Here is a 57,671-nt window from a genome sequence, read left to right as displayed (position 1 = left end):
CAGGCGGCGGCCACCGGTGGCGATGCGCGTCAGTTGGTGGGCTACGTGGTGTCCTCTTCCGGTTTGCCGCTGGATAGCGCTGCGCTGCTGGCACAGCTGCGCGATCGTTTGCCGCCGCATATGGTGCCGGTGGTGCTATTACAGCTCAGCGCGCTGCCGCTGAGCGCCAACGGTAAGCTCGACCGTAAGGCGCTGCCGCTGCCGTCGCTGACGCAGAAAACCGCCGGACGCGCGCCGAAGTCGCCAACTGAGATGCAGGTCGCTGAGGCCTTCAGTCAGCTGCTGGGCTGCGAAATTCGGGATATTGATGCCGACTTCTTCGCCCTCGGGGGACACTCGCTGCTGGCGATGCGCCTGGCGGCGATGCTTAGCCAGCGTATCGGGCGACAGGTGACGCCGGGTCAGGTCATGGTCTCTTCGACGGTGGGCAAGCTGAGCGCGCTGCTCGATAACGGTGATGAGGAACAGGCGCAGCGTCTGGGCTATGAGCCGCTGCTGCCGCTGCGAACCGGCGACGGCCCGACGCTGTATTGTTTCCATCCCGCGTCGGGCTTTGCCTGGCAGTTCAGCGTACTGTCGCGCTACCTGTCGCCGCGCTGGTCGATTACCGGCATTCAGTCGCCGCGCCCGCAGGGGCCGATGCAAACGGCGCAGACGCTGGACGAGGTGTGCGAGCACCATCTGGCAACGCTGCTCGCTCAGCAGCCGCATGGGCCGTATTATCTGCTCGGTTATTCGCTTGGCGGCACGCTGGCGCAGGGCATTGCCGCCCGTTTACGTCAGCGCGGCGAAAGGGTGGCGTTCCTGGGGCTGCTCGATACCTGGCCGCCGGAAACGCAAAACTGGGCAGAAAAAGAGGCTAACGGTCTTGATCCTGCGGTATTGGCGGAGATTGAGCGCGAACGTGAAGCGTTTCTCGCCGCCCAGCAGGGGCAAGGCTCCAGCGAATTGTTCAGCGCAATTGAATGCAACTACACCGACGCCGTGCGCCTGCTGAGCACCGCGCACAGCGCGACGTTTGACGGTAAAGCGACGCTGTTTGTCGCCGAGAAAACCCGTCAGGCGGATCCGCAGAAGGCCTGGGGGCCGTGGGTGGGCGAGCTGGAGGTTTATAGTCAGGATTGTGCGCATGTCGACATCATTACGCCAGCGGCGTTTGAGGCGATTGGGCCGGTGATTCGGGAGATATTGGGGTAGGAGAACAGCGGTTGATTATCCTGTAGGCCGGATAAGCAAAGCGCCATCCGGCAGACCGGCTCACGGTGCCGGATGGCGGCTACGCCTTATCCGGCCTACACGGTGGTCGCCTGGGGGAGATTCACCGCCGTCCGAGCGGCACCACCAGCGGCGTATTCGCCACCGGGTCGTCAATAATCACGCAGCGCAGGCCGTAAATCGCCTCAATCAGCGCCGGAGTGACAATCTCTTTCGGCGCGCCTTCCGCCACAATCTTCCCATCACGGAGTGCAATCAGGTGCGTCGCGTAGCGACACGCCTGGTTTAAATCGTGCAGCACGGCGGCCAGCGTATAGCCGCGCTCGCGGTTCAGCTCGCTTAATAATTCCAGCAGATCGATCTGGTGGCTGATATCCAGCCAGGTTGTTGGCTCGTCGAGCAGCATGATGGCCGTATCCTGCGCTAATACCATTGCAATCCATGCGCGCTGGCGCTGTCCACCGGAGAGCGTATCGACGCTTTGGTTGGCGAGATTGACGATACCGGTCGCCTGCATGGCGCGCTGCACCGCATCTTCATCTTCCTGTCGCCAGCGGGTAAACAGCGGCTGGTGCGGGTAACGCCCGCGCGCGACCAGCTCCTGCACCGAAATATCGCCCGGCGTGGTGGCGTTTTGCGCCAGCAGGCCGATGCGTCGAGCCACCTCTTTACTGGCGTAGCGCTGGATCTCTTCACCGTCGAGATAGACATGACCGCGCGTCGGCGCCATCAGGCGACTGAGCGTGCGCAGCAGCGTCGATTTGCCGCAGCCGTTAGGGCCGATAATCGCGGTGAAATGGCCGTCCGGGATGGTCACGTTCAGCGACTCGGCGATGGTCTTTTTCCCGTAGGCGAGGGTTAACGCCTCGCCGCGCAGGCGGGCGGCGGTGTCGGTCATTTTTTGCGAGACTCCTGAATAAGCAACACGATGAGGTAGATACCGCCAAGGCTGACGGTGACGACGCCCACCTGGAGCTGGTAAGGCAAGAACAATTGCTGTGCACAAAAATCGGCGGCGGTCAGCAGCAGGGCGCCGCACAGCGCCGCCTGGGTTAGGCCCCAGCGCGCGGTGCCGCTCAGGCGACGGGCAATGTGCGGTGCGACCAGCGCGATAAAGGAAATCGGCCCTGCCAGCGCCGTGGCGGCAGCGGTGAGCACCACCGCGACCAGCATCAGCAGCAGACGCGATAATTCGACGCGAACGCCCAACGCGCAGGCGCTATCGTCGCCCATCTCCAGCAAACGCAGGCGGCGTACCAGCAGTGCCGAACAAACCAGCGCGGCGATCATCAGCGGGGCGGCGGGCCAGATTTTGCCCCACGTGATGCCGTTGAGCGAACCGGCAAACCACAGCCCGGCGGAAACGGCGGTTTCCAGCGATGCGCGCAGCAGCAGCCAGGTGTTGAAGGCCATCAGCATGGCACGAATGCCGATGCCGATAATGATCAGCCGGAAGGTTTCGATACCCTCACGCCATGCTAACGCCCACACCAGCAGCGAGGTGGCGATCCCGCCCGCCATGGCGGCGAGGGTAATAGTGGTCAGATTCTGGCCGAAAAATACCAGCGCCACCAGCACGCCGCTCCACGCCCCGGTGTTAAAGCCCATGACGTCGGGGCTGCCCAGCGGGTTACGCATCAGCGATTGAAAAATCGCGCCGGAGACGCCAAGCGCGGCGCCAATTAACAGCGCCATCAGCACGCGCGGCAGGCGCCACTCGGTCACCACCATGGTAATGGCGCGCGGCGCGTCGCCGAATAGCGCCGCGAAAACCTGGGAAAATGTCAGCGTAACCGCACCGTTGCGCAGGCTGAAGAGGGTTAACAGCAGACAGACCGCGATCAACAACAGGCTACTGAACAGCAGACGACGGGATGGGGCGTTCATCGACCACCTCCCGTCGATTTACGGCGAACGAGGAAAATCAGCACCGGTGCGCCGATAAATGCGCTGACCACCGATACGCGCAGTTCGCCCGGTACCAGCAGGCGGCCAATAATATCGGCAAACAGCAGCAACGACGGGGTGGCAAGCAGGGTGACCGGCAGCGACCAGCGGTGATCTGAACCCACCAGCCAGCGGGCAATATGCGGCATCATCAGGCCGATAAACGCGATGGGCCCCACCACAGAGGTGGCGCTGGCGCACAAAATGGTGATGACCAACAGCCCGAGAATTTGCGTGCGCGCGACTTTGCTACCAAGCGCGGTGGCGGTATCGGTACCCAGGCTCAGGCTGTTCAGCGAGCGGCTCATCATTAGTGCGATGGCGCCCGCGATAAGTACCGGAATCAGGACCGTTTTCAGCGTTTGCAGGGTGCGAATATCCAGCGACCCGGCCTGCCAGAAGCGCAGCTGGTCGTAGACATCCTGGTTGAGCAGGGCGATACCGCTGGAGAAGCCTTCCAGCACGGCGGCGAGCGCGACGCCCGCCAGCGTTAAGCGTACCGGGCTCAGCTGGCCGCCGCCCTGACTGCCGGTAAAGGCCACGATCAGCGAGGCGATCAGCGCGCCGCAGAAGGCCATCATCAGTTGATCCTGCGGCGAGGTCATGCCGAACAGCGCGGCGCCCAGCACGATAGCAAAGCTGGCGCCGGCGTTGACGCCGAGAATGCCGGGGTCGGCCAGCGGGTTGCGGGTCAGCGTTTGCATCAACGCGCCGGCGACACCCAGCGCGCCGCCAGCCAGCAGGCCGGCGAGGGTTCGCGGCAGGCGGGCATCCAGCACGATAGTGCAGTCGGCGCTCTGGCAGGTACCGCTGAGGGCATCGATGACGACGGTCATCGGCAGCGGCGTCGCGCCGATTAATAAACTCAGCGTGGCGGCGACAAGCAGCAGCAATAACAGTCCGGGCAGCGCAACGGCGCGCAGCGCGGCGGTGGAAAACGACATAGCAACATCCCTGATTTGATAATGATAGTGATTATCGTTATCTATCTTATTCGTTTATGTTAGCATGAGCGCCCTCGGAAAGGGTATGAAAAAAGTCACAAGGTCTTGTAATGAACCGACAATCCTGGCTGCTGAATCTGAGCCTGCTAAAAACGCACCCGGCCTTCCGCGCCGTGTTTATCGCCCGCTTTATCTCCATTCTGTCGCTTGGCCTGCTGGGGGTTGCTGTCCCCGTTCAAATCCAGATGATGACCCACTCCACCTGGCAGGTGGGGCTGTCGGTGACGCTAACCGGCGGGGCGATGTTCGTCGGGCTGATGGTGGGCGGCGTGCTGGCCGATCGCTATGAGCGCCGCAGGCTGATTCTGCTGGCTCGCGGTACCTGTGGGGTGGGGTTTATCGGCCTGTGGCTGAATGCGCTGCTGCCGGAACCGTCGCTGCTGGCCATTTATCTGCTGGGCCTGTGGGACGGTTTCTTTGCCTCGCTCGGCGTCACGGCGCTGCTGGCGGCGACGCCTGCGCTCGTGGGGCGGGAAAACCTGATGCAGGCCGGGGCCATCACCATGCTGACGGTCCGTCTGGGATCGGTGATTTCGCCGATGGTCGGCGGCCTGCTGCTGGCTTCCGGCGGCGTGTCCTGGAACTACCTGCTGGCGGCGTTGGGCACTTTTATTACCACGTTAACGCTACTGCGTTTACCGCAACTGCCACCGCCGCCGCAGCCGCGCGAACATCCGTTCACTTCATTGGTGGCCGGGTTCCGCTTTCTGCTCGGTAGCCCGCTGATTGGCGGCATTGCGCTGCTGGGCGGGCTGGTCACCATGGCCAGCGCGGTGCGCGTGCTTTATCCGGCGTTGGCGCAGGGCTGGCAGATGTCGGCGGCGTCGATTGGCCTGCTGTATGCGGCGATTCCATTGGGGGCTGCTTTCGGTGCGCTCACCAGTGGACGACTGGCGCATAACGAGCGTCCGGGCTGGGTCATGCTGCTGGCGACCGTTGGCGCGTTTGTGGCGATTGGGCTGTTTGCGCTGATGCCGCACTGGGCGCTGGGAATGGTCTGTCTGGCGCTGTTCGGCTGGCTGAGCGCGATAAGCTCGCTGTTGCAATACACCTTGATTCAGACCCAAACGCCTGAGGCGATGCTGGGGCGGATTAACGGGCTGTGGACGGCGCAGAACGTGACCGGCGACGCCATCGGCGCGGCGCTGCTCGGCGGGCTGGGGGCGATATTAACGCCGGTCGCGTCGGCAAGCGCCAGCGGCTGGGGGCTGGCGATTGTTGGCGGGATTTTGCTGCTGGCGCTGGGCGAGCTGCGGCGGTTTCGGCGCGAGGCGCCGGAGTCGGCGTAACGGTGCGTTCGGGTGCCGGATGGCGGCTTCGCCTTATCCGGCCTACGAAACTACGCGGTAGGCCGGATAAGCGTTAGCGCCATCCGGCATCTGGCGCTAGCCAAACAATGCCGACAGCCTCGCCAGCACCTGCGTTGCGCTGTAGTAGTCGAGACGGAACGTCTCGGTGCCCAGCGCGTAAACGTGCTTGTTTTTCACCGCTGGAAGATGCGCCAGCAGCGGGTTGGCGTAAATCGCGTCAGCGTCTTTCTGGTCACCGGCGAACAGGAACAGGCTGTTGCCGTTCAGACCGGTTGCCAGACTTTCACCGCCAAGCTGGATGATGTCATGACGTTTGCCCTGGCTTTGGCTAGCGTGAAGGCCTTCCGGCAGCGTGGCGAGCGTAAAGCCGAGCTGGGAGAGGAACTGCCCCTGTGCGGACTCGCTGGTCCACAGGTTGGCGCTATGCGCGGCGGCGGTATAGACCAGCGCGCTCACCGGTTGCGGTGGCAGCTTCATCTGCTGTTTTACCGTTGCCAGCTGCTTATCAAACTCGGCAATACGTGCGGTAGCCTGTTTTTCCTGTCCGGTAATGCCGCCGAGCTGCGTCAGCAGCGCCTGCCAGCTTTTATCGTCGTAGTTGATGATAAGCGTGGGGGCGATGGCGGAGAGCTGGTCATACAGTGCCAGCGCCGAATCACCGCCGGTGGCGCTAATCAGGATCAGATCCGGCATTTGTGCAGCGACCGCTTCCGCGCTGGGTTCGCCGATATAAAGGCGAGTGACGTTGCGCGCTTTCGCCACATCTCCCCACTGGCGCAGGAACCCCTGGGCGTCGGCCACGCGGTTGTTCGGCGTGGTGGCGCCGCTGGCGATCACCGGCGCGTCAATGGCCAGCAGCGAACCGGTGAGGGTTACGCTGGTCGAGACAATGCGCGTCGGTTTGTGTTCCAGCGTGTGTACGCCGCGGCTGTCGGTAATCTGGCGCGGCCAGTCGGCGGCCTGGGCTGAGGATAATCCTAAAACGCTGAGGCCAGCGATCAGCGCAGCGGCACGCCACAAAGCGGAAAAATTCACAGATAAGCATCCTGATGTTAGTTAGTTAATGCTTCTCATTTTCAACTATTGTCCGGTGAAGATGCAAGCGCGACCTCTGCAAGCGCAGGTGACCGTGGCCAGGAGGGGCGATATCTATTCAGCACAAGTTGCTGGTTTGCCCTGTTGACATAAGAAGTGTTTACTCTTAGGTTACCGAACCGAAATATAAATGATAATTATTCGTAATGTCTTTATCGTTTTTGGAGAATGATATGGAAACGTCACTGGCTGTGGATGAACAGGAACAGCAGCATCAGGCTACGATCGCGGCCGAGAGCTTTTTCTTTATGTCGCCGTTTCGCAGTTTTACAACCTCGGGCTGTTTTCAGCGTTTCACCTGCCCGGCAGAAGGGGGCGACGCGCCTGATAGCGCTTTCCAGCAAGAGCTCGCTGCGGCATTTGCTGCGGCAAAAGCTGCGGGTATTGCCAACCCGGTGATGGTGGGGGCGATCCCGTTTGATACCCGCCAGCCTTCTGCGCTGTTTATCCCTGAACGCAGTGAGACGTTCTCACGTACGGCAAAGCAGCGTACCTCGCGGTATCACGTTTCCCGCGAACCGACGGGCGTCGCTTCACGTCAGGCGATACCGGAACATCCTGTTTTTCTCGATATGGTCGCCCGTGCCGCGGCGCTGACGGCGACGCCGCAGGTTGATAAAGTGGTGCTCTCCCGCCTGATTGATATTGAAGCCGAACAGCCGCTGGACAGCGGCGTGCTGCTGGAGCGTCTGGTGGCGCAGAATCCGGCGAGCTTCAACTTCCACGTGCCGCTGCCGGACGGCGGCGTGCTGCTGGGCGCAAGCCCGGAACTGTTGCTGCGTAAAGACGGCGACCTGTTTAGCTCGCTGCCGCTGGCGGGCTCGGCGCGTCGTCAGCCGGACGACCTGCTGGATCGCGAGGCGGGTAACCGGCTGCTGGCTTCAGAAAAAGATCGCCACGAGCATGAGCTGGTCACCCAGTCGATGCAAAAAACGCTGGCACCGCGCAGCCTCCAACTGACCTTGCCGCAGACGCCGCAGCTGATTACCACGCCAACGCTATGGCATCTGGCCACGCCGATTGAAGGGCAGGCAAAAGCGGCGGAAAACGCGCTGACGCTGGCCTGTCTGCTGCACCCAACGCCGGCGCTGAGCGGCTTCCCGCACGAGGCGGCCAAACAGGTGATCGCCGAGCTGGAACCCTTCGACCGCGACCTCTTCGGCGGCATCGTCGGCTGGTGCGATGCCGAAGGCAACGGCGAGTGGGTGGTCACCATCCGCTGCGCACGAGTGAAGGCTAACCGCGTGCGTCTGTTTGCCGGGGCGGGCATTGTGCCCGCGTCGTCGCCGGAATCCGAATGGCGTGAAACCGGCGTCAAACTTTCCACCATGCTGAATGTTTTCGGCCTGCATTAAGGAACCAGAATGACCGTAGAATTTACCCGCTGGCCGGACGCGCTTGCGGCGCGTTATCGCGAAAAGGGCTACTGGCAGGATCTGCTGTTAACCGAGATGGTGACGCGCCATGCGCAGAGCGACGCCATTGCGGTGATCGACGGCGAACGCCAGATTAGCTACCGCGAGCTGAACCAGTCTATTGATAATCTGGCCGCCATGCTGCAAAGCAAAGGGCTTAAGCGCGGTGAGACGGCGCTGGTGCAGTTGGGGAATATCACCGAATTCTATATCACGCTGTTTGCGCTGCTGAAGATTGGTGTGGCGCCGGTGAATGCGCTATTCAGCCATCAGCGTAGCGAGCTGAACGCCTATGCCGAGCAGATTGCGCCCGCCGTGCTGATTGCCGATCGGGGCCACGCGCTGTTCGGCGACGATACCTTCCTGAATACCTTTTGCGAACAGCACCGTTCGCTGCGCGTGGTGCTGCTGCGCGGCGGCGAAGGCGAACATGCGCTGGAGGCGGCGCTGTCCCGTCCGGCGGTCGATTTTACGCCGACGCCGACGGCTGCCGACGAAGTGGCCTTCTTCCAGCTTTCGGGCGGCAGTACCGGCACGCCGAAGCTGATCCCGCGTACCCACAACGATTATTACTACAGCATTCGCCGCAGTAATGAAATTTGCCATTTTAATCCGCAGACGCGCTACCTCTGCGCCATTCCGTCGGCGCACAACTACGCAATGAGCTCGCCGGGCGCGCTGGGCGTGTTTCTTGCGCAGGGCACCGTGGTGCTGGCAGCAGATCCGAGCGCCACGCAGTGCTTCCCGCTGATTGAGCAACATCAGGTCAACGTCGCCGCGCTGGTGCCGCCGGCGGTAAGCCTGTGGCTGCAGGCGATTGCCGAAGGGAGCGGCAACGCTCAGTTGCGATCGCTGACGCTACTGCAGGTGGGCGGTGCGCGTCTCTCTGCGACGTTGGCGGCGCGGATTCCGGCGGAGATAGGCTGCCAGCTTCAGCAGGTGTTTGGCATGGCGGAAGGGCTGGTGAACTACACCCGTCTGGACGATACGCCGGAAAAAATTCTCAATACTCAGGGCTACCCGATGTGCCCGGACGATGAGGTGTGGGTGGCCGATGAAGAGGGCAACCCGCTGCCGCGCGGTGAAGTCGGGCGGTTGATGACCCGCGGGCCGTATACCTTCCGTGGCTACTACAAAAGCCCGCAGCATAACGCCAGCGCCTTTGACGCCGAGGGTTTTTACTGTTCCGGCGATCTGATTTCTATCGACGAAGACGGCTACATCACCGTGCAGGGTCGCGAGAAAGATCAGATCAACCGCGGCGGCGAGAAGATTGCTGCCGAAGAGATTGAAAACCTGCTGTTGCGTCACGAGGCCGTGGTGCACGCGGCGCTGGTGAGCATGGAAGATAGCCTGCTCGGCGAGAAAAGCTGCGCCTACCTGGTGGTCAATGCGCCGCTACGCGCGGTGCAGGTGCGTCGCTTCCTGAGGGAACAGGGCGTTGCCGAATTCAAACTGCCGGACCGCGTGGAGTGTGTTGAGCAACTGCCGCTGACCCACGTCGGCAAAGTCGATAAAAAACAATTACGTCAGTGGCTGGCTAGCCGCTCGCTGGCCTGAAGGAGAGAACATCATGGCAATTCCAAAACTGCAGGGCTACGCGCTGCCGACCGCAATGGACATTCCGGAAAACAAGGTGAACTGGGCGTTTGAACCGGCGCGCGCGGCACTGCTGATTCATGATATGCAGGAATATTTCCTCAACTTTTGGGGCGAAGACAGTGAGATGATGGACACGGTAGTGGCCAACATCGCCGCGCTGCGTGATTTCTGCAAGAAAAACGGGATTCCGGTTTACTACACCGCGCAGCCTAAAGCGCAGAGTGATGAAGACCGTGCTCTGCTGAATGACATGTGGGGGCCGGGCCTGACCCGTTCGCCGGAGCAGCAGCGGGTGATTGCCGCACTGGCACCGGACGATGAGGATACCGTGCTGGTGAAATGGCGCTACAGCGCTTTCCACCGCTCGCCGCTGGAGCAGATGCTCAAAGAGACCGGTCGTAACCAGCTGATTATCACCGGCGTATACGCGCATATCGGCTGCATGACCACCGCCACGGATGCTTTTATGCGCGACATTAAGCCGTTCTTCGTTGCCGACGCGCTGGCGGATTTCAGCCGTGATGAGCATTTAATGTCGCTGAAATACGTTGCCGGCCGCAGCGGTCGCGTGGTGATGACTGACGAACTGCTGCCGTCTGTTCCTGCCAGCAAAGAAGCGCTGCGCGCGTTGGTGCTGCCGCTGCTGGATGAATCTGACGAACCGTTCGATGATGACAACCTGATTGATTATGGCCTGGATTCCGTGCGCATGATGGCGCTGGCGGCACGCTGGCGTAAAGTGCACGGTGATATTGATTTCGTCATGCTGGCGAAAAATCCGAGCATTGATGCCTGGTGGGCTTTGTTGTCCCGTGAGGTGAGATCATGAGTGATTTCGATTTTCGCGGACAAACCGTGTGGGTGACCGGCGCAGGGAAAGGGATCGGCTATGCGACGGCGCTGGCGTTTGCTGAGGCGGGGGCGCAGGTGACGGGCTTTGATTTAGCCTTTGACGGCGGCGACTACCCGTTTTCGACAGAAATTCTTGACGTTGCCGATGCGCAGCAGGTTGCGCAGGTGTGTGAACGACTGCTGGCGACAACCGAGCGCCTGGACGTGCTGGTGAACGCGGCGGGCATTTTACGCATGGGCACGACCGATGCGCTGAGCCTGGCCGACTGGCAGCAAACCTTTGCCGTTAACGTCGGCGGCGCGTTTAACCTGTTTCAGCAGACGATGGCGCAGTTCCGTCGCCAGCAGGGCGGAGCGATTGTGACCGTGGCGTCGGACGCCGCCCACACGCCGCGTATCGGCATGAGCGCCTATGGGGCATCTAAGGCGGCGTTGAAAAGCCTGGCGCTGAGCGTCGGGCTGGAGCTGGCCAGCGCTGGAGTCCGTTGCAATCTTGTCTCGCCGGGGTCGACCGACACCGATATGCAGCGCGCAATGTGGGTCAGCGACGATGCCGAGCAGCAGCGTATTCGCGGTTTTGCCGAGCAGTTCAAGTTGGGGATCCCGCTGGGCAAAATTGCTCGGCCGCAGGAGATTGCCGCGACGATTCTGTTCCTGGCTTCCCGCAGCGCTAGCCATATCACGCTGCAGGACATTGTGGTCGACGGCGGCTCAACGCTGGGGGCGTAACATGATCTGGAAACGGCATTTAACGCTCGATGAACTGAATGCGACCAGTGAGAATACCATGGTGGCGCATTTAGGCATTGTCTATACCCATATTGGCGACGATAGCCTGGAAGCGGTGATGCCGGTAGACGGCCGCACGCATCAGCCGTTCGGGCTGCTTCACGGCGGCGCCTCTGCCGCGCTGGCGGAGACGCTGGGCTCAATGGCCGGATATCTGATGACCCGCGAGGGACAGTGTGTGGTGGGAACCGAGCTGAATGCGTCGCACCACCGACCGGTGTCGCAAGGGCAGGTGCGGGCGGTCTGTCAGCCGCTGCATCTGGGGCGTCAGAGCCAGAGCTGGGAAATTGTCGTTTTTGACGAGCAGGGGCGGCGCTGCTGTACCTGCCGGTTAGGGACGGCGGTGCTCGGTTAGGTTTCGGTAGCCGAATAAGGCGTAGGCCGGATAAGCGCAGCGCCCTCCGGCATGGTGCGGTACATTGCCGGAGGGCGCTGCGCTTATCCGGCCTGTATACCTGCGTTCATCTCACTTTCACTCCCCGTTTCTCATCCGTTTTTCTGACTTAAGTGATCCCGTTAACAATGTGATGTAAATGTCAGGTTCCCTTTCTGGTCATATCAGTTTCAAGGATGTTAAATCAAAGGTGTTGCTATGGACACAAAATGTAACATCCTCTGCTACTGATACGGAAAATAACGATGAACAATTCAGGGAAATACCTTATATGGGCATTGCTCTCCATTGTTGGAGCCTTTGCTCTGGGCTATATCGCCCTCAACCGTGGTGAACAGATAAACGCGCTGTGGATAGTGGTTGCCGCAGTCTGTGTTTACCTGATTGCCTACCGCTTTTATGGCCTGTATATCGCGAAAAACGTCCTGCAGGTTGACCCAACCCGCATGACGCCTGCCGTGCGTCACAACGACGGCCTTGACTATGTGCCGACCGATAAGAAAGTCCTGTTCGGTCACCACTTTGCGGCGATTGCCGGTGCGGGCCCGCTGGTTGGGCCGGTGCTGGCAGCGCAGATGGGCTATCTGCCGGGGATGATCTGGCTGTTGGCTGGGGTCGTGCTGGCCGGGGCGGTACAGGACTTTATGGTACTGTTCGTCTCGACGCGCCGTGACGGCCGTTCGCTGGGCGAACTGGTGAAAGAGGAAATGGGGCCGACTGCGGGCGTGATTGCGCTGATTGCCACGTTTATGATCATGGTGATCATTCTGGCGGTACTGGCGATGATCGTGGTGAAAGCATTGACCCACAGCCCATGGGGTACTTACACCGTGGCGTTTACCATTCCGCTGGCCCTGTTTATGGGGATTTATATTCGCTATCTGCGTCCAGGGCGTATTGGCGAGGTGTCGGTTATTGGTCTGGTGCTGCTGGTGTTTGCGATTGTCTCCGGCGGCTGGGTTGCCGCCAGCGAAACGTGGGCGCCGTGGTTTGACTATACCGGCGTGCAGTTGACCTGGATGCTGGTGGGCTATGGCTTTGTGGCCTCGGTGCTGCCGGTATGGCTGCTGCTGGCGCCGCGTGACTACCTTTCTACCTTCTTAAAAATTGGTACCATCGTCGGGCTGGCGATCGGCATCCTCATTATGCGTCCAACGCTGACCATGCCAGCGCTGACCAAATTTATCGACGGCACCGGCCCGGTGTGGACCGGCGACCTGTTCCCGTTCCTGTTTATCACCATTGCCTGTGGCGCGGTGTCGGGTTTCCACGCGCTGATTGCTTCCGGCACAACGCCGAAAATGCTGGCGAACGAAGGCCAGGCCTGCTTTATCGGCTATGGCGGCATGTTGATGGAATCTTTTGTCGCCATTATGGCGCTGGTGGCCGCCTGTATTATTGACCCGGGCGTATACTTTGCAATGAACAGCCCAATGGCCATGCTGGCGCCCGCCGGAACCGCCGACGTGGTGGCTTCGGCCGCGCAGGTTGTCAGTTCGTGGGGCTTCTCGGTGACGCCGGATCTGCTGCACCAGATTGCCAACGAAGTGGGCGAGCAGTCGATTATCTCCCGTGCGGGCGGCGCGCCGACTCTGGCGGTGGGGATGGCCTACATCCTCCATGGCGCGCTGGGCGGGCTGATGGATGTGGCGTTCTGGTATCACTTCGCGATTCTGTTCGAAGCGCTGTTTATCCTGACGGCGGTCGACGCCGGGACCCGTGCGGCACGCTTTATGCTGCAGGATCTGCTGGGGGTCATTAACCCGGGGCTCAAACGCACCGATTCGCTGCCGGCGAACCTGCTGGCAACGGCGCTGTGCGTGCTGGCCTGGGGCTACTTCCTCCACCAGGGCGTGGTCGATCCGCTGGGTGGTATTAACACTCTGTGGCCGCTGTTTGGTATTGCCAACCAGATGCTGGCAGGGATGGCGCTGATGCTCTGTGCGGTGGTACTGTTCAAGATGAAACGTCAGCGCTATGCGTGGGTTGCCCTGGTGCCGACGTCCTGGCTGCTGGTGTGTACGCTGGTGGCCGGCTGGCAGAAATCGTTCAGCGACGATAACCGCGTGGGCTTCCTGGCGATTGCCAATAAGTTCCAGGCGATGATCGACAGCGGTAACATCCCGCCGCAGTACACCGAGTCGCAGCTGGCGCAGCTGGTGTTTAACAACCGTCTGGATGCTGGCCTGACCATGTTCTTTATGGTGGTGGTGGTCGTGCTGGCGCTGTTCTCTATCAAAACCGCGCTGGCGGCGTTGAAAGAGGATAAACCGACGGCAAAAGAGACGCCGTATGAGCCGATGCCGGCGGATGCGGAGAACCTGATCGCGCAGGCGAAACGCGCGCATTAATCTGAAATCTTGCCCGGCCGAGCGCAGCGACGCCGGGCAAACGCAACAGGAGCACAGCGATGTTTGATACGCTCTCAAAAGCCGGAAAATACCTTGGCCAGGCCGCAAAAATGATGATTGGCGTGCCGGACTATGACAACTATGTTGAGCATATGCGCATTAACCACCCGGACCAGACGCCGATGACCTATGAAGCGTTTTTCCGCGACCGTCAGGATGCCCGCTATGGCGGCAAGGGCGGGGCCAAGTGCTGTTGATTGTTTTAGACATCTAAACGTCTTGATTGCTAAGTCTGCTCGCCATGTTATAGTGATTTAACATTGGCGCTACGCGTGGCAGATAACAAATGAAGACAACGCAACTCATCCCCCAAAGTAAGCTTCCCAATCTCGGCACCACCATTTTCACTCAGATGAGCGCTCTGGCGCAGCAGCATCAGGCGATTAATCTATCCCAGGGATTTCCCGATTTTGACGGCCCATCCTATCTTCAGCAGCGGCTGGCGCACCATGTTGCGAGCGGCGCGAATCAGTATGCGCCGATGACCGGTGCGCAGGTCCTGCGCGAGGCGATTGCCGAGAAAACGGCGGCGCTGTATGGGTATTTACCGGACGTTAACGGCGAGATTACGGTGACCGCCGGCGCCACCGAAGCGCTGTACGCCGCCATTACCGCGCTGGTGCGCGAGGGGGATGAGGTTATCTGCTTTGACCCCAGCTACGACAGCTATGCCCCTGCGGTGGCGCTGTCCGGTGGCGTGGTGAAGCGCATTGCCCTGCAGCCGCCGCACTTTCGCGTTGACTGGCAGGCGTTCACCGCATTGCTCAGCGATAAAACGCGGCTGGTTATCCTCAATACGCCGCATAATCCTTCTGCTACCGTCTGGCAGAGCGCTGATTTTATCGCGTTGTGGCAGGCGATTGCCGAACGGGAAATTTACGTACTGAGCGACGAAGTGTATGAACATATCTGCTTTGCTGAGGCGGGGCACGCCAGCGTATTGGCGCATCCACAGCTTCGCGAGCGGGCGGTGGCCGTGTCGTCGTTTGGTAAAACCTATCACATGACCGGCTGGAAGGTCGGTTACTGCATCGCGCCTGCGGCCATCAGCGCCGAGCTGCGCAAGGTGCACCAGTATCTGACGTTTGCGGTGAATACCCCGGCACAGCTCGCGCTGGCGGATATGCTGCGCGCGGAGCCGGAGCACTATCGTGAACTGCCGACGTTCTACCGGGCGCGGCGTGACCGATTTGTTGAGGCGCTTGGGCAGAGCCGTTTGACGCTGCTGCCCTGTGAGGGGACCTATTTTCTGCTGGCGGACTACAGTGCGATTTCAGATATGGACGATGTGAGTTTCTGCCGCTGGCTGACGAGCGAAGTCGGCGTGGCGGCGATTCCGCTGTCGGTGTTCTGCGATGCGCCGTTTCCGCATAAGCTGATTCGTCTGTGCTTTGCTAAGCAGGAAGCGACTTTACTGGCCGCGGCTGAGCGCCTTTGCCGTCTGTAATTATTTCACCGTCCAGGCCTGTGAGAACTGGCGATTACCGAACATTTCACACAGGCCATTAATCTGCTTAAGGCGCAGAATTTCGTCGGCATCCATACCCAGCTCCTGGCCCATTTTTTCATCGCTCCAGCCAAGATGGCTCAGTTCGCGCACGATATCTGACATCGCGCTAATCTGGTGACGACCGCGTGCGCGGTTGTGGCGCACGGTAGCGGCCATGCGTGAAGGGAGCGAGTCGTCGCGTTTATCCAACTGGGTTATTGGCAGGTAGCCGTGGAAGCGTTTTTTCAGTGCCGCTCTGGACTGCGACAGCATATGGCGATGGAAGCCGTCGACGATTTCGTAACGGTGGGCCTGTTTCTCAATGACCACAATCGGCTGGGTAAAACCGTCTGCCTCCAGCGACTTGGTTAACAGACGTTTTTCCTGCGGCGCCATATTGTTTGGGTTGTAATCATTTGGCGTGACCTGCGCTTCCTTTACCCACAGTACGCAGTCAATCGGCTGATCTTTGAATGGGCTTTCATCGTGCAATGCCTGACGAAATTGGTTAATGGCCTCAATTTTTTCATCCGACGTAAGGTGCTGCAGATACTCATGCAGCTGGTCGATTAGTTTTTGTCGCATAAGATTCCCCATTGCTGACGCTTTTGTTCCATGCGCGCGCGATAGCGCTGATAGTGATTGGCTTTGGTGGGGCTGAATGACAGCATGCGGCACCAGTAATCATTGTTTAACAACACCTTACAAATCCGTCGCCACGACGGGATATCTTTTGAACCGAGATCTTTTTCCTGCTCGTCTGGAATGTCTTCCCAGCCCTGTTTTTGGTACCAGTGCAGGTAGACGGCGATTTTGTTGCGATAATGGTCGGCGGTGGATTCCGGCATGCTGCTCAGCAGGAAATGGGCGTAGCTGCGCCAGCTGTGGTTTCCCGGTTTTTCGAGCTTACGATGACCGTAAAACTGATTGTCCTGCCCGGCATACATGCCGCCGCTGTGTACACCGCTGACCCGCTGACACATATCCGCCCAGCGATCCGGTTCCAGTACGTGATACAGCCATAGCCCCTGACGCTGCTCCGGGCCAAACGGTTCGCAGATGCGCATATAGCGTAGCGGGACGCCCGCTTGATACATCAGGTCGTAGAGCGGGTTGTAGGGCTGTTGGGTGCGGGCGAACCATGTCCAGATATCGGCGGTTTTCCAGTCGTATATCGGGTAGACGTACCAGGCGTGGTTGCCGGGTGCGATGGTGGTCCAGGGTTTGTCATCGGCAAAACGGCGTTTGCGCTGCGAGGCAATAGTCAAAAAGCGGTTATAGGATTCGTCTGCGCGGATCCCGACCAGCACCGCCGCCGGGCGCTGTCGGGAAAACCACTCGGCAAATTTCTGGACGAACCGTTCAAAGGTCATGCCCGTCTCGTAAAAAGAAAAGAAGGCGGGGTCGGTAATGGCATCCTGCGGCGGCTGCCTGACCCATTTGATGCCTGGCTCCCAGCATTGCCATTCAGGGGTAAATTGGGTGAGTGAATTTTGCGTGGTGAGCGGTAAGGCAACCCAGTAAAAACAATCGATAACATCCTGGTATTGTTCGCGTAATTTTTCGCAGTGGCTGATGGTATAGGAAAATTGTGCTTCCCAGTCTATAAACAGAATACTGATTTTCTTCCCTATTGCTCGCGCAGCCTGCGCGGTTAAATGCAGCATCACCGTTGAATCTTTACCGCCAGAAAATGAGACGCAAACGCGGGAAAAATTAGTTAATGTCCAGACGATGCGTTCCTGAGCCGCATCCAGTACCGATTGCGTTAACGGGAGTTTGACCATGGGCATACTCTGGCCATCCTTGATCGAGAGTTCAACTAAACATGGATGATATAATACAATAGAGTTAAGTCAGCTTGTTAAATAAAATGCTACCAACTTCTGTTTTGTCAGTATTAATTTTACTTTGTGCTTATTTATATTTTTATTATGCCTAATTTAAATCGCATTTATTATTTTGGTGAATAATTCACTGTGCAATACCGCGCGGTTGTAAACTTTATAAATCGTGATTTTAGGCAGTTCGACCGGAAGCGTAATGCGCTTAAGCGCTAAGGTATCTTTAAAGACATTAAACATAGTCAGAGGCAACAGGCCGATCAGATCCGTGTGATGAATGGTGCTGATAATGGCCGTGAGCGATGACGAGCGAAAAGCGCACCGACGTTCCATGAGAAAGTTTTCGCTAGCATACTGGTACTGTTTAATTCCGCTATCCTGAGTGTCATAAAAGGTGAAACTTTCATTGAGCACTTCGTCAATCGAAGCAAAATCGCCAAGTCGGGGGTGATCGTTACGGCTGACCAGTACCGTCGGAATCTCGATAAAGGGCTCGCATACCAACGCCCGGTTGCTGAGCGGGGAGGTGGTAAACACGATATCGGCTTTGCGATAGGTTAATAAATTTTCGACATTGTCATTAGCTCCCGAAAAATCATGGTATTCGACGTTCAGATTGGGTTCACGTAATAACTGACCGATCATCACGGTAAATTTTTCGGAGAAATAGACCTGCGGGCCATAAATAATAAATCGCTTATCCAGCGTGGAATTTTCCATCATGTTAATCGTTTGCTCTATCTGATTCAGGTTCTCAGACAGATGATGATGCAGATTCACCGCGACGGTTGTGGGGGTGATCCCTTTGCCGGCACGGACAAAGAGCGGATCGTTTAGCTGCGTTCGCAGGCGTTGCAGAGACTGACTGACGGCGGAGGGCGTAATAAAGAGCGTTTCGGCGGCTTTACTGATGCTGAGGTGCTGGTATATACACTCAAAAATAACCAGTAAATTGAGGTCAAATCGTTTTAAATCATAAAGATTAGCCATAGTTTATCCTTTTATATTGGGAGGTATATTCATTTACCTCTGAAACCACAATCCATGTGTTCGTAAAACTTAAAAATGCCTAAATCCATGCTTAATATATATCAGACTCTCTATATTATCTACTGCAAAACAAGAAAGGTAAAAAATGAATGGACGTTATGGGTAAATGATTATTCATAAAACGAATATTAAATTAATATAGAAGAGTGAATATGAATAATTTGTCGGTCCTTTCATCTCGTGATGGGGGCCAGGGACGCTCCTTGAGATACGGTGCCGGTAAAGTTCGGTTTAGCATGTAAAACCTCTGTAAAATCAGTGTGTCGTTGAGTTGCAACGAGATAACCTATCACAACCATAGATAAGACCGACGTTGCGCTGATTGCCCCGAATGAAAGGGGATGATGTAATCAGGAGGCTGTTACAGCCTTTGTTAAGGTTATGTAGAGCGCAACACGCAAGCCAGCATCGCTGGCGCTGAGCTCACCCGCGGGTGACTCAGGTAATCGGGCCGCCTCTGTTGCGGCCTTTTTACGTCTGGGGATGGGCGATTTGTGCGTATCCTCGATACTGGTTCACAAAGCTGTCTTGTTCCGGTTGTTAGATAACGCTTATTGATTTGATAATGTAAACGCATTGGTCGAATCAGGAAAAGTTCGTTAACTTAGACCTCAACGAAAACACGGAGGAAGTACTCGATGTCATTAATTAATACTAAAATCAAACCTTTCAAAAACCAGGCGTTCAAAAACGGTGAATTCGTAGAAGTGACCGAGAAAGATACCGAAGGCCGCTGGAGCGTGTTCTTCTTCTATCCGGCTGACTTCACTTTCGTTTGCCCGACCGAACTGGGCGACGTTGCTGACCATTACGAAGAACTGCAGAAGCTGGGCGTAGACGTGTACTCCGTTTCTACCGATACCCACTTCACCCATAAAGCATGGCACAGCAGCTCTGAGACTATCGCCAAAATCAAATATGCGATGATCGGCGACCCGACTGGCGCCCTGACCCGTAACTTCGACAACATGCGTGAAGATGAAGGCCTGGCCGACCGTGCGACCTTCGTTGTTGACCCACAGGGTATCATTCAGGCTATCGAAGTTACCGCTGAAGGTATCGGCCGTGACGCATCTGACCTGCTGCGTAAAATCAAAGCCGCTCAGTATGTTGCTTCCCACCCAGGTGAAGTGTGCCCGGCTAAATGGAAAGAAGGTGAAGCCACTCTGGCGCCATCTTTAGACCTGGTAGGCAAAATCTAAGTCGTCTGCCCGGCGGCACGGCAGCGGCCTACAGCCTGTAGGCCGGATAAACGCAGCACCGTCCGGCATCCCACAGGCGCACCTCTGCGCCTGTTTTATTCCAGCATCATGATGCAAGTTGCTTACAGGGGCAGCTCGTATGTGGCCGCTTGCATGATGATGTTTTAAGCCCAGGAGATAAAAATGCTCGACACCAACATGAAAACCCAGCTCAAGGCTTACCTTGAGAAGCTGACCAAACCTGTTGAGCTGATTGCCACGCTGGACGACAGCGCTAAATCGGCAGAGATCAAGGAACTGTTGGCTGAAATCGCTGAACTGTCAGATAAGGTCACCTTCAAACAAGATAACGACCTGGCGGTGCGTAAGCCGTCGTTCCTGATTACAAATCCCGGCTCTCACCAGGGCCCGCGTTTTGCCGGCTCTCCGCTGGGTCACGAGTTCACTTCTCTGGTTCTGGCGCTGCTGTGGACCGGCGGTCATCCCTCGAAAGAGGCGCAGTCTCTGCTGGAGCAGATTCGCGACATCGACGGTGATTTTGAATTTGAAACCTACTATTCACTGTCGTGCCATAACTGTCCGGACGTTGTGCAGGCGCTGAACCTGATGTCGGTACTGAACCCGCGCATCAAGCATACGGCAATCGACGGCGGTACTTTCCAGAATGAAATCACCGAACGTAATGTGATGGGCGTTCCGGCGGTCTACGTGAATGGCCAGGAATTTGGTCAGGGCCGTATGACGCTGGCGGAAATCGTCGCGAAAGTTGACACCGGCGCGGAAAAACGCGCGGCGGAAGAGCTGAATAAGCGCGATGCGTATGATGTGCTGATTGTTGGCTCCGGCCCGTCTGGCGCGGCGGCGGCGGTTTACTCTGCGCGTAAAGGGATTCGTACCGGCCTGATGGGCGAGCGTTTTGGCGGCCAGGTGCTGGATACCGTCGATATCGAAAACTACATTTCCGTGCCGAAAACCGAAGGTCAGAAGCTGGCAGGCGCGCTGAAGGCGCACGTTAGTGAATACAACGTCGATGTGATTGATTCCCAGAGCGCGTCTAAGCTGGTGCCTGCTGCGGTTGAAGGTGGCCTGCATCAGATTGAAACGGCCTCCGGCGCGGTGCTGAAAGCACGCAGCATCATTATTGCTACCGGTGCAAAATGGCGCAACATGAACGTACCGGGCGAAGATCAGTACCGTACCAAAGGCGTAACCTATTGCCCGCACTGCGACGGCCCGCTGTTTAAAGGCAAGCGCGTGGCGGTCATTGGCGGCGGCAACTCGGGCGTGGAAGCGGCCATCGACCTGGCGGGCGTGGTTGAACACGTTACGCTGCTGGAATTTGCGCCGGAAATGAAGGCCGATCAGGTCCTGCAAGATAAAGTGCGTAGCCTGAAAAACGTCGACATTATTCTCAATGCCCAGACCACCGAAGTGAAAGGTGACGGCACCAAAGTGACCGGTCTGCAGTATCGCGACCGCGTAAGCGGCGACGAACATCACGTCGCGCTGGCGGGGATCTTTGTCCAGATTGGTCTGTTGCCGAACACAACCTGGCTGGAAGGGGCGGTTGAGCGTAACCGTATGGGTGAGATTATCATCGATGCGAAATGCGAAACGAACGTTAAGGGCGTATTTGCCGCTGGCGACTGTACTACCGTGCCGTACAAACAAATTATTATCGCCGCCGGCGAAGGTGCAAAAGCGTCACTGAGCGCGTTCGATTATCTGATTCGCACCAAAACAGCATAAAAAAGAAGACAATACCTGCAATGTCAAAGGCCACCGAAAGGTGGCCTTTTTTTATACCGCGCAGTTAACGTTAGCGCACAACCAGCACGGGAATGTTAGCGTGGCGAATCACGCTGGAGGCGTTAGATCCCAGCAGGTGGGTACTGATAGACGGATTACGAGAACCAATTACCACCATATCGGCGTTGAGCTCTTCCGCCAGTTCGTTCACCGCATCGCGCACGTTGCCCACCCGGACATGCAGCTTAATGCGGGAAGGGTCGATCGTGAAATGACTCACCATGGTGGTCAGCCGGGTTTCCGCCTCCTGCTGTAAATGCTCTTCAAAGCGGCGCAGATCGGCGGCAAAGCGGCTCATGGTGTAGCTTGCCGAACCGGGCAGAACGTGTAGTAGGTGGATAATGCCATCCTGCTGGGCTAAAAACTCCGCGTGACGAATCGCTTTGTCGCTTAACTCCATCTCAAAAACATCAACGGGCATAATGATTGTTTTGTACATAGGCTCCTCCTTGTCTTTATAGAACTATCAAAACACATAATGCATTTTGAATATGTCATTTAGTTCGCAAAATAGTTTATCTCGCGGAGGGGCGTTGTAAAGTTTGGTCAGGCGGGGACAGAAAGAGGATGCATGGCATCCCCTTTAATCATTTCGGCACAGAATTAGCGGTGAAATTCGCCGGCGGCTTCCGGCTGATAAAGCAGTTCAAGCACTTCCAGATGTGTTGATGCACCGCCCGGTAACTCCCAGTGAATGGTGCTACCTGCACGCAGGCCGAGCAGGGCTGCGCCAACCGGAGCCATCACCGAAAGCTGGCTGCTGCTGTCGGTCATCTGCGCCGGGAAGACCAGCGTGCGTACGCGCTCTTCGCCGGTGGTGAGATCGCGGAATCTGACCTGGCTATTCATACTCACTACGTCGTGCGGCATGTCCTCTGGGGCACACATCTGGGCACGATCCAGCTCGTCGTTTAGCGCGCTCGCCACCGGGGAATTTGCGTAAGCAGATTGCTCAAGCAGGCGGTCGATACGCTCGGCATCGAACTCATTAATAATGATGGCAGGTCGGGTCATTATTTACTCCATGTCTATCGATTATCCAAAAGAAAACCCTCACCGCCAGCGGCAAGGGTTCATCTGCTCCCATCATACTGATCCTGGCGTCAGGTTTGAAGTGATGCAGCGCACATTCGCAGATGGCAATAATTTTCGTTGTGTGAAATTTATGCGAAATACATCGCAACCTATAAATCTGGATTATTCTTTTTAGGCTGCGCCTGGCAGCGTCCTCAAAGTACAGGAGATCGTATGAGCGGTTTCGATAAACTGACCCTGAAAGATGGTAGTTATCTCTGGTTTAAAGATTGGGGGAGCGGACAGCCAATCGTATTTAGCCACGGCTGGCCGTTGACGTCTGATGCGTTTGAGGATCAGATGCTGTACCTGGGGTCAAAAGGGTATCGTGTGATTGCCCACGATAGACGAGGCCACGGACGTTCTGCGCAGCCATGGGACGGGCATAATATGGATCAGTATGCCGATGATTTGGCCGAGTTAACGGCGCACCTTAACCTGAAAGATGCGGTGCATGTCGGGCACTCTACCGGCGGCGGCGAAGTCGCACGCTACATCGGTCGCCATGGAACCAGCCGGGTAGCGAAAGCGGTGCTGATTGGTGCCGTTACGCCGATTATGGTGAAAACCGATTTTAACCCGAACGGCGTGCCAGCGGAGGTCTTTGACGGCATTCGTAACGGGGTGGTGGAAGATCGCGGTGGGTTCTTTTATGAGCTGACGGCGGCATTTTATGGCTATAACCGCCCAGGAGCCAAAGAGTCGAAAGCGGTGCGTGAAGGGTTTGTTGAGCAGGGCCTTCAGGGCTCGATTAAAGCGCTCTACGATTGTATTAAAGCTTTTTCAGAAACCGATCTGCGTGAGGACCTGCGTAAGATGACTATCCCGACGCTGGTGATTCACGGTGATGACGATCAGATTGTGCCGTTTGAAACCTGCGGGAAGGTGGCAGCGCAGCTGCTGCCGGACGCTGAACTGAAGGTATATAAAGGCGGTTCGCACGGGATCTGCACCACCCATAAGCACCAGATCAATGACGATCTGCTGGCCTTTATTCAGAAGTAGGGGCGTTTAACCCCCGCAGGCGCGGGGGCGGAAATTAATAACCGTTTTTATCCACCACGAACTGTTTGCCGCAGTTGCCGGGATGCGGCTGTGGCAGCAGCGAGGCCGAGGTCAGCGGCTCGTTGATGCTGGCTGATTTGATAGCAATCTGCATTTCCGTCAAATAGGCCGGGTTGCCGTTACAGGTTAGCTTAACGGCTTTGACGTTCTCTTGACCGAAAGCGGTGGCCACCGCGGCATCGAAGCTGGCGCGGGTTACGGTTTTACCGTAGTTGGCGGCCAGGAACTGGCCGAGCGCGCTCTGCTTCACTTCGCCGTTCAGCCGAACCATAGTGCTGAAGTAGGCGTCCGGATCGAAGCCAAAACAAACGCCGTGCTTAGCAAATTCATAACGCTCGAGGCAGCTTTTTCCACCGCTGCCGGGCATCACCTGGTTAAGTTTATTGGCCACTTCCAGCGACAGGCCGGTTTCTTCAGCGGCGCATTTACGGCTGGCTTTCGCTTCCGGCATATTTGGAATGGGACGGGTGGCGCAGCCGAAGCGCATCCAGCGGTTGTTATCGACCCCGCGTGAGGCTATTGAGGCAGGCAGGCCCGGCCATAAACCGTGGACCGTTAAATAGTCAGCCTTATTATTGAGTTCTTTAGGCTGTTGGCATTCCAGTGGTTCTTTACGGTTGCGGTCATACTGACTCTGACAAAAGCCCGTTTGCCAGGAGAGCGCCAGTACGTAACGATCGAAGTCACCATATTGCGTCGGGACGAGCGGCTCGGCGTGAAGGCTTCCGGCGCAGAGTAACAGCGCACATCCTGACACAATATTCTTCCTTAGCATTTTCCTGGCTCCACGTTTTTAATCATTTAGTGACGTTATTACATAATAAAATAAGGCGCCTTCAGGCGCCTTATTTATTTGAGCTATCAATGATTATGCGGACGCGCCGGGAACCAGAATTTCGGTAGCGATAATCACCACAATCAAACCCACAATGACCGGTACTGAAGTCCGCTTCACCACTTCGAACGGTGAAATTTTTGCCATCCCGGCAACCGCGACAACGACGCCGGAAACCGGGGAGATGGTACGGCCCAGGTTGGAGGCCTGGAGCATCGGGATGGACAGGTAGGCCGGGTTAATACCGGAGGAGTGCGCCAGCTTTGGAATCATCTCCACGAAAGCATAGAACGGGGCGTTACCGGAACCGGTCGTCATTGCTGCCAGCATGGTCAGCACGACCAGCACCAGCATCAGGATGATGCTGGCGGAGCCGAACGAGGTGGCGATAGAGATCAGGCTATTAATAAAGCCGATGGTGCTCAGACCCTGGGCGAAGACGCCGGCTGCAACCAGCAGCATAACCACGCCGGCGAAGGCGTCCGCCATGCCGCGATAGGCCACTTCCAGACCCGCAAACACGTTCTGGGTGTTAAAGCCGCGGAAGAACTCCAGCACCGCGGCCAGCAGCATACAAATAACCAGAATCGCGATGATATGCAGCTCCGGGCCCCATTTACCGTCAAAAATCAATACGCCGATAATGGGCGTGAACGGTAAAATGGCATAGAAGGACGGCGCGGTAGTGGTAATTTCGCTGACATCCAGCATCTCGTGAGAGATATTTTCTTTTTTGTCCAGGTAGCGCTGCCAGAAGAAATGGGCAATAGCCATCGCGATAATCGCGGCGATAGAGATTGGCAGTGTGGTTTTAAAGGCAAAATCAATTAACGGCATTTCGGCGGCCTTGGCAGCCAGCACGACGTCACCGGACGTCGGAGAGAGAATAATGGCTGCCGGGGAGGCACAAATAGCCGCTGCGGCGCCGCGGCTAATGCCGACGTTAACCATGACCGGGAAGAGAGTCGCCATCAGCAGCACGCCCAGACCGGTAGCGGAGGAGACAGCCAGCGACATCAGGCACGCCACAAAATAGGCCGCAATCATCAGTAAATACGGTGAGTTAATATATTGCAGCGGTTTGGAAGCCAGCTTAACAACCATATCGTTAGCGCCAATGTGGGTCATATAAGCGGCAAAACCACAGAGCATCATAATCATCATGCCGAGATCGCCGCCGCGGCTCATCAGCAGAATTTTAATATATTCAATGATGTCAGTAGCAGAGTAACCCGTGCTGGTTTCACTACTCGGTAAAATCTTATGCCCCATCAATGCACTGGCAATCAGTAGCAGCAGACCGCCGACAAAGAGGACCCCTGTCGCGGAATATCCTTTGATGATGTAGCGGGCTACGCCCACGATAACCACAACACCAATCAGGAGTTCAAAGAACGTTAACATTATTAACACCTATCGCCCAGTTGTAAAATTGATGCAGTGCAGCATCAAAAAGTAAGGATGAAATGTGCCGAAAAAACCGGCGAACTTAGCTGATGAAAATCAAAAAAGAGACTAATTAAAGATGATGACTTTGCAAATTACACGATGTACTCACAAAGCGGAACATTGCCCTCACACTAAGTATAGTGGGCTGCGTGAATAATAAACAGAAAGGTGAATGAAATGTATTATTTCAGTTAGATAACATCGTGAATGGCCGGCGCTGCGGCGGTGTGGTATCGCTTATGCTGTGGGGGGAGTGTTTGCTTTATTTTATTGCGTCATATTTATTGATTAATATTATAAATGAAGTGGCTTAGAAATAAATAAGGTTAAACTTTGGTTTTAATATAATTTCAGGCGGTGGATGGTTATTTATTTTTATAATGAAATGATGTGAGTAAATAATGAAAATTTTGACTGCATATAATTGACGCTTTGAGTTGATATTTATGCACTTGAGCTGAGGGTCGGGTTGAACAATCATCTAAGAATATTCTAATTTGTAACCAGGCGGTATGAAAAAAACTATGGATTGATGTCGTTGAGACTCAATTGAGTTTAGTCTTGTTAGACTATTCTTAATGGATACTTTACTGGCAAGTCTATCGTGTTAAATCTCAATAAAAATTTTGCACTGTCGCTCGTGTTCGCGGGGCTGTCGGCTACAGCACTTCCTGCGGCGGCGTCGTTTAGCGAAACCATAAAAGAGGGTTACAACACCCTTAGCAGCAACATTGCTCAGACGTGGAATGAGCCGCAGCATTACGATCTGTATGTGCCAGCAATTACCTGGCACGCGCGTTTTGCCTACGATAAAGAAAAAACCGACGCGTACAATGAACGTCCCTGGGGAGCGGGGTTTGGCGTGTCCCGCTGGGATGAAAAAGGCAACTGGAACGGCATTTATCTTATGGCTTTTAAGGACTCCTTTAATAAATGGGAGCCTATCGGAGGCTACGGCTGGGAAAAAACCTGGCGACCGCTGGCTGATGATAACTTCCATGTTGGCCTCGGATACACCATCGGGGTGACCGCACGCGATAACTGGAAATACATCCCGATTCCGGTGGCGCTCCCTCTGGCCTCCATCGGCTACGGCCCCGCAACATTCCAGATGACCTACATCCCGGGTACCTATAACAACGGTAATGTGTACTTTGCCTGGATGCGTTTCCAGTTCTGAAAACCGCTTCTGGAACCAATGCTGAGATAAAGTCAACCTGCAAATAAAAGTTAGCGACATTTATCACTTTTTAACGAAGTTGGGCTGGACAAAACCGACGACAATTGTTGTACTGTTAACTGACACAGATTAGTGTCGTTTTTTCATATAAAGGTAATTTTGATGTCTAAGATTAAAGGTAACGTTAAGTGGTTTAATGAGTCCAAAGGATTCGGTTTCATTACTCCGGAAGATGGCAGCAAAGACGTATTCGTACACTTCTCTGCAATCCAGACCAACGGTTTCAAAACTCTGGCTGAAGGTCAGCGCGTAGAGTTCGAAATCACTAACGGTGCCAAAGGCCCTTCTGCTGCTAACGTCATCGCTCTGTAAGCGACAAATAGCAGTCAGAATTCAAAACCCGCTTAACTGCGGGTTTTTTTTATTCTTTTTATCCCTGACTGGTGGCGCTGAACAGCCAGAACGCCAGCGCCGTCATGGCAAATGAGCCGAAAAGGTTAACCGCCACGTTTAACAGCGCCCAGCTGAATTTCCCCGCCTGCAACAGAAAGACCACTTCTGCCGAAAACGTCGAGAAGGTCGTCAGGCCGCCGCAAAAACCGGTGGTGAGCAGCACTTTCCACACCGGATCAATGTGCGGGAGCCGATTAAACCAGGCAAGACCGGCGCCGATAATGAACGCCCCCAGCAGGTTGGCCGTAAGCGTACCCAGCGGAAGCGCATGGTGCATAGGGTTAAAGCGAAAGCTAAGCAGCCAGCGGGCTACGCTGCCGGTACCGCCGCCGATAAAAACGGCTAACAAAAGTTGCATCATGCGAATTTCCTGCCATCTTCGAGTGTGGCCAGAGTTTACCCTTGAAGGGACGATCTGGCTATATACTGATCGATATTCATCATCTTGATATATTAGCAAAACTTAAGGAGTTACGATGCGAGTAGCGGCGGGACAGTTTGTCGTGACACCGGAGTGGCAGGTTAACGCGCAAACCTGCGTGACGCTGATGCAGTCGGCGGCAGCGCTGGGCGCTGAGCTGCTGGTGTTGCCAGAAGCGCTGCTGGCGCGTAGCGATAGCGATCCGGATATGTCGGTGAAATCGGCGCAGCCGCTGAACGGTGGCTTTATGCAGCTCCTCAAGGCGCAGAGCCGTCTTGACGATTTGACGACGATACTCACCATTCACACTCCCTCTTCGGCGGAACGGGCCAGAAATACGCTGGTCGCGCTACGCGGTGGGGAGGTGATTGCTCACTACCATAAGCTGCATCTCTATGACGCTTTTGCTATCCAGGAGTCGAAGCGGGTCGATGCCGGGGGAGCGCTGCCGCCGTTAATTGAGGTGTCGGGGTTTAAGGTCGGCCTGATGACCTGCTATGACCTGCGCTTTCCGGACATGGCGCTAGCGCTGGCGTTACAGGGGGCTGAGATTCTGGCGCTGCCTGCCGCCTGGGTACGCGGGCCGCTGAAGGAACATCATTGGTCGACGCTGCTGGCTGCGCGAGCGCTGGACACGACCTGTTACCTCGTCGCCAGCGGCGAGTGCGGCACGAGAAACATTGGTCAGAGCCGAATCGTGGATCCGCTTGGCGTGACCCTGGCAGGAGCTTCAACGGCACCGCAGCTGATTGTGTCTGAGGTGAGTCGCGACGATCTTTCACGCATTCGTCAGCAGCTTCCGGTGCTGAAAAACAGGCGTTTTGCGCTACCGCAATTAACATGACGTTTTTTTAAACAATGCTTGATTCACCTTGTTACAGATTGCTATTGTGTGCACGCGCTAAATGACCGTTAATAAACTATGGTGATGTGGCGCATTTTGCAGCCTGTTTTTGAGAAGAAGGTATCTATGGGTGAGATTAGTATTACCAAACTGCTGGTAGTGGCAGCACTGATTATTCTGGTGTTTGGTACCAAGAAATTACGGACTCTGGGTGGAGATCTGGGTTCAGCGATCAAAGGCTTTAAAAAAGCCATGAATGACGATGAAACCGCCGCGCAGAAGAGCGCAGACGAGACTCCGGCAGAAAAGCTCTCTCATAAAGAGTAAGCAGGGCAGCGTTTCAGATGATATGCGGGTGAATGCGTGTCATCCGTGGGTGTAACAACCCGCAGAAAAGGCTTCAGCATGACGATGCTGAAGCCTTTTTTGATACTATTTGATTTCCAAATGCATTTCATTGAAACAATTTATTTCTTCAATGAGCAATAAAAAAGCCGCTGTCGACAGAGAGCGGCTTTTTCGTATTGGCAACTATCCCTACTTCACTTCAATGCCTTTGGCCTGAAGATCGGCATGGTAAGACGAACGGACAAACGGGCCGCAGGCGGCGTGGGTGAAGCCCATCGCCAGCGCTTCGGCTTTCATCTCTTCAAACTCATCCGGGCTAACGTAGCGCTGTACCGGCAGGTGATGACGGCTCGGCTGCAGGTACTGGCCCAGCGTCAGCATGGTCACTCCGTGGCGGCGCAGATCGCGCATAACGTCGATAATTTCGGCGTTGGTTTCACCCAGGCCAACCATAAGGCCGGATTTCGTTGGGATTTCCGGGTGCGCTTCTTTGAAGCGCTCAAGCAGCTTCAGCGACCAGTTATAGTCGGCGCCCGGGCGAACCTGGCGATACAGACGCGGCACGTTTTCCAGGTTGTGGTTAAACACGTCCGGCGGGGTTTCCGTCAGAATCGCTAAGGCGCGATCCATACGGCCGCGGAAGTCCGGTACCAGCGTTTCAATGCGGATGCTCGGGCTTTTCTCGCGAATTGCAGCAATACAGTCGGCGAAGTGCTGGGCGCCGCCGTCGCGCAGATCGTCACGATCGACGGAGGTGATAACTACATAGCGCAGCGCCATGTCAGCGATAGTTTGCGCCAGCTTTTGCGGTTCGTTGGCATCCGGGGTCACCGGGCGACCGTGGGCCACGTCGCAGAACGGGCAGCGACGGGTGCAGATTGCGCCAAGGATCATAAAGGTCGCGGTGCCGTGGTTGAAGCATTCTGCCAGGTTCGGGCAGGAGGCTTCTTCACACACGGAGTGCAGACCATTTTTACGCATGGCCGCTTTGATGCCCTGGATACGGGAAGAGTCCGCCGGAAGTTTAATTTTCATCCACTCCGGTTTTCGCAGCAGCGCTTCGCGCTCTGTTGCCACGTTTTTTACCGGGATAAGGGCCATCTTATCGGCATCGCGGTACTTTACACCGCGTTCCATCACAATGGGTTTACTCATAGCGTACGTGTTCCAGTTCCGAGTATCGAGGGAAAGCGTTTCAATTCAAGGGAATGTTGTATTTATCAACTATTTTTGAATTAATGGCAGGCAGTATACCATTGAAACGGGGTATAAAGCAGCCTGCCAGGCCGGCAAATTGTAAAATAGTTGTTGAATAATGCTTTTTTGCCGGCAGAGGATAGCGGGTGGCGGGTGAACTAGAATGCCTGATGGATGACGTTGATAATGTTTTGCATTACCGGGTCCCGCAGGCTGAGTTTATTGTAATGCAATGAAAAATCGACCCGTTCCTGCTGTAATGGCGCGAAATCCAGCGTGCACAGCGGCCAACACTGCTTAAAGATATGGTAGAAGCGCAGCGGCATGATGCCTATCAGGTTGCTCGAGGCGATCAGTGACGCAATGGTAAACAGGTTGTAACTGCTCACGCTGACCTGACGGTCGGGGAGCATGTCGCGAATGCGTTTGTAGAGGTCGTTCTGCCCGGCGCCGTCCATTGTCAGCAGCGTATGCTCGTATTGCATCAACGTTTCGGCCGACGGCTCTTCGTTAAGCGCAGGATGGTCGTTACGACAAACGAGCACCAGATTATCGCTGAAGAGGGCATGGCGGCCCAGCGTTCGCGGATTGTTATGCTCATGGTTGTCGATCACTAAATCGGTCTGGAACTGGCTAAGCTGGGCGTTGGCGTCGGTTACCGCCACGTTGCGTAGCAGCACCTGTGGGTAGGTCTGCTTCACCGCCTGATAGATAACCGGCATGACAATGGCCCCCACAGACGCCGCCGTCCCGATGGTGATCACCCGCTGTTTGTCATAGCTGCCGTCCAGGTCCAGTGCGCCGAGAATCGATTCCAGCCCCTGGCTAATGTACTCGTGCAGATGCGAGGCATAGGCAGTTGGCGTGACGCCCTGTCCTTTACGAATGAACAGCGGGTCAGGGAACAGCAGGCGGAGTTTCTGGATGGATTGGCTAATGGCGGACGGCGTAAGGTTCAGGACTTTTGCCGCATTGACGATGCCTTTATGAACATAAACCGCTTCAAATATCGTCAACAGGTTCAGGTCTATATTGCGCAGGGTGCGAAAGATTTGTGGTGTGTCATTATCGACATTAAGGTTTATTTTATTTTCTGGCTTATTGTTATAATCCACACTGCTTACTCCATATTCATTCACACCATGAATGATAGTTGATAGTTACATTATTATTATTATTCCTGAGTCCATGTTACTGCAAGGTAAAAAATAGCAATTTTTCGTTATCCCTCAATGCATTAATGAATCTAATGCATTCATTAAATGTATATCAACACTCTCAGTTTTGCACAGAAATGAGATCTGCTTTGCACTTTTTTGCTAAATGTGCAGCAGGAAGATACGAAAAACGAGATATTGTTCAGCGGGCGAGTGACGAAGCGTTAATGGCCCAAAAAATATTGGGCCGAAATATATAATATATTAAGCAGAGATATATTCATGCGGCGGATTGTTTAGCCGCGCTAAAAATTTGTCCACAAGAATTGGGGATATATTTTCCGGTTTGGCTTCGCTCACCCACTGTGAGACCTGCGCCATCTCCATGCCCGCATAGCCGCAGGGGTTAATGCGCAGGAAAGGGGAAAGGTCCATCGCCACATTCAGCGCCAGCCCGTGGAAAGAGCAGCCCTTACGGATACGCAGCCCCAGCGAGCAAATCTTTTTCTCGCCAACGTAAACGCCCGGCGCGTCGGCGCGCGGATGGGCTTCAATCCCGAGTTCTGCCAGCGTATCGACCACGGCTTGCTCCAGCAGGGTCACCAGTTCACGTACGCCGAGCTTGCGGCGCTTCAGGTTTAACAGCACGTACATAACCTGCTGACCCGGGCCATGATAGGTTACCTGGCCGCCGCGATCGCTCTGAATGACCGGAATATCGCCCGGTACCAGCACATGTTCTGCTTTCCCCGCCTGACCCTGCGTAAAAACCGGCTGATGCTCAACCAGCCAGATCTCATCAAGCGTGGATTCATCACGGTTATCGGTAAAGTCGTGCATCGCCTGGGAAATAGGTTCGTAAGGCTGTAGGCCCAGTTGACGGATGAGGAGGGTATTGAAGTCCAAAACAGCGTCTCCGCAGAGGGGAAATAATGGACGCAGAGTATATCACAGGCAGGTGGAGAGAAGCGTTACCCGGGCGTGCCGGGTAACGGTGATGCGATTACAGCACCATACGGACAATTTCAATATTGCCCAACTCTTCGTACAGCGTCTCGACCTGCTCAATGTGGGTTGCATTGATGGTAATGGACACCGAGTGGTAGTTGCCTTTGCTGCTCGGTTTTATCTGCGGAGAGTAATCACCTGGCGCATGGCGCTGTACCACTTCAACCACCAGGTCAACCAGCTCAGGTTTCGCCAGACCCATTACTTTGTAAGTAAACGGAGTAGGGAATTCAAGCAGTTCGTTCAGTTTGGTTTTCATGTCAGCTCCAGTGTTAAAAAAGAATAACTCCCGCATGGTTAGCGGGAGTTATTTTAGCTATGCATAGTATATGGGGATGGAAATCACACTTTCAAGTGGGTGATTTTTAACCAAACCAGTGATGGAACATTAATTTAATGTAATCAATGATTTTGCCGAAGAAGTTACCTTCCGGTATTTCTTGCAGCACCACCAGAGGGCGCTGGTCGATGGTTTTACCGTCCAGCTGGAAGTTAATGGTGCCGACCACTTGGTTTTTCTGCAGCGGTGCGTGCAGCTCGCTGTTGTTCAGCACGTAGCTGGCTTTCAGGTCCTTCATGCGGCCGCGCGGGATGGTCAGGTAAACGTCTTTATCGACGCCCAGGGACGCACGATCGGTATCACCAAACCAGGCGGGTTCAGAGGCGAACTCTTTACCGGCTTTGATTGGGTTAACGGTTTCAAAGAAGCGGAAGCCCCAGGTCAGCAGCTTTTTGCTCTCGGTTTCACGCCCTTTGTAGGTGCGGCCGCCCATGACGGCAGAAACAAGGCGCATCTGGCCTTCGGTCGCGGAGGCCACCAGGTTGTAACCGGCTTTGTCGGTGTGGCCGGTTTTAATGCCGTCAACGTTCAGGCTATTGTCCCACAGCAGGCCGTTACGGTTTAGCTGACGAATGCCGTTAAAGGTGAACTCTTTTTCTTTGTAGATGGTGTATTCGTTCGGCACGTCGCGAATCAGCGCCTGGCCAATCATCGCCATATCACGTGCGGAACTGTACTGGCCGTCTGCATCCAGGCCGTGAACGGTCTGGAAGTGGGTGTTTTTCAGCCCCAGCGCGTTGACGTAGCTGTTCATCAGGCCCACGAAGGCATCCTGGCTGCCAGCGACGTAGTCGGCCATGGCAACACAGGCATCGTTACCCGATTGCAGGTTAATCCCGCGAATCAGCTGTGATACCGGTACCTGCATACCCGGCTTAAGGAACATCAGGGAAGAGCCTTTGAACACCGGGTTGCCGGTGGCCCAGGCATCGTTACCGATGGTGACCAAATCGGATTCTTTAAACTTGCCCGCTTTCATTGCCTGACCGATGACGTAGCTGGTCATCATTTTTGTCAGGCTGGCCGGATCGCGGCGGGCGTCAGCGTTTTGCTCAGCCAGCACCTTGCCGGAGTTGTAATCAATAAGAATGTAGGACTCGGCGTCAATCTGCGGAACGCCTGGAATCATGGTTTTGATGTTCAGGTCATCGGCGTGGGCGACGGAGCTCAGTGCTGCGACGGAGAGCGCCGGAATGAGTAAGCAAGCGAGAAAAGAGGTCTTCATGGTCAAAACAACGACATCCGTGATGGAGTTAAAAAGTGCCTTACTATAGCAAATGCCCTTTAGACAGGCATCCGACATCGTATATGACTTTGTTAATGACGTTTACATATACGAAGCATCGGATGCCGCGAGCGCTTTAGTTGGCGTGCGTAATAAACGATTGCAGCTGTGCTTCGCTCTGCAAACGTTGCTGTATGGTACCGGCTTCCGCTTTGCTGGCGAATGGACCGAGCTGAATACGCCAGACCGCGCCGTTTTGCGTTACGCGGCCCGGGACGGAGAACTGCTGGCTCAGACGCTGCTGATACTGCTGTGCGCGGGTCTGGTCGCTGACTGCGCCAACCTGAACTACGTAGTTTCCGGCTGCTGCTGCTGCAGGTGCGGCGACGGCAGCCGTCGCGGCTGGCGCGGCGCTTGCGGGGGCACTTACCGGCGCGGTGACCGGTGCCGGTGTGGACTCTTCGAGTACGCCGCTATTTAATGGTGTCGGAGCACCAAGGAAGCCACCGCTTTTCACCGGCGCGCCTTCGCCGCTGTCGGCTGAGGCGAGGGTATCGTTACTGATCGCGCGTACGTCACCCTGAGGCGCGCTGGCCTGCGGGGTGGAAGAGGCGCTGCCCATGCCGCCGCTCAGGTCAGGGCGGTCCGGGAGCGCGTAGGTTTGCTTCGCGACGGTGGTACAGGCCATGCCGGGGCCGGAAAGCGAACCATCCTGGGCGACGATAATCGGGTCGATACGGACTTTGGTATTGTTTGATGTGTTCAGACGATCCGCCGCCGCGCGGGAGAGCGAAATCACGCGATCGTTGCCATAAGGGCCGCGATCGTTAATACGCACTACGATCATCCGGCCGTTAGCCAGATTGGTAATACGCGCGTAGCTCGGCACCGGCAGGGTAGGGTGCGCGGCGGTAAGCTGCGTCGGATCGAACGCTTCGCCGATCGCCGTCAGATTGCTGCCCGGTTCGGCATCATAGATGGCGGCAAGCCCGGCCTGGCTGAAGTTGGACGGGTCCTGGACAATTTTATATTTCTTACCGTCGCGTTCGTAATCCTGATTCGCCGTCGCGTTCAGTGGCTCAAAGCGTGGATCGGCCCCGCTGATTTCCACCGTCGGGCCATTACATACCGCAGGTTTTGGTGCGGAGACGGTCTGCTGCTGAACATCATCACTCGAACAAGCCGCCAGCAGCCCTGCCGCTATGCAGATCCCAAGCCATTGCTTACGCATTGAGCACCCCTTAGACGCTTTTTGACAACATTTTCCTGTGGGTGTGTATCGACATGACGATACCGAACCCGGCCATCAGTACGATCAGGGCTGACCCCCCGTAGCTGACCAGCGGCAGCGGAACGCCCACCACCGGCAAGATGCCACTTACCATACCAATATTAACAAATACATAAACGAATAAAATCAGCATCAAACCACCGGCCATGACGCGGCCAAACGTGGTTTGCGCCTGGGCGGCGATCCACAGGCCGCGCATAATCAGTAGCACGTACAACGCCAGCAGAATCAGAATACCAATAAGCCCCAGCTCCTCGGCCAGTACCGCAAAGATAAAGTCGGTATGGCGTTCCGGCAAGAATTCGAGCTGCGATTGCGTGCCGTGCAACCAGCCTTTGCCACGCAGGCCGCCAGAGCCGATGGCGATTTTGGACTGAATAATGTGGTAGCCCGCGCCCAGCGGATCGGATTCCGGGTCCATCAGCATCATCACGCGCTGGCGCTGATAGTCGTGCATCAGGAAGAACCAGAGTATCGGGATAAAGCAGGCGACCAGCACCACGGCGACCAGAATTAACCGCCAGCTCAGGCCTGCCAGGAACAGCACGAACAGGCCGGACAGGGCGACCAGGATGGATGTACCAAGGTCCGGCTGGGCGGCGACCAACAGCGTCGGCATGAAAATCAGCACCAGCGCGATGGCGGTATTTTTCAGCGTGGGCGGGCAAACGTCGCGGTTAATAAAACGCGCCACCATTAGCGGGACGGCGATTTTGGCTATCTCAGACGGCTGGAAGCGCACCACGCCGAGGTCCAGCCAGCGCTGGGCACCTTTGGAGATGGCGCCAAAGGCATCGACCGCCACCAGCAGGATAATACAGAAGATATACAGCCAGGGCGCCCAGCCTTCGTAGACTCGCGGCGGGATCTGCGCCATGACGACCATGATAACGAGCCCCATGGCGATCTGGCCAATTTTACGTTCCGTCATCCCCATGTCCTGGCCGCTGGCGCTCCAGATAACCAGCGCGCTATAGGTCAGCAGCGCCAGCAGAATCAGCAGCATGGCTGGGTCGAGGTGAATTTTATCCCAGAACGATTTTTTGTTCGGATTATCCGTCATGATTATTGGTCCTCCGACGCGGCTGCAGCAGGGTTCTCAGCCGGTAAATCGGTGTTGTTGTCGCCCAGCATGATGTGGTCAAGGATCTGACGCATGATGGTACCGACAGCCGGGCCAGCGCCGCCGTTCTCCAGGATAATCGCTACGGCGACCTGGGGATCGTTATACGGCGCAAAGGCGGTCATTAGTTTGTGGTCACGCAGACGCTCGGCAATACGATGCGCATTATAGGTTTCGTTAGCCTTCAGGCCAAAGACCTGCGCGGTACCGGATTTCGCCGCAATTTTATACGGTGCGCCGGCGAAGTATTTATGCGCGGTGCCGTTCGGGCGATTGGCTACGCCGTACATGCCGTCTTTGGCAATTTCCCAGTAGCCGGAATGAATGTCGCCAATCGGCGGCTCTTCAGGCTGAGTCCACGGCACTTTTTTACCGTCTTCGACCCGGCTTGCCAGCAGGTGAGGGATTTTCACCACGCCGTCGTTAATCAGGGTCATCAGCGCTTTGCTCATCTGAATCGGGGTCGCGGTCCAGTAGCCCTGGCCGATGCCGACAGGAATGGTATCGCCCTGATACCACGGTTTCTTAAAGCGCTTCAGCTTCCATTCGCGCGTCGGCATGTTACCGGAACGTTCTTCCGCCAGATCGATGCCGGTGTAGTCGCCGTAGCCGAACTTACTCATCCACTCAGACAGGCGGTCGATCCCCATGTCATAGGCTACCTGGTAGAAGAAGGTATCCGCCGATTCTTCCAGCGCTTTGGTGACGTTAAGGTGCCCGTGGCCCCATTTTTTCCAGTCACGGTAGCGTTTTTCTGAGCCGGGAAGCTGCCACCAGCCCGGGTCAAACAGGCTGGTATTGCGGTTGATCACGCCTGCGCTCATTGCGGAAACCGCCACATACGGTTTCACCGTCGATGCTGGTGGGTAAACCCCCTGCGTCGCGCGGTTAACCAGCGGGGTATTCGGGTCGTTCAGCAGACCGCTGTAGTCTTTGCTGGAAATACCGTCAACGAACAGGTTGGGATCGTAGCTTGGCGTGGAAACCAGCGCCAGAATGCTGCCGGTGCGCGGGTCGGTGACCACCACGGCGGCACGGCTGCCCGCCAGCAGCGTTTCAATGTATTGCTGGAGCTTGAGATCGAGCGTCAGGTAAATATCGTGCCCGGCCTGCGGCGGCACTTCCTTAAGCTGACGAATGACGCGGCCGCGGTTGTTGACTTCAACCTCTTCGTAGCCGGTCTGCCCGTGGAGCATATCTTCGTAATAACGCTCAATACCCAGCTTCCCGATATCGTGGGTTGCCGCGTAGTTGGCCAGTTTGCCGTCTTTGTCCAACCGGTCGACGTCTTTATCGTTAATTTTTGATACGTAGCCGATAACGTGGGTCAGGGCAGAACCGTAGGGATAGAAACGGCGTTTATAGCCTTTGACTTCTACGCCAGGAAAGCGGTACTGATTGACGGCAAAGCGGGCCACCTGCACTTCGGTGAGGTTGGTTTTAAGCGGAATAGAGGTAAAGCGGTGCGAACGGGCGCGCTCTTTTTTAAAGGCGGCGATATCGTCATCGCTGAGATCGACGACGTCGCGCAGGCCGTCGATGGTCTGCTGCACGCTGTCGACTTTTTCCGGCATGATTTCCAGCTGGTAGATGGTGCGGTTAAGCGCCAGCGGCGTACCGTTACGATCGTAGATTATGCCGCGGCTCGGTGCGATCGGCACCAGCTTGATGCGGTTTTCGTTAGAGCGCGTCTGATAGTCGGTGAAACGGACGATCTGTAAATTGTAGAGGTTGGCAATCAGCACGCCGGTAAGCAGCAAAATTCCCAAAAAAGCGACCACTGCCCGGCGCACAAAAAGCGCGGACTCTGCCGTATAGTCGCGAAAAGAATTCTGTAGTTTCATTCGCTGCTTAATCTACCCTGGTCATCATTACTCGCGGTGGTATGGGTGGTTGGTGGTAATGCTCCACGCCCGATAAAGGCTTTCGGCGACCAGCACGCGCACCAGCGGGTGAGGGAGCGTCAGGGTGGAGAGCGACCAACTTTGTTCTGCTGCGGCCTTGCATGCCGGGGAAAGGCCTTCCGGACCGCCGATTAACAGGCTGACATCACGACCGTCACCCTTCCAGCGTTCCAGTTCGCGCGCAAGCTGCGGCGTATCCCAGGGTTTCCCGGGGATATCCAGCGTGACGATGCGGTTTTTTCCTGCGGCGGCGAGCATCATCTCGCCTTCTTTATCCAGAATACGTTTGATATCGGCGTTTTTACCGCGCTTGCCGGCGGGAATTTCCACCAGTTCGAACGGCATATCTTTCGGAAAACGACGAAGGTATTCGGTAAAACCGGTTTGTACCCAATCCGGCATTTTGGTGCCGACGGCGACCAACTGCAGCTTCACAACTTAACCCCAGAGTTTTTCCAGCTCATACAGGCGACGGCTCTCTTCCTGCATGACGTGGACAATGACATCGCCTAAATCAACGACAATCCAGTCGGCAACGCTTTCGCCTTCAACGCCTAATGGCAGCAGACCGGCTGCGCGGGATTCCTGAACCACATGATCGGCAATGGACATAACGTGGCGGCTGGAGGTGCCGGTGCAGATAACCATGCAATCAGTGATGCTGGATTTACCCTGAACATCAATTTTGATGATGTCCTGACCTTTTAAATCATCAATTTTGTCGACAACAAAATCCTGGAGTGCTTTACCCTGCAAGTGTTCCCCCTGGGGTGTGAAGATGAACGATATAAAACAGCCTGACAGTATACCCGAACTGAAAATATTGTCGGGACAAAAAATCACCAAACGGCCTTTCAGGCGGGGTATCATCCCATTCCTTCATGCCGATTGCATCGCCATTTTTGTAAAACAATTTCTGTCCACAAATGCTGGAGGGGGATGATTCAGGCTGCGGAGAATAACAGTCTATGGTTTGGTGTCAATGGGCTGGCGTCTCTGCGGCGCAGAAATCGGTTTTATCCCTCTTCCGGTAGCCAAATAGCCCGGCTGTTCAGCACCCGCAGCGTGGTAAATTCTGGCGTGAAATCAATGACGCTCCACGCGCCGTGATCGATGCGAAAATGCCACATGCTGGCGGTTGGCATTCCCAGTAAACAGGCGGTTAACAGGCTCAATACGCCCTGATGGCTGACGATAAGGAGATTCTGGTACGTATAGCCCGGTAATTCGGCGGCAAAGGCGGCGACGCGGCGGGAAAAGTCGGGGAAACCTTCACCGTTGGTGGGAGCCGCATGCTGCCAGTCGGCGCGCCAGGCGGCATAGTTATCTTTGTCTTCTTTCTGCAGGTCGCGGTGGTGGCGCATTTCCCAGTCGCCGAAATACATTTCGTTGAGCAGCGGGTGGGGGGTAAAGGGAATGTCGCGCTCGCCGAGCAGCAGTCGTGCGGTGTGCTGGGTACGCTCCAGTTCACTGCACAATACGCCATCGAAGGGGACCTGTCGCAGCATCTCGCCGAGGCGTATGGCCTGCTGCTGGCCACGGGCAGTTAGCGGCGTGGGGGCGTGGCCGCTATACAGCCCGGCTACGTTGGCTTCGGTTTCGCCGTGGCGAACTAACCAGAGTTTCATGCTGTCTTCCCCGTTTACAGGCCTAAGCGCCGTGGTGGTACAACCCCTGCTGCATAATGTAGTTGAGCACCGGTTCTGGCATCATTTCGTCGCAAGACTCTCCGCGCTCCAGGCGCTCGCGAATCAACGTCGCGGAGACGTCGAACCAGGGCGTTTCGGCGAGGAAAATTTTACCCGCGGGCTGATTGTGCAGGTCTTCAATATTGCTGGTAAGGTGACGATCCAGCCAGTCCTGATGCTCTTCCTGCTGCATAGTCAGCGGGTAGCCCGGGCGACGCGTCACCAGCAGGTGTACGTGCTCGAGAATCGTTTCATAGCGGTGCCAGCTAGGGAAGGTGAGCAGCGAGTCCTGTCCGATAATAAAGGCCAGCGGCTTATCCGCGCCCTGTTCCGCGCGCCACTCCTGTAGGGTGTCGGCGGTAAACGACGGCGTGTCGCGACGCAGCTCGCGTTCGTCGAGTACGAATAGCGGCTTATCGGCAATCGCCAGCTCAACCATTAATTTACGCTGTTCGCTGGTGGCTTCCGGCTGTGGGCGATGCGGCGGCACGTTGTTGGGCATAATGATCACCCGCGAAAGACCAATCTGGTTAGCCAGAATCTCAACCGGCTTCAGGTGGCCGTAGTGGATGGGATCGAAGGTCCCGCCGAAAAGCGCCTGTAGTTTTGCCATATCATCCATCGATAAATACGTCGGCTAGCGCTTTGTGACAAAGCAGCAGCGACAAACTTTCCAGCTCAGCCCAAATGGACTGACCGTAATCTTGTTTCAGCGTCAGCTCGGCACGGCTGAGCAGGGTGACCGCCTGGCGCAGCTGCGGGCCGCTCAGACGGTTGAGCGCTTCGCCGACCATCCCCCGACGGTTTTGCCAGACGCGGTGTTTATCAAACAGCGAACGCAGTGGCGTATGCGCGCTCTGGCGCTTCAGCGTGACCAGCAGCAGCAGTTCACGCTGGACGGTGCGCAGCAGGATCACCGGCTCGCTGCCTTCGAGACGCAGCTGTTGCAGAATATGCAGCGCGCGTTTGCTCTTGCCGGCCAGCAGGGCGTCGACCCAGTGGAACGGCGTAAAGTGCGCGGCATCGTTGACCGCCTGTTCGACGCGCGGCAGCGTCAGCTTGCCGTCAGGCCACAGCAGTGACAGACGTTCCAGCGCCTGGGCCAGCGCCAGCAGGTTGCCCTCGTAGCAGTAGCAAAGTAGCTGACTGGCGGGTTCATCAAGCTGGAGGTTGCTCTGCTTTGCACGGTTAGCCAGCCAGCGCGGTAGCTGGGCCGGTTCCGGCGTCTGGCAGCTGATCTGCACGGCGCGGCTGGCCAGCGCCTGGATCCAGGCGGCATTTTCCTGTGATTTGGTCAGTTTATTGCCGCGCACGATCAGCAGCAGATCGTCATGCAGCAGGCTGACCAGCGTTGACAGCTGTTCGTTGATGGCCGCATTCGGGCCGTTTTCTGGCAGCAGCAGCAGCAGCGTCTGGCGACTGGCAAACAGGCTCATTGCCTGGCATAGCGAGAAGATCTCGTTCCAGTCGGTGCTGGCGTCCAGCGTGAATGTATGATGTTCGGTAAAGCCTTCGTTCACGCAGGCGTGGCGTATCGCATCCTGGCTTTCCTGAAGAACAAGGGGGTCGTTACCGAGCAGGAGATACGCCGCGCGCAGCCCTTCAGAGAGCTGCGCGCGGAGTTGTTCTGGGTACAGCCGAATCATCAGTTACCCAGAGTAGTTGAAACACGAGAGCCGTTCGACGGCGTGACGGCCGCCTCGTCTTTACTCTCTTTCACATCGGCGATGTGAACGCTTGGCAGCTTACGAATCAGCTGCTCGGCGGCCTTCTGGTACATCTCCTGAATGATCATGCTTTGCTCGTTGTCTTTTGCCAACGCCTGCTGCGGGTTGTCAAAGAACGAACGGTACACTTTGGTGGCGATCGGGAAGATATCCTGACCCGGGATCAGCACCGAAGCGTTGACCGTCATGACCATTTGATATTCTGCCGTCTGGCCGTTCTGGAATACCGATGCCGTGTCCTGAGAGAGGCTAACGCCGCCCAGACGCAAAGACGGTACGTCCTGACGAAGCGTGCCCTTATCAAGCACCGTAATACCATTGCTTCTCAGCTGTTCGCGCACCGCGCGGCTCAGCGGGCCGTTCGGATCGCCGGACTGCAGGATCAATGTTTTCATTTCATCCGGCACCTGCGTGGTACTACGCAGATGCCAGCCGCACCCGGCGGTGACCAGCACCGCCAAAGATAACAACAATGTTGTCAGATATCGCACGCTTCCTCCCGCGCTTAGCCTACGACCAGGTTAAGCAGTTTACCCGGTACGTAGATGACTTTACGTACGGTAACGCCTTCAAGGTATTTCGCCACCAGGGGTTCCTGGCCTGCGCGTTCACGCACCTGCTCTTCGGTCGCATCGACCGCGACGGTGATTTTACCGCGCACTTTACCGTTGACCTGTACGACGACCAGCGTGGTGTTTTCAACCATCGCGTTCTCGTCGGCAACCGGCCACGGCGCGTTATCGATATCGCCTTCGCCGCCCAGTTCCTGCCACAGCGTGAAGCTCACGTGCGGAGTGAACGGGTTGAGCATGCGCACGACCGCCAGCAGCGCTTCCTGCATCAGCGCTCTGTCCTGCGCGTCTTCCATCGGCGCTTTCGCCAGTTTGTTCATCAGCTCCATGATTGCCGCAATCGCGGTGTTGAAGGTCTGACGACGGCCGATATCATCGGTGACTTTGGCGATGGTTTTATGGACATCACGACGCAGCGCCTGCTGATCTTCGTTCAGCGCATCAACGTTGATGGCTGCCACTGGGCCACGAGCGGTGTGCTCGTAAACCAGTTTCCAGACACGTTTCAGGAAGCGGTTCGCCCCTTCAACGCCGGATTCCTGCCATTCCAGGGTCATGTCAGCCGGAGAGGCAAACATCATGAACAGACGTACGGTGTCGGCACCGTAGCGTTCAACCATAACCTGCGGGTCGATGCCGTTGTTTTTGGACTTGGACATCTTGCTCATGCCGGTATACACCAGCTCATGGCCCGCCGCGTCTTTCGCCTTCACGATACGGCCTTTTTCGTCGCGCTCAACGATGGCGTCAACCGGGGAAACCCAGTTACGTTCGCCGTTTGCGCCCACGTAGTAGAAGGCATCTGCCAGCACCATGCCCTGACACAGCAGCTGTTTAGCCGGCTCGTCAGAGTTGACCAGGCCTGCATCGCGCATCAGTTTGTGGAAGAAGCGGAAGTAGAGCAGGTGCATGATGGCGTGTTCGATACCGCCAATGTAGATATCAACCGGCAGCCAGTAGTTAGCGGCTTTGGAATCCAGCATGCCTTCCTGATACTGCGGGCAGGTGTAGCGCGCGTAGTACCATGATGATTCCATAAAGGTATCGAAGGTGTCGGTTTCACGCAGCGCAGGCATACCGTTAACGGTGGTTTTCGCCCACTCCGGATCGGCTTTGATCGGGCTGGTGATACCGTCCATGACCACGTCTTCCGGCAGAATCACCGGCAGCTGATCTTCTGGCGTTGGCAGCACGGTGCCGTCTTCCAGCGTCACCATCGGGATCGGTGCGCCCCAGTAACGCTGGCGGGAAACGCCCCAGTCGCGCAGACGGTAGTTAACTTTGCGCTCGCCCACGCCTTTTGCTGCCAGTTTGTCGGCAATGGCGTTAAAGGCATCTTCAAAGGCCAGACCGTCGAATTCACCGGAGTTAAACAGCACGCCTTTTTCGGTCAGCGCCTGTTCAGACAGATCCGGCTCGCTGCCGTCAGCGGCCAGGATAACCGGCTTGATGGTCAGGCCGTATTTGGTGGCAAATTCGTAGTCGCGCTGGTCGTGACCCGGAACGGCCATCACCGCGCCGGTGCCATACTCCATCAGCACGAAGTTGGCAGCCCATACCGGAATCTCTTCGCCGGTCAGCGGGTGAACGGCTTTAAAGCCGGTGTCGACGCCTTTTTTCTCCATGGTCGCCATATCGGCTTCGGCCACTTTGGTGTTGCGGCATTCGTCGATAAAAGCAGCCAGCGCGGGGTTAGTCGCAGCGGCTTTCTGCGCCAGCGGGTGACCTGCAGCTACTGCCAAGTAGGTTGCGCCCATGAAGGTGTCTGGACGGGTGGTGTAAACGGTCAGCGTATTGTCGTAACCGGTCACGTCGAAGGTGATTTCTACGCCTTCAGAACGCCCGATCCAGTTGCGCTGCATCGTTTTCACGGTGTCAGGCCAGTGATCAAGGTTATCCAGGTCGCGCAGCAGTTCGTCAGCGTAAGCGGTGATTTTGATAAACCACTGTGGGATCTCTTTACGCTCAACTTTGGTATCGCAACGCCAGCAGCAGCCGTCGATAACCTGTTCGTTGGCCAGGACGGTCTGGTCGTTCGGACACCAGTTCACCGCAGACGTTTTCTTGTACACCAGGCCTTTTTTATACAGCTCGGTGAAGAATTTCTGTTCCCAGCGGTAGTATTCCGGGGTACAGGTTGCCAGCTCGCGGCTCCAGTCGTAACCAAAGCCCAGCATTTTGAGCTGGTTTTTCATGTACGCGATGTTGTCGTAGGTCCACGGCGCCGGGGCGGTGTTGTTTTTGACCGCGGCACCTTCAGCCGGCAGGCCGAACGCATCCCAGCCGATAGGCTGCAGGACGTTTTTGCCCAGCATGCGCTGATAGCGAGCGATAACGTCGCCGATGGTGTAGTTACGGACGTGGCCCATGTGTAGTCGACCAGAAGGATAGGGAAGCATCGACAGGCAGTAATACTTCTCTTTGCTCTCGTCTTCAGTAACTTCAAATGTGCGCTTCTCATCCCAGTGAAGCTGGACTTTCGATTCTATCTCTTCCGGGCGGTATTGCTCTTGCATGGCAGCCAGTAATCCTGTTTTCAATGCAGCTACAAATGTAGCCAGTAGATGTGGTATTTCAGATCCGCATAGCATAGCCCAAACGTGCACGTCAAAACAGCCTTTAGCACGTTAAGCCGATGAAAAGCTCAAGGCATAATTTACGCACTCTGTGGCAAAGCTGACAAAGCGAAAGAGAAATAACGGCTACTATTAGAATAGGTTAACTGGCTGGGAGAGGAAACAATGAACAAGGTTGCTCAAATTTACCGTGAACTGGTCGCTACGCTGAGTGAACGTTTACGTAACGGCGAACGTGATATCGATGCGCTGGTGGATCAGGCGCGGGCGAAAATCGCGCAAACCAGCGAGTTAACGCGCGGCGAAATCGACGAGCTGCTGCGCGCCGTCCGTCGGGATCTGGAAGAGTTTGCGATGAGCTACGGTGAAAGCCAGGAAGACGAGTCCGACAGCGTCTTTCTGCGGGTAATTAAAGAGAGTATCTGGCAGGAGCTGGCGGATATTACCGATAAAACGCAGCTGGAGTGGCGCGAGGTGTTTCAGGATTTAAGCCATCACGGCGTCTACCACAGCGGTGAGGTGGTGGGGCTGGGCAATTTGGTGTGCGAGAAGTGCCACTTCCACCTGGCGGTGTATACGCCGGACGTGTTGCCGCGCTGCCCGAAGTGTGGGCACGACCAGTTCCAGCGCAGGCCGTTTGAGCCGTAGTTAACGGTGCCGGATGGCGACGCGATGCGTCTTATCCGGCCTACACGTTTGTGTTATATGCAGGCCGGATAAGCGTTAGCGCCATCCGGCATCACTCAGGCGTAAAATTTTAGTCGTTCTGCTAGCAGGTCAACAAACGCCTGCCGGTCAACGTCTACCATCACCGCGGCATTTGGCTTATTCCCCGTCAGGAAGTAATAATCCACCACCGTCATTCCTTGGGTATATTTCCCCTGCGTTTCCACGCCAACCCAACGTTCTACGGTAGTGAATATTTCCGGCTTCAGCAGCCAGGCGATGGTGCAGGGGTCATGCAGCGGCGCGCCGACAAAGCCCCATTTCTCATCTTTGTGGTACTCAAGGAAGAAATCCAGCAGCTCCGCGACAATTGTCGCTACCGGGTTGCCAATGGCGCGAAAACGCTCGGTGTCTTCAGCGTGGATCTGCGCTTTATGCGTCACATCCAGGCCCGCCATCACGACCGGAATACCGGACTGGAAGACGATTTCTGCCGCTTCCGGATCAACGTAAATATTGAACTCGGCGGCGGGCGTCCAGTTGCCCAGGCTCATTGCGCCGCCCATGATCACAATACGGGTGATTTTCGCCCGCAGCTCTGGGTGCGAGTTCAGCAACAGCGCGACGTTGGTCTGCGGCCCGGTGGAGACAATGGTCACCGGTTCCGGGCTCTCGCGCAGGGTTTTCGCCATCAGTTCTACGGCAGTGCAGCTTTGTGGGGCAAATGCCGGCTCCGGCAGCGCCGGGCCATCAAGGCCGCTTTCACCGTGGACGTTATCGGCAATAATGAGTTCGCGCATCAGCGGCTTCACCGCGCCGCCTGCCACCGGGATATCCGGGCGTTTCAGTAATGTCAGCATGCGCAGAACGTTACGCAGGGTTTTCTCCGGCGTCTGGTTACCGGCGGAAGAGGTGATGGCTTTCACCTCCAGCTCGGGGGAGGCGAGGGCGAGCACGATAGCGATCGCGTCATCATGACCTGGGTCGCAGTCCAGAATAATTGGCAGTGCCATAGCGGCTCCTTGTTCGCGTTATTTTGTGACAAGGGTAAGGCCTGCTAATGGAATGAACGAGAGGGTAAGCGTTAAAGCGTGATGCAGCGCGCACTCTGCCGAGTGCGCGCGGGAAGGTTAGTGCAGAATTTTCGCAAGGAAGTCTTTGGCGCGGTCCGATTTCGGGTTGGCGAAGAAGGCCTCTTTTTCGGCATCTTCAACGATCTTACCTTCGTCCATAAAGATCACCCTGTTGGCCACTTTGCGCGCAAAGCCCATTTCGTGGGTCACCACCATCATGGTCATGCCTTCATGCGCCAGCTCAACCATAACATCCAGCACTTCGTTGATCATTTCAGGATCGAGCGCGGAGGTGGGTTCGTCAAACAGCATGGCGACCGGATCCATACATAGCGCGCGGGCGATCGCCACGCGCTGCTGCTGACCGCCGGAAAGCTGCGCTGGAAACTTGTTGGCATGCGCGGAAAGGCCGACGCGCTCAAGCAGCTTTAAGCCCTTTTCGCGGGCGGCCGCTTTATCTCGCTTCAGCACCTTAACCTGCGCCAGAGTGAGGTTCTCAATAATCGACAGGTGCGGGAACAGCTCGAAGTGCTGGAATACCATGCCGACGTGAGAGCGCAGCTTTGCCAGATTGGTTTTCTTGTCGTTCACCTTGGTGCCGTTGACAAGAATTTCCCCTTGTTGCACGGGTTCCAGACCGTTGACGGTTTTGATCAGCGTGGATTTGCCGGAGCCGGACGGCCCGCACACCACCACCACTTCGCCTTTTTTTACTTCCGTGGAGCAGTCGGTCAACACCTGAAAGTGACCATACCATTTAGAGACGTTTTTCAGGGTAATCATTATACGGTCCTTTTCTTCAAGTAGCTGACCAGCAGCGAGGCGCTAAGACTAATCACAAAATAAACAAAACCAGCAAACAGAATCATTTCTACCTGGGTACCGTCACGTTCGCCGATAGTTGAGGCGGTACGGAAGAAGTCTGCGAGGCTTAACACGTATACCAGCGAGGTATCCTGGAACAGCACGATCCCCTGAGTCAGCAGCAGCGGCACCATGGCACGGAAGGCCTGCGGCAGAATGATAAGCTTCATCGACTGCCAGTGGGTCATCCCCAGCGCCAGCGCAGCGCTGGACTGGCCGCGTGAAATACTCTGGATACCGGCGCGGATAATCTCGGAGTAATAGGCGGCTTCGAACATCGAGAACGCCACCATTGCCGAGATCAGGCGAATATCGCTTTTCGGTGACAGCCCCAGTACGTTTTGCAGGAAACCGGGCACAATCAGGTAGAACCACAGCAGCACCATCACCAGCGGGACGGAGCGGAACACGTTGACGTAGGCTTTGGCAAACCAGGCAATCGGCTTGAAGGATGACAGGCGCATGACCGCCAGCAGCGTCCCCCAGACGATACCGATAACAATTGCCGTAACGGTAATTTTGAGCGTGACGACCAGACCTGCAATCAGGTAGGGCATCGACGGAACGATAGAACTCCAGTCAAATTCGTACATTATTTACCCCCCAGGTTGCCGGGCAGGCGGATTTTCCGTTCTACCACAGCCATCACTAACATAATGACCGCGTTAATCAGCACGTATGCCAGGGTAATCGCCGTAAAGGATTCCCAGGCGTGCGCGGAATAGTCCAGCAGCTTGCCGGCCTGTGCCGCCATATCGACCAGACCGATGGTGGAGGCGATGGCTGAGTTCTTCACCAGGTTCATCATCTCTGAGGTCATCGGTGGCACGATCACGCGATAGGCGTTCGGCAGCAGCACGTAGCGATAGGTTTGCGGCAGCGTAAGCCCCATCGCCAGCCCGGCGTTTTTTTGCCCGCGCGGCAGCGACTGAATTGCCGCACGCACCTGCTCACAAACGCGCGCGGCGGTGAACAGACCCAGGCAAATCATGGAGGAGAGGAAGAACTGAATGTTTGGATCCAGCTCGGATTTAAACCACATGCCGAGGTTTTCCGGCAGCAGCTCCGGCACCACAAGGTACCAGGTAAAGAACTGCACGATCAGCGGCACGTTGCGGAACAATTCGACGTAGCAGGTGCCGATACCCGATAAGAACCGGTTAGGCACGGTACGCAAAATGCCGAACAGCGAGCCGACGAGAAACGCGATAATCCAGGCGGTGATAGAGAGCGCGACGGTGACCTGGAAACCGCTCCAGAGCCAGCCGAGATAGGTGGTGTTGCCGAAAGGGGCCTGTTGTAAAAAGATGCCCCAGTTCCAGTCTATTGACATAATAAACTCCAGAAAAAAAAGGGTAGCAGTACGACCTGCTACCCTCGAAGATTGTTGAACAGCGTTTTGCGGTATTCAGGCCAGGTGGGGAACGACCACCTGACGTATAGTCTGTCCGTGCTGAACCACAATCGAGAGGGCAGATTTTTCCGCCCCATATTTTTTATTAGTTAAGCGCTTTATCGTTTGGCGTTTTGAACAGCGTTTTCATCTCTTCCGAGAGCTCAAAGTTCATGTTCAGATTTTTAGGCGGAATCGGGTTCTTGAACCACTTATCAAACCACTTGGTGGCTTCGCCGGAGGTCTGCGCCTGGGCGATAGTATCGTCCATCAGCTTTTTAAACTCAGGGTCATCTTTGCGCAGCATACAGCCATAGGCTTCCTGGGACTGCGGTTTGCCGACAATTTCCCAGTTGTCCGGTTTTTTGGCTTTCGCACGTTCGCCGGCCAGCAGCGCGTCATCCATCATAAAGGCTACCGCACGGCCGCTTTCCAGGGTGCGGAAAGAGTCGCCGTGGTCTTTGGCGCTAATGATGCGCATATTCATTTTCTGCTCGTCGTTCAGCTTATGCAGCAGAACTTCGGAGGTGGTACCGGAGGTCACCACTACCGCTTTGTCTTTCAGATCCGGGAAGTCTTTAATCGGACCGCCTTTTTTCACCAGCAGGCGGGTGCCGACGACGAAGATGGTGTCAGAGAAGGCGGCCTGCTTCTGGCGCTCGAGGTTGTTGGTGGTTGAGCCACACTCGAAGTCAAACGTGCCGTTTTGCAGCAGCGGAATACGGTTTTGAGAGGTAATTGGAATCAGCTTCACGTCCAGCTTCGGGTTGTTCAGCTTTTTCTTTACCGCTTCAACGATGGCGTTGGAATAGTCCTGAGAGTAACCGACCACTTTCTGCTGGTTATCGTAATAGGAGAACGGCACGGATGATTCGCGGTGACCCACGACGATAACGCCGTTTTTCGCGATTTTTTCCAGAGTCGATTGCTGCTGTGCGGCATCGGCGGCTGGCTTTGCGTCTTCAGCATGTGCCAGACCGGCGGTAACACCCATGACCAGCATGGCAGCGGCCAGTTTACGTAATTGCATATCCAACTCCTTTATCCTCTGCATCGGTAAGGATGCATTGATACCCATTGTGAATGTTGTGTTGTTATCACTGCGTCTTTAGCGTGCAGCGTTATCTGTGTTTGTTAGCATTTAGTTTGGCTTAATGTAAAGATTTTGCTGCGTTATTGTTTATTTTTGCGAAGCACACCGCACCGCTTTGAGGCAATAATCGCCGTTTGCACAAAAATGGTGCTACCGGCGGCGTGTCGTGGTGCAACCCAGTTGCCCCTGGCGGTGATATGCAGCTTCTTGATTATATAAAGCAATTGGCGTGCCAGAATGGGGCTTGGAAGAGGAAGTGCTGGTGGGGAAAATCGCGTAGGCCTGATAAGCGTAGCGCCATCAGGCCCGATGCAGCGCGACTGCCGGATGGCGGCGTACCGCCTTATCCGGCCTACATTCGATAGTGCAATACTTTATTTGCGACGTTGACGCAGGCTCATCACCAGGGCGCCAAAACCGAACAGCGCGGTAATCAGCCATAGCGTCCAATCACCGGTGCGCGCATACGGCGTCAGGCCGGTGGTTGGCGTCACCTTGGTGGTCAGTACCTGACGGGTGAACTGCGGGATCATATCCTGAATTTCACCGCGCGGGCCAATCACTGCCGTAATGCCGTTGTTGGTGCTGCGCAGCAGCGGGCGCGCCAGCTCCAGCGCGCGCATCCGCGCCATCTGGAAGTGCTGCCACGGGCCGATGGACTTACCGAACCACGCGTCGTTGGAGATAGTCAGCAGGAAGTTGGTGTCCGGGCGGAAGTTGTCGCGTACCTGCTGGCCGAGAATGATCTCGTAGCAAATCGCCGCAGTCAGCTTCAGATTATGCGCCTGCAGCTGCGGTTGAATGTACGGCCCGCGGCTGAAGGAGGACATCGGCAGGTCGAAGAACGGCGCCAGCGGGCGCAGAATCGATTCCAGCGGCACAAACTCACCAAACGGCACCAGATGGTTTTTGTTATAGCGGTTGCTGGATTCATAGCTGTACGGGCTGTCTTTGCCCAGCGTGATGATGGTGTTATAGGTGTCGTAGCGATTCTGCTTATTAAGGCGTGAGTCGACGATACCGGTAATCAGCGTGCTGTCTTTGGCGCGCAGTAAATCGTCCATCATGCTGAGGAAGCGCTGCTGGTTGATTTCCAGATCCGGAATTGCCGACTCCGGCCAGATAATCAGCTGCGATTTGCCCATCACCTGCTCGGTGGCGTCGAGGTAGACTTTCAGGGTATTCAGCAGCTGGTTTTCGTCCCACTTCAGCGCCTGAGGGATGTCGCCCTGTACCAGCGAAACCTGGGTCGTTTTGTCGGTTTGCAGGGTATACCACTGGATATAGCGCAGCGGGAAGGGCAGTGCGAACAGAATGACGCCAGCCGCCAGCGGACGCCAGTTGCGGGTAACCAGCGCCAGCGCCAGCAGGCCGCTCACCGCCATCAGCAGGAAGTTAATCGCGCCGACGCCCATCACCGGCGCCAGCCCTTTCAATGGGCCGTCAATCTGGCTGTAGCCAAACTGTAGCCATGGGAAGCCGGTGAGCACCCAGCCGCGCAGGAACTCGGTAAGCTGCCAGACCACCGGGGCGGCGATTGCCATGCGCACCCAGTTTGTCTTCGGCCATAAGCGCGACAAAATACCGGCAAAAAGCCCGGTATAGAGCGAGAGATAGGCGGCCAGCAGCACCACAAGAAAGACGTTAACCGGGCCGGGCATACCGCCGAACTGCGCAATACTCACGTAAACCCAGTTGATACCGGAGCCAAACAGGCCGAAGCCCCAGGCATAACCGATAGCGGCCGCCTGCACCGGGCGACGGTTGAGCGTCAGCCCTTGCAGGCCCATCAGCGATATTATCGCCGCTGGCCAGATGTCATAAGGAGAAAAAGCCAGCGTACCGCTGGCTCCGAAAAGTAGCGCCAGCAGCAGGCGAATGCGCTGGCGTTCAAGCAATGAGGCAAATGCCATGGAGATTATTCGTCCAGTTTCGGTTGGGGGGAATCGTCCGGAATCTTAACATGAACCTGAATAATACGACGGCTGTCGGCCATCGCCACCTTAAACTGGTAACCATCGATGTCGATAGTTTCCCCGCGCGCCGGCAGATGACCGAAAGCCTGCATGACCAGACCGCCGATGGTATCGACCTCTTCATCGCTGAAGTGAGTGCTGAAGGCATCGTTAAAGTCTTCGATCGACGCCAGCGCACGCACCGTCCAGGTGTGGCGGCTCAGCTGACGGAAGTCGATATCGTCTTCTTCGTCATACTCGTCTTCAATCTCGCCGACGATAAGCTCCAGAATATCTTCGATAGTCACCAGGCCCGAAACGCCGCCAAATTCATCGATAACGATAGCCATATGGTAGCGCTGGGAGCGGAACTCCTTGAGCATCCGGTCAACCCGTTTGCTTTCCGGTACGACAACCGCGGTGCGTAACACTTTATCCATGCTGAAGGCTTCGGCATCGCTGCGCATAAACGGCAGCAGATCTTTCGCCATCAGAATCCCTTCAATGTGATCTTTGTCCTCGCTGATGACCGGGAAGCGCGAGTGGGCGGACTCGATGATCACATCGAGACATTCGTCCAGCGTTTGGTTGCGTTTCAGGGTGATCATTTGGGAGCGAGGGATCATGATGTCGCGGACGCGCTGGTCGGCGATATCCATTACCCCTTCGAGCATGTCGCGCGTATCTTCATCGATAAGCTCGTTTTGCCCGGAATCACGGATCAGCGCCAGAAGATCGTCACGGTTTTTCGGTTCACCGTGGAAAAGCTGGCTGAGTAAGAGGGAGAAAAATCCCTTTTTGCTGTGTACTGTGTCACTACTGTGTGAATTGTCGTCGCTCATGGCGTCGTTTGGGTTCTCATGTTGATTTAACTGTCGCTCGCCGCGCGTAAACTCAGCGCCGGACGGCATGTATATTCGCTCTGTAGGCCGGATAAGCGCGGCGCCATCCGGCACAATGCCGGATGGCGGCCAGGCCTTATCAGGCCTACAGTTTATCGAACTGTTTATTCTTTCTCGGAAATGTACGGATCCTCATAGCCCAGAGCAAGCATTATCTCTGTCTCAAGGCTTTCCATCTCTTCCGCTTCGTCATCTTCAATATGGTCATAGCCCAGCAAATGCAGACTGCCGTGGACAACCATATGCGCCCAGTGGGCATCCAGCGGTTTTTCCTGCTCTGCGGCTTCCTGCTCAACCACCTGACGGCAGATGATCAGATCGCCCAGCAGCGGCATCTCCATTCCCGGCGGTGCTTCAAATGGGAATGACAGCACGTTGGTTGGCTTATCCTTGCCGCGATAGGTGAGGTTCAGCTCGTGGCTTTCGGCTTCATCCACCAGGCGAATCGTGACTTCCGATTCTTCCTGAAACTGCGGGATAACCGCATCCAGCCATGTCTGAAACTGACTTTCTTCTGGCAGACCGGTGTTGTTTTCACAGGCCAACTGGAGATCGAGGATCACCTGACTCATTTCTGCTCCTGCGCCTGAGCTTCGCGTTTACGTTCTGCGGCCTGCTCGGCTTTACGTTTTTGATCGGCTTCTTCCCACGCTTCATAGGCGTTCACAATGCGGGCAACCACCGGGTGGCGCACCACGTCTTCGCTGTGGAAGAAGTTAAAGCTGATTTCATCGACTTCGGCCAGCACTTCGATAGCGTGGCGCAGGCCAGATTTGGTGCTGCGCGGCAGGTCAATCTGGGTGACGTCGCCGGTAATGACCGCTTTGGAGTTAAAGCCGATACGGGTCAGGAACATCTTCATCTGTTCGATGGTGGTGTTCTGGCTCTCATCGAGAATGATAAAGGCATCGTTCAGCGTACGCCCACGCATGTAGGCCAGCGGAGCCACTTCAATCACGTTGCGCTCCATCAGTTTCTCAACCTTCTCGAAGCCGAGCATTTCGAACAGCGCGTCATACAGCGGGCGCAGATACGGGTCGACTTTCTGGCTCAGATCGCCCGGCAGGAAGCCCAGTTTCTCACCGGCCTCAACCGCCGGACGGGTCAGCAGAATGCGGCGAATCTCCTGACGCTCCAGCGCATCAACGGCAGCGGCGACGGCAAGGTAGGTTTTACCGGTACCCGCAGGGCCTACGCCGAAGGTGATGTCGTGGTCAAGAATATGGGCGATGTACTGCGCCTGGTTTGGCGTACGTGGTTTAATCACGCCACGTTTGGTTTTGATATTGATAGCTTTGCCGTACTCCGGCACGCTCTCCGCGCTTTGTTCCAGCACGCGGGCTTCTTTTATCGCCAGGTGAATCTGTTCCGGCTCAATGTCCTGAATCTGGCCGCGCATCGGCGCGGTGTCCACATACAGGCTGCGCAGAATGTCGGCAGCGGCGGTCACGCAAATGGCGCGCCCCGTCAGTTTGAAATGGTTATCGCGGCGGTTGATCTCGATGCCCAGTCGTCGCTCCAGCTGTTTGATGTTGTCGTCAAACGGGCCGCACAGGCTCAGCAGACGGGCATTGTCTGCGGGCTCCAGGGTAATTTCGCGAGTGTCTATGTTCAAACTGTTCCTCTTATGTCTGTATAGCCGCAGGACAAGCGTCTTTGGCTCGTAAAGGAATTATTCACGCCGCAGCGGAAAGGCGCAAGCATTGCGATAAATATGGGGATAGCAGGAGGAAATACAAGGCCCGCCAGAACGGACGGGCCATGAAGATTACGGCTGGTAGATTCCAACGCCCAGGTCGCTCTCTTTGCGGGTGCGTGCAATGACCGACTCCGGAGATTCCACCACGCGCAGGCCCATCTCATCTTCGGTCCGTACCAGCTTACCGCGTAGCGAGTTGGTGTAAACGTCGATAATTTCGACGTCCACGAACTTGCCGACCATATCCGGGGTGCCTTCAAAGTTCACCACGCGGTTGTTTTCGGTGCGGCCGGTCAGCTCCATGATGCTCTTACGCGACGTGCCTTCCACCAGAATGCGCTGAACGGTGCCGAGCATGCGGCGGCTCCAGGCCATCGCCTGCTGATTGATGCGTTCTTGCAGGATGTACAGACGCTGCTTTTTCTCTTCCTCCGGCACGTCGTCAACCATATCGGCCGCCGGTGTTCCCGGACGGGCGGAGAACACAAAGCTGAAGCTCACGTCGAAGTTGACGTCGGCAATCAGCTTCATGGTCTGTTCGAAGTCTTGCGTGGTTTCGCCCGGGAAGCCGACGATGAAGTCGGAGCTAATCTGAATATCCGGGCGTGCGGCGCGCAGCTTACGAATAATCGACTTATATTCCAGCGCGGTATGCGGGCGGCCCATCATCGTCAGCACGCGGTCGGAACCGCTCTGAATCGGCAGATGCAGGAAGCTGACCAGCTCTGGCGTATCGCGATAGACGTCAATAATGTCGTCGGTAAACTCGATCGGGTGGCTGGTGGTGAAACGCACGCGGTCAATCCCGTCAATGGCGGCGACGAGGCGCAGCAGCTCGGCAAACGAGCCGGTGGTGCCGTCGTAGTTCTCACCGCGCCAGGCATTCACGTTCTGGCCAAGCAGGTTGACTTCGCGCACGCCCTGCGCCGCCAGTTGGGCTATCTCAAACAGGATATCGTCGCACGGACGGCTGACTTCTTCGCCGCGGGTGTACGGCACCACGCAGTAGGTACAGTATTTGTTGCAGCCTTCCATGATGGAGACGAATGCGGTTGGGCCTTCGGCGCGCGGTTCAGGCAGACGGTCGAATTTTTCGATTTCCGGGAAGCTGACATCAATAACCGGTCGGCGGTTATTGCGAACGGCATCGATCATTTCCGGCAGGCGATGCAGGGTTTGTGGCCCAAAAATAATGTCGACGTAGTGTGCGCGTTGGCGAATGAGCTTGCCTTCCTGAGACGCGACGCAGCCGCCAACGCCAATGATCACCTTTGGATTTTTTGCTTTGATTAATTTCCAGCGGCCCAGTTGGTGGAAGACTTTCTCCTGCGCTTTCTCACGAATTGAGCAGGTGTTAAGCAGTAATACATCGGCTTCTGCTGCGTTTTCAGTCAGTTGATACCCATGTGTGGCATCCAGCAGATCGGCCATCTTTGATGAATCGTACTCGTTCATCTGACAGCCCCAGGTTTTAATATGGAGTTTTTTTGTCATCGACTTGCTCTTGCTCAATTATGAATAGCCAACATTGCAGGGCGCGTATTGTAATGCTTTGGCGCGGTTGTGACCAGCCTGGCGGATATTCGCCGCAAAAGGCAAAAGTCCGGTAAACTGAAGGGATTCGGCTTTAAGGATAATAAATGATGACAATTCTACACGCTGACGTTGCCATTATTGGCGGCGGGATGGTCGGAGGGGCGCTGGCGCTGGCGCTGGCACAGAATGGTTTTTCGGTGACGGTACTCGACAAAGCCCCGCCGGTGGCCTTTGAGCCCACCGCGCAGCCAGACGTGCGCATTTCGGCCATTAGTGCGGCTTCGGTACAGCTTTTACGCAGCCTTGGCGTCTGGGATGCGGTGCTGGCAATGCGCGCGCATCCGTGGCGACGCCTGGAAACCTGGGAGTGGGAGACCGCGCATGTGGTCTTCGATGCTGCCGAGCTTAAGCTGCCGAATCTCGGCTATATGGTTGAAAACAATGTCCTGCAGCTGGCGCTGTGGCAGGCGCTGGAGGCGCACCCGCAGGTGACGCTGCTGCATGGCAGCGCATTACGCGCCATGCAGGCTCAGGACGCCGTTCATCGACTCCATCTGCAGGACGGCACAAATATTGAGGCCCGGCTGGTGGTGGGGGCCGACGGCGCGCTTTCGCAGGTGCGGCAGATGGCGGGCATTGGCGTGCAGGGGTGGCAGTATCCGCAGTCCTGTATGCTGATTACCGTGCAGTCCGAAAACGAACCTGGCGACAGCACATGGCAGCAGTTTACGCCTACCGGGCCGCGCGCTTTTTTACCGCTCTACGATAGCTGGGCCTCGCTGGTGTGGTACGACACGCCCGCCCGTATTCGTCAACTGCAGGCGATGTCGATGGGGCAGCTTCAGCGGGAAATCAGCGCGCATTTTCCTCCGCGTTTAGGCAAGGTGACGCCGGTAGCGGCAGGGGCATTTCCGCTTACCCGACGCCATGCGCTGCAGTATGTGCAGCCGGGACTGGTGCTGGTGGGGGATGCGGCGCATACCATCCATCCGCTGGCCGGGCAGGGCGTTAACCTCGGCTATCGCGATGTCGACGCGCTGCTGGACGTACTGGCGAACGCGCGCAGCGTGGGCGAAGATTGGGCCAGCCTGCCGGTGCTAAGGCGCTATCAGTCGCGTCGTAAGATCGATAACCTGCTGATGCAGAGTGGGATGGATCTATTCTACGCCGGCTTTAGCAACGATCTTGGTCCGCTGCGCATTTTGCGCAATGTGGGGCTCATGGCGGCCCAACGTGCGGGGGTTTTGAAACGTCAGGCGCTGAAGTATGCGTTAGGGTTGTAGGCCGGATAAAGCAGAGCCGTCATCCGGCATCTTGCACCGCAGTGTCTGATGACGCTTTGCTTATCAGGCCTGCGGCACGCTGGATTCGGGATGGGACAAAAACAAAAAAAGCTCGCCGAAGCGAGCTTTTGAATTTGGCTGGGGTACGAGGATTCGAACCTCGGAATGCCGGAATCAGAATCCGGTGCCTTACCGCTTGGCGATACCCCAACGGGTGCGCTCACCGAAGTGAACGACTTTTTAAATTGGCTGGGGTACGAGGATTCGAACCTCGGAATGCCGGAATCAGAATCCGGTGCCTT

The 57,671-nt window shown here is 56.1% G+C and carries 56 protein-coding genes and 2 tRNA genes (2 of these 58 running past the window's edge); 19 read left to right on the top strand and 39 right to left on the bottom strand.

All coding sequences use genetic code 11. The annotated features are described in order from the left end of the window. Positions 1–1,197, top strand: partial view of an enterobactin non-ribosomal peptide synthetase EntF gene (gene entF / locus V6942_RS04030; RefSeq protein ID WP_333500828.1) — the final stretch only. Its footprint begins 2,667 nt before the window's first position; only the last 1,197 of its 3,864 coding nucleotides appear in the window; the start codon falls outside the window, past its left edge; the stop codon is at positions 1,195–1,197. Between the two features lie 121 nt (positions 1,198–1,318). Here the strand turns inward: entF and fepC are convergent, their stop codons facing one another. The 3 genes from fepC to fepD are packed head-to-tail and all read right to left on the bottom strand — an operon-like array spanning position 1,319 to position 4,106. Beyond that, a complete protein-coding gene (gene fepC, locus V6942_RS04025) occupies positions 1,319–2,113 on the bottom strand; it encodes an iron-enterobactin ABC transporter ATP-binding protein (protein WP_182929305.1) in 795 nt (264 codons plus the stop codon). Then, positions 2,110–3,102 carry an iron-enterobactin ABC transporter permease gene (fepG, locus tag V6942_RS04020; protein ID WP_333500827.1) on the bottom strand — a complete coding sequence of 331 codons (993 nt, stop codon included), beginning with the start codon at positions 3,100–3,102 and terminating at the stop codon, positions 2,110–2,112. Before fepG ends, fepC begins: the two co-directional genes overlap by 4 nt. After that, a complete protein-coding gene (fepD, locus tag V6942_RS04015; protein WP_106924729.1) occupies positions 3,099–4,106 on the bottom strand; it encodes a Fe(3+)-siderophore ABC transporter permease in 1,008 nt (335 codons plus the stop codon). The genes fepG and fepD overlap by 4 nt, the downstream gene beginning before the upstream one ends. A gap of 110 nt (positions 4,107–4,216) precedes the next feature. Between fepD and entS the strand changes: the two genes are divergently transcribed. Continuing rightward, positions 4,217–5,455, top strand: a complete 1,239-nt coding sequence (gene entS, locus V6942_RS04010; protein ID WP_333500826.1) for an enterobactin transporter EntS — start codon at positions 4,217–4,219, stop codon at positions 5,453–5,455. A 96-nt stretch (positions 5,456–5,551) separates the two neighbouring features. On the opposite strand, the gene fepB is transcribed toward entS, so the two are convergent. Next, the gene (gene fepB, locus V6942_RS04005) at positions 5,552–6,511 is read right to left on the bottom strand and encodes a Fe2+-enterobactin ABC transporter substrate-binding protein (protein ID WP_106924727.1); all 960 of its coding nucleotides are present in this window, start codon (positions 6,509–6,511) and stop codon (positions 5,552–5,554) included. Between the two features lie 233 nt (positions 6,512–6,744). Between fepB and entC the strand changes: the two genes are divergently transcribed. From entC to V6942_RS03965, 8 genes are all read left to right on the top strand, one after another. Beyond that, complete coding sequence (gene entC, locus V6942_RS04000) at positions 6,745–7,926, top strand: isochorismate synthase EntC (RefSeq protein WP_333500825.1); 1,182 nt, start codon at positions 6,745–6,747, stop codon at positions 7,924–7,926. Positions 7,927–7,935: 9 nt separating this feature from the next. Beyond that, complete coding sequence (gene entE / locus V6942_RS03995) at positions 7,936–9,546, top strand: (2,3-dihydroxybenzoyl)adenylate synthase EntE (RefSeq protein ID WP_333500824.1); 1,611 nt, start codon at positions 7,936–7,938, stop codon at positions 9,544–9,546. Positions 9,547–9,559: 13 nt separating this feature from the next. After that, a complete protein-coding gene (locus V6942_RS03990; RefSeq protein WP_106924724.1) occupies positions 9,560–10,417 on the top strand; it encodes an isochorismatase in 858 nt (285 codons plus the stop codon). Next, positions 10,414–11,169: a 2,3-dihydro-2,3-dihydroxybenzoate dehydrogenase EntA gene (entA, locus tag V6942_RS03985; RefSeq protein WP_106924723.1), complete on the top strand. Its 756-nt coding sequence runs from the start codon at positions 10,414–10,416 to the stop codon at positions 11,167–11,169. Before V6942_RS03990 ends, entA begins: the two co-directional genes overlap by 4 nt. Position 11,170: 1 nt before the next feature. Next, on the top strand, positions 11,171–11,584 hold the full coding sequence (gene entH / locus V6942_RS03980; RefSeq protein ID WP_106924722.1) for a proofreading thioesterase EntH: 414 nt from the start codon (positions 11,171–11,173) through the stop codon (positions 11,582–11,584). A gap of 284 nt (positions 11,585–11,868) precedes the next feature. Then, the gene (gene cstA, locus V6942_RS03975; RefSeq protein ID WP_106924721.1) at positions 11,869–13,974 is read left to right on the top strand and encodes a pyruvate/proton symporter CstA; all 2,106 of its coding nucleotides are present in this window, start codon (positions 11,869–11,871) and stop codon (positions 13,972–13,974) included. 59 nt (positions 13,975–14,033) lie between these two features. After that, positions 14,034–14,231, top strand: a complete 198-nt coding sequence (locus V6942_RS03970; RefSeq protein ID WP_052284779.1) for a YbdD/YjiX family protein — start codon at positions 14,034–14,036, stop codon at positions 14,229–14,231. Between the two features lie 89 nt (positions 14,232–14,320). Beyond that, positions 14,321–15,481: a pyridoxal phosphate-dependent aminotransferase gene (locus V6942_RS03965; protein WP_182929300.1), complete on the top strand. Its 1,161-nt coding sequence runs from the start codon at positions 14,321–14,323 to the stop codon at positions 15,479–15,481. Here V6942_RS03965 and V6942_RS03960 read toward each other — a convergent pair whose 3' ends face one another. From V6942_RS03960 to citR, 3 genes are all read right to left on the bottom strand, one after another. After that, positions 15,482–16,108 (bottom strand): IbrB-like domain-containing protein, encoded by a 627-nt coding sequence (locus V6942_RS03960; protein ID WP_106924719.1) that lies wholly within the window; start codon positions 16,106–16,108, stop codon positions 15,482–15,484. It lies immediately after the preceding gene. Continuing rightward, positions 16,093–17,316, bottom strand: a complete 1,224-nt coding sequence (locus V6942_RS03955) for a phosphoadenosine phosphosulfate reductase (protein ID WP_106924718.1) — start codon at positions 17,314–17,316, stop codon at positions 16,093–16,095. Before V6942_RS03955 ends, V6942_RS03960 begins: the two co-directional genes overlap by 16 nt. A gap of 150 nt (positions 17,317–17,466) precedes the next feature. After that, positions 17,467–18,357, bottom strand: a complete 891-nt coding sequence (gene citR / locus V6942_RS03950) for a DNA-binding transcriptional repressor CitR (protein WP_182929298.1) — start codon at positions 18,355–18,357, stop codon at positions 17,467–17,469. Positions 18,358–19,055: 698 nt separating this feature from the next. Between citR and ahpC the strand changes: the two genes are divergently transcribed. Both ahpC and ahpF read left to right on the top strand, forming a co-directional pair. Continuing rightward, positions 19,056–19,619 carry an alkyl hydroperoxide reductase subunit C gene (ahpC, locus tag V6942_RS03945; protein ID WP_106924716.1) on the top strand — a complete coding sequence of 188 codons (564 nt, stop codon included), beginning with the start codon at positions 19,056–19,058 and terminating at the stop codon, positions 19,617–19,619. A 183-nt stretch (positions 19,620–19,802) separates the two neighbouring features. Then, positions 19,803–21,368 carry an alkyl hydroperoxide reductase subunit F gene (ahpF, locus tag V6942_RS03940; protein ID WP_106924715.1) on the top strand — a complete coding sequence of 522 codons (1,566 nt, stop codon included), beginning with the start codon at positions 19,803–19,805 and terminating at the stop codon, positions 21,366–21,368. A 70-nt stretch (positions 21,369–21,438) separates the two neighbouring features. Here the strand turns inward: ahpF and uspG are convergent, their stop codons facing one another. Both uspG and rnk read right to left on the bottom strand, forming a co-directional pair. Continuing rightward, entirely contained in the window at positions 21,439–21,867 is a 429-nt protein-coding gene (gene uspG, locus V6942_RS03935; RefSeq protein WP_106924714.1) for a universal stress protein UspG, read from the bottom strand. A gap of 164 nt (positions 21,868–22,031) precedes the next feature. Next, positions 22,032–22,442: a nucleoside diphosphate kinase regulator gene (gene rnk / locus V6942_RS03930; protein ID WP_106924713.1), complete on the bottom strand. Its 411-nt coding sequence runs from the start codon at positions 22,440–22,442 to the stop codon at positions 22,032–22,034. Positions 22,443–22,676: 234 nt separating this feature from the next. On the opposite strand from rnk, the gene V6942_RS03925 reads away from it, so the two are divergent. Continuing rightward, entirely contained in the window at positions 22,677–23,507 is an 831-nt protein-coding gene (locus V6942_RS03925; protein WP_182929296.1) for an alpha/beta fold hydrolase, read from the top strand. A 34-nt stretch (positions 23,508–23,541) separates the two neighbouring features. On the opposite strand, the gene rna is transcribed toward V6942_RS03925, so the two are convergent. Then, entirely contained in the window at positions 23,542–24,342 is an 801-nt protein-coding gene (rna, locus tag V6942_RS03920; RefSeq protein WP_182965917.1) for a ribonuclease I, read from the bottom strand. A gap of 93 nt (positions 24,343–24,435) precedes the next feature. Next, on the bottom strand, positions 24,436–25,806 hold the full coding sequence (gene dcuC / locus V6942_RS03915) for an anaerobic C4-dicarboxylate transporter DcuC (RefSeq protein WP_106924711.1): 1,371 nt from the start codon (positions 25,804–25,806) through the stop codon (positions 24,436–24,438). A 676-nt stretch (positions 25,807–26,482) separates the two neighbouring features. On the opposite strand from dcuC, the gene pagP reads away from it, so the two are divergent. Beyond that, the gene (gene pagP, locus V6942_RS03910) at positions 26,483–27,031 is read left to right on the top strand and encodes a lipid IV(A) palmitoyltransferase PagP (RefSeq protein WP_353654621.1); all 549 of its coding nucleotides are present in this window, start codon (positions 26,483–26,485) and stop codon (positions 27,029–27,031) included. Between the two features lie 162 nt (positions 27,032–27,193). Beyond that, entirely contained in the window at positions 27,194–27,403 is a 210-nt protein-coding gene (cspE, locus tag V6942_RS03905) for a transcription antiterminator/RNA stability regulator CspE (RefSeq protein ID WP_000034825.1), read from the top strand. A 58-nt stretch (positions 27,404–27,461) separates the two neighbouring features. Here the strand turns inward: cspE and crcB are convergent, their stop codons facing one another. Further along, positions 27,462–27,845: a fluoride efflux transporter CrcB gene (crcB, locus tag V6942_RS03900; RefSeq protein WP_106924709.1), complete on the bottom strand. Its 384-nt coding sequence runs from the start codon at positions 27,843–27,845 to the stop codon at positions 27,462–27,464. Positions 27,846–27,960: 115 nt separating this feature from the next. Between crcB and V6942_RS03895 the strand changes: the two genes are divergently transcribed. After that, on the top strand, positions 27,961–28,749 hold the full coding sequence (locus tag V6942_RS03895; protein WP_182965915.1) for a deaminated glutathione amidase: 789 nt from the start codon (positions 27,961–27,963) through the stop codon (positions 28,747–28,749). 126 nt (positions 28,750–28,875) lie between these two features. Further along, positions 28,876–29,076, top strand: a complete 201-nt coding sequence (tatE, locus tag V6942_RS03890) for a twin-arginine translocase subunit TatE (RefSeq protein WP_106924707.1) — start codon at positions 28,876–28,878, stop codon at positions 29,074–29,076. Positions 29,077–29,286: 210 nt separating this feature from the next. Here the strand turns inward: tatE and lipA are convergent, their stop codons facing one another. From lipA to leuS, 15 genes are all read right to left on the bottom strand, one after another. Further along, the gene (gene lipA, locus V6942_RS03885; RefSeq protein ID WP_182929293.1) at positions 29,287–30,252 is read right to left on the bottom strand and encodes a lipoyl synthase; all 966 of its coding nucleotides are present in this window, start codon (positions 30,250–30,252) and stop codon (positions 29,287–29,289) included. 200 nt (positions 30,253–30,452) lie between these two features. Then, the gene (locus V6942_RS03880; protein ID WP_182928315.1) at positions 30,453–31,409 is read right to left on the bottom strand and encodes a YbeF family transcriptional regulator; all 957 of its coding nucleotides are present in this window, start codon (positions 31,407–31,409) and stop codon (positions 30,453–30,455) included. Positions 31,410–31,715: 306 nt separating this feature from the next. After that, positions 31,716–32,357 carry a lipoyl(octanoyl) transferase LipB gene (gene lipB / locus V6942_RS03875; RefSeq protein WP_182934679.1) on the bottom strand — a complete coding sequence of 214 codons (642 nt, stop codon included), beginning with the start codon at positions 32,355–32,357 and terminating at the stop codon, positions 31,716–31,718. 97 nt (positions 32,358–32,454) lie between these two features. Beyond that, the gene (gene ybeD, locus V6942_RS03870) at positions 32,455–32,718 is read right to left on the bottom strand and encodes a DUF493 family protein YbeD (RefSeq protein ID WP_035894333.1); all 264 of its coding nucleotides are present in this window, start codon (positions 32,716–32,718) and stop codon (positions 32,455–32,457) included. 106 nt (positions 32,719–32,824) lie between these two features. Beyond that, complete coding sequence (gene dacA, locus V6942_RS03865) at positions 32,825–34,024, bottom strand: D-alanyl-D-alanine carboxypeptidase DacA (RefSeq protein ID WP_106924703.1); 1,200 nt, start codon at positions 34,022–34,024, stop codon at positions 32,825–32,827. 136 nt (positions 34,025–34,160) lie between these two features. Then, positions 34,161–35,255, bottom strand: coding sequence for an endolytic peptidoglycan transglycosylase RlpA (rlpA, locus tag V6942_RS03860; protein WP_182965913.1), 1,095 nt, complete (start codon positions 35,253–35,255; stop codon positions 34,161–34,163). A 10-nt stretch (positions 35,256–35,265) separates the two neighbouring features. Then, entirely contained in the window at positions 35,266–36,378 is a 1,113-nt protein-coding gene (gene mrdB / locus V6942_RS03855) for a peptidoglycan glycosyltransferase MrdB (protein WP_106924701.1), read from the bottom strand. A gap of 2 nt (positions 36,379–36,380) precedes the next feature. Then, complete coding sequence (mrdA, locus tag V6942_RS03850; RefSeq protein WP_106924700.1) at positions 36,381–38,282, bottom strand: peptidoglycan DD-transpeptidase MrdA; 1,902 nt, start codon at positions 38,280–38,282, stop codon at positions 36,381–36,383. Positions 38,283–38,309: 27 nt separating this feature from the next. Then, entirely contained in the window at positions 38,310–38,777 is a 468-nt protein-coding gene (rlmH, locus tag V6942_RS03845; protein ID WP_064548242.1) for a 23S rRNA (pseudouridine(1915)-N(3))-methyltransferase RlmH, read from the bottom strand. Between the two features lie 3 nt (positions 38,778–38,780). Continuing rightward, positions 38,781–39,098: a ribosome silencing factor gene (gene rsfS, locus V6942_RS03840; RefSeq protein WP_106924699.1), complete on the bottom strand. Its 318-nt coding sequence runs from the start codon at positions 39,096–39,098 to the stop codon at positions 38,781–38,783. Positions 39,099–39,358: 260 nt separating this feature from the next. After that, the gene (locus V6942_RS03835) at positions 39,359–39,970 is read right to left on the bottom strand and encodes an adenosylcobalamin/alpha-ribazole phosphatase (protein WP_333500823.1); all 612 of its coding nucleotides are present in this window, start codon (positions 39,968–39,970) and stop codon (positions 39,359–39,361) included. Positions 39,971–39,992: 22 nt separating this feature from the next. After that, a complete protein-coding gene (nadD, locus tag V6942_RS03830) occupies positions 39,993–40,652 on the bottom strand; it encodes a nicotinate-nucleotide adenylyltransferase (RefSeq protein WP_146145691.1) in 660 nt (219 codons plus the stop codon). Further along, a complete protein-coding gene (gene holA / locus V6942_RS03825; protein WP_333500822.1) occupies positions 40,645–41,676 on the bottom strand; it encodes a DNA polymerase III subunit delta in 1,032 nt (343 codons plus the stop codon). The genes nadD and holA overlap by 8 nt, the downstream gene beginning before the upstream one ends. After that, complete coding sequence (gene lptE, locus V6942_RS03820) at positions 41,676–42,248, bottom strand: LPS assembly lipoprotein LptE (RefSeq protein WP_106924695.1); 573 nt, start codon at positions 42,246–42,248, stop codon at positions 41,676–41,678. Before lptE ends, holA begins: the two co-directional genes overlap by 1 nt. 14 nt (positions 42,249–42,262) lie before the next feature. Next, complete coding sequence (gene leuS, locus V6942_RS03815) at positions 42,263–44,845, bottom strand: leucine--tRNA ligase (protein WP_106924694.1); 2,583 nt, start codon at positions 44,843–44,845, stop codon at positions 42,263–42,265. A gap of 225 nt (positions 44,846–45,070) precedes the next feature. On the opposite strand from leuS, the gene V6942_RS03810 reads away from it, so the two are divergent. Further along, a complete protein-coding gene (locus tag V6942_RS03810; RefSeq protein WP_182928314.1) occupies positions 45,071–45,553 on the top strand; it encodes a zinc ribbon-containing protein in 483 nt (160 codons plus the stop codon). Between the two features lie 95 nt (positions 45,554–45,648). On the opposite strand, the gene rihA is transcribed toward V6942_RS03810, so the two are convergent. The 10 genes from rihA to miaB form a co-directional block, all read right to left on the bottom strand. Continuing rightward, positions 45,649–46,584, bottom strand: coding sequence for a pyrimidine-specific ribonucleoside hydrolase RihA (gene rihA / locus V6942_RS03805; RefSeq protein WP_182929288.1), 936 nt, complete (start codon positions 46,582–46,584; stop codon positions 45,649–45,651). 117 nt (positions 46,585–46,701) lie between these two features. Continuing rightward, positions 46,702–47,427, bottom strand: coding sequence for an amino acid ABC transporter ATP-binding protein (locus V6942_RS03800; RefSeq protein WP_106924691.1), 726 nt, complete (start codon positions 47,425–47,427; stop codon positions 46,702–46,704). Continuing rightward, complete coding sequence (gene gltK / locus V6942_RS03795; RefSeq protein ID WP_106924690.1) at positions 47,427–48,101, bottom strand: glutamate/aspartate ABC transporter permease GltK; 675 nt, start codon at positions 48,099–48,101, stop codon at positions 47,427–47,429. Before gltK ends, V6942_RS03800 begins: the two co-directional genes overlap by 1 nt. After that, on the bottom strand, positions 48,101–48,841 hold the full coding sequence (locus V6942_RS03790) for an amino acid ABC transporter permease (protein WP_106924689.1): 741 nt from the start codon (positions 48,839–48,841) through the stop codon (positions 48,101–48,103). The genes gltK and V6942_RS03790 overlap by 1 nt, the downstream gene beginning before the upstream one ends. A 166-nt stretch (positions 48,842–49,007) precedes the next feature. After that, complete coding sequence (locus V6942_RS03785; protein WP_106924688.1) at positions 49,008–49,931, bottom strand: amino acid ABC transporter substrate-binding protein; 924 nt, start codon at positions 49,929–49,931, stop codon at positions 49,008–49,010. A gap of 437 nt (positions 49,932–50,368) precedes the next feature. After that, positions 50,369–51,907: an apolipoprotein N-acyltransferase gene (gene lnt / locus V6942_RS03780; RefSeq protein ID WP_182929287.1), complete on the bottom strand. Its 1,539-nt coding sequence runs from the start codon at positions 51,905–51,907 to the stop codon at positions 50,369–50,371. A 5-nt stretch (positions 51,908–51,912) separates the two neighbouring features. Then, entirely contained in the window at positions 51,913–52,791 is an 879-nt protein-coding gene (corC, locus tag V6942_RS03775; RefSeq protein ID WP_106924808.1) for a CNNM family magnesium/cobalt transport protein CorC, read from the bottom strand. A 164-nt stretch (positions 52,792–52,955) separates the two neighbouring features. Beyond that, a complete protein-coding gene (ybeY, locus tag V6942_RS03770; RefSeq protein WP_106924686.1) occupies positions 52,956–53,423 on the bottom strand; it encodes an rRNA maturation RNase YbeY in 468 nt (155 codons plus the stop codon). Then, positions 53,420–54,466 (bottom strand): PhoH family protein, encoded by a 1,047-nt coding sequence (locus V6942_RS03765; RefSeq protein WP_106924685.1) that lies wholly within the window; start codon positions 54,464–54,466, stop codon positions 53,420–53,422. Before V6942_RS03765 ends, ybeY begins: the two co-directional genes overlap by 4 nt. Positions 54,467–54,619: 153 nt before the next feature. Beyond that, positions 54,620–56,044: a tRNA (N6-isopentenyl adenosine(37)-C2)-methylthiotransferase MiaB gene (gene miaB, locus V6942_RS03760; RefSeq protein WP_106924684.1), complete on the bottom strand. Its 1,425-nt coding sequence runs from the start codon at positions 56,042–56,044 to the stop codon at positions 54,620–54,622. 149 nt (positions 56,045–56,193) lie between these two features. On the opposite strand from miaB, the gene ubiF reads away from it, so the two are divergent. Then, positions 56,194–57,369 (top strand): 3-demethoxyubiquinol 3-hydroxylase, encoded by a 1,176-nt coding sequence (gene ubiF, locus V6942_RS03755; RefSeq protein ID WP_106924807.1) that lies wholly within the window; start codon positions 56,194–56,196, stop codon positions 57,367–57,369. Between the two features lie 135 nt (positions 57,370–57,504). Here ubiF and V6942_RS03750 read toward each other — a convergent pair. Continuing rightward, positions 57,505–57,579 (bottom strand) — tRNA-Gln (locus V6942_RS03750). A 36-nt stretch (positions 57,580–57,615) separates the two neighbouring features. Then, positions 57,616–57,671: transfer RNA gene (locus tag V6942_RS03745), tRNA-Gln, on the bottom strand (it continues 119 nt past the right edge of the window).

It is taken from the genome of Kluyvera genomosp. 2 (assembly GCF_036759865.1).
In the GTDB taxonomy this organism is placed as follows: Bacteria; Pseudomonadota; Gammaproteobacteria; order Enterobacterales; family Enterobacteriaceae; genus Kluyvera; species Kluyvera ascorbata_B.
Note: the sequence above shows the minus strand (reverse complement) of the source record. Positions and strands in the feature narration are given on the sequence as shown.

Coding starts and splice junctions, on each gene's coding strand:
- dacA (WP_106924703.1), bottom strand. CDS start 34,024: ATGAAGACCTCTTTTCTCGCTTGCTTACTCATTCCGGCGCTCTCCGTC.
- V6942_RS03990 (WP_106924724.1), top strand. CDS start 9,560: ATGGCAATTCCAAAACTGCAGGGCTACGCGCTGCCGACCGCAATGGAC.
- corC (WP_106924808.1), bottom strand. CDS start 52,791: ATGAGCGACGACAATTCACACAGTAGTGACACAGTACACAGCAAAAAG.
- V6942_RS03785 (WP_106924688.1), bottom strand. CDS start 49,931: ATGCAATTACGTAAACTGGCCGCTGCCATGCTGGTCATGGGTGTTACC.
- V6942_RS03970 (WP_052284779.1), top strand. CDS start 14,034: ATGTTTGATACGCTCTCAAAAGCCGGAAAATACCTTGGCCAGGCCGCA.
- cstA (WP_106924721.1), top strand. CDS start 11,869: ATGAACAATTCAGGGAAATACCTTATATGGGCATTGCTCTCCATTGTT.
- dcuC (WP_106924711.1), bottom strand. CDS start 25,806: ATGTTAACGTTCTTTGAACTCCTGATTGGTGTTGTGGTTATCGTGGGC.
- mrdA (WP_106924700.1), bottom strand. CDS start 38,282: ATGAAACTACAGAATTCTTTTCGCGACTATACGGCAGAGTCCGCGCTT.
- entS (WP_333500826.1), top strand. CDS start 4,217: ATGAACCGACAATCCTGGCTGCTGAATCTGAGCCTGCTAAAAACGCAC.
- rna (WP_182965917.1), bottom strand. CDS start 24,342: ATGCTAAGGAAGAATATTGTGTCAGGATGTGCGCTGTTACTCTGCGCC.
- V6942_RS03955 (WP_106924718.1), bottom strand. CDS start 17,316: ATGCCCATGGTCAAACTCCCGTTAACGCAATCGGTACTGGATGCGGCT.
- V6942_RS03925 (WP_182929296.1), top strand. CDS start 22,677: ATGAGCGGTTTCGATAAACTGACCCTGAAAGATGGTAGTTATCTCTGG.
- V6942_RS03835 (WP_333500823.1), bottom strand. CDS start 39,970: ATGAAACTCTGGTTAGTTCGCCACGGCGAAACCGAAGCCAACGTAGCC.
- holA (WP_333500822.1), bottom strand. CDS start 41,676: ATGATTCGGCTGTACCCAGAACAACTCCGCGCGCAGCTCTCTGAAGGG.
- V6942_RS03965 (WP_182929300.1), top strand. CDS start 14,321: ATGAAGACAACGCAACTCATCCCCCAAAGTAAGCTTCCCAATCTCGGC.
- V6942_RS03790 (WP_106924689.1), bottom strand. CDS start 48,841: ATGTCAATAGACTGGAACTGGGGCATCTTTTTACAACAGGCCCCTTTC.
- ahpC (WP_106924716.1), top strand. CDS start 19,056: ATGTCATTAATTAATACTAAAATCAAACCTTTCAAAAACCAGGCGTTC.
- ybeY (WP_106924686.1), bottom strand. CDS start 53,423: ATGAGTCAGGTGATCCTCGATCTCCAGTTGGCCTGTGAAAACAACACC.
- tatE (WP_106924707.1), top strand. CDS start 28,876: ATGGGTGAGATTAGTATTACCAAACTGCTGGTAGTGGCAGCACTGATT.
- ahpF (WP_106924715.1), top strand. CDS start 19,803: ATGCTCGACACCAACATGAAAACCCAGCTCAAGGCTTACCTTGAGAAG.
- cspE (WP_000034825.1), top strand. CDS start 27,194: ATGTCTAAGATTAAAGGTAACGTTAAGTGGTTTAATGAGTCCAAAGGA.
- V6942_RS03960 (WP_106924719.1), bottom strand. CDS start 16,108: ATGCGACAAAAACTAATCGACCAGCTGCATGAGTATCTGCAGCACCTT.
- ubiF (WP_106924807.1), top strand. CDS start 56,194: ATGACAATTCTACACGCTGACGTTGCCATTATTGGCGGCGGGATGGTC.
- miaB (WP_106924684.1), bottom strand. CDS start 56,044: ATGACAAAAAAACTCCATATTAAAACCTGGGGCTGTCAGATGAACGAG.
- V6942_RS03800 (WP_106924691.1), bottom strand. CDS start 47,427: ATGATTACCCTGAAAAACGTCTCTAAATGGTATGGTCACTTTCAGGTG.
- citR (WP_182929298.1), bottom strand. CDS start 18,357: ATGGCTAATCTTTATGATTTAAAACGATTTGACCTCAATTTACTGGTT.
- nadD (WP_146145691.1), bottom strand. CDS start 40,652: ATGGATGATATGGCAAAACTACAGGCGCTTTTCGGCGGGACCTTCGAT.
- mrdB (WP_106924701.1), bottom strand. CDS start 36,378: ATGACGGATAATCCGAACAAAAAATCGTTCTGGGATAAAATTCACCTC.
- rihA (WP_182929288.1), bottom strand. CDS start 46,584: ATGGCACTGCCAATTATTCTGGACTGCGACCCAGGTCATGATGACGCG.
- leuS (WP_106924694.1), bottom strand. CDS start 44,845: ATGCAAGAGCAATACCGCCCGGAAGAGATAGAATCGAAAGTCCAGCTT.
- fepG (WP_333500827.1), bottom strand. CDS start 3,102: ATGAACGCCCCATCCCGTCGTCTGCTGTTCAGTAGCCTGTTGTTGATC.
- lipA (WP_182929293.1), bottom strand. CDS start 30,252: ATGAGTAAACCCATTGTGATGGAACGCGGTGTAAAGTACCGCGATGCC.
- lnt (WP_182929287.1), bottom strand. CDS start 51,907: ATGGCATTTGCCTCATTGCTTGAACGCCAGCGCATTCGCCTGCTGCTG.
- ybeD (WP_035894333.1), bottom strand. CDS start 32,718: ATGAAAACCAAACTGAACGAACTGCTTGAATTCCCTACTCCGTTTACT.
- V6942_RS03810 (WP_182928314.1), top strand. CDS start 45,071: ATGAACAAGGTTGCTCAAATTTACCGTGAACTGGTCGCTACGCTGAGT.
- V6942_RS03895 (WP_182965915.1), top strand. CDS start 27,961: ATGCGAGTAGCGGCGGGACAGTTTGTCGTGACACCGGAGTGGCAGGTT.
- fepC (WP_182929305.1), bottom strand. CDS start 2,113: ATGACCGACACCGCCGCCCGCCTGCGCGGCGAGGCGTTAACCCTCGCC.
- entA (WP_106924723.1), top strand. CDS start 10,414: ATGAGTGATTTCGATTTTCGCGGACAAACCGTGTGGGTGACCGGCGCA.
- entE (WP_333500824.1), top strand. CDS start 7,936: ATGACCGTAGAATTTACCCGCTGGCCGGACGCGCTTGCGGCGCGTTAT.
- crcB (WP_106924709.1), bottom strand. CDS start 27,845: ATGATGCAACTTTTGTTAGCCGTTTTTATCGGCGGCGGTACCGGCAGC.
- entC (WP_333500825.1), top strand. CDS start 6,745: ATGGAAACGTCACTGGCTGTGGATGAACAGGAACAGCAGCATCAGGCT.
- rnk (WP_106924713.1), bottom strand. CDS start 22,442: ATGACCCGACCTGCCATCATTATTAATGAGTTCGATGCCGAGCGTATC.
- rlpA (WP_182965913.1), bottom strand. CDS start 35,255: ATGCGTAAGCAATGGCTTGGGATCTGCATAGCGGCAGGGCTGCTGGCG.
- fepD (WP_106924729.1), bottom strand. CDS start 4,106: ATGTCGTTTTCCACCGCCGCGCTGCGCGCCGTTGCGCTGCCCGGACTG.
- entH (WP_106924722.1), top strand. CDS start 11,171: ATGATCTGGAAACGGCATTTAACGCTCGATGAACTGAATGCGACCAGT.
- gltK (WP_106924690.1), bottom strand. CDS start 48,101: ATGTACGAATTTGACTGGAGTTCTATCGTTCCGTCGATGCCCTACCTG.
- uspG (WP_106924714.1), bottom strand. CDS start 21,867: ATGTACAAAACAATCATTATGCCCGTTGATGTTTTTGAGATGGAGTTA.